At 66.7% G+C, this 51,572-nt stretch carries 40 protein-coding genes and 5 pseudogenes (1 of these 45 cut by a window edge); 14 read left to right on the top strand and 31 right to left on the bottom strand.

Features of this window, described 5'->3' with window-relative positions; translation table 11 throughout:
- Positions 1 to 4,554: 4,554 nt before the first annotated feature.
- Together J4O73_RS20975 and J4O73_RS20970 are read right to left on the bottom strand one after the other, a co-directional pair.
- A pseudogene (locus tag J4O73_RS20975) lies at positions 4,555 to 4,680 on the bottom strand (hypothetical protein); the annotation flags it as partial.
- Positions 4,681 to 4,758: 78 nt separating this feature from the next.
- Positions 4,759 to 4,872: pseudogene (locus J4O73_RS20970) on the bottom strand (hypothetical protein); the annotation flags it as partial.
- Between J4O73_RS20970 and J4O73_RS20965 the strand changes: the two are divergent.
- On the top strand, positions 4,844 to 5,122 hold the full coding sequence (locus J4O73_RS20965) for a hypothetical protein (protein WP_426220540.1): 279 nt from the start codon (positions 4,844 to 4,846) through the stop codon (positions 5,120 to 5,122). The pseudogene J4O73_RS20970 and the gene J4O73_RS20965 overlap by 29 nt on opposite strands.
- Before the next feature lie 68 nt (positions 5,123 to 5,190).
- On the opposite strand, the pseudogene J4O73_RS20960 reads toward J4O73_RS20965, so the two are convergent.
- From J4O73_RS20960 to J4O73_RS20940, 5 genes and pseudogenes are all read right to left on the bottom strand, one after another.
- Positions 5,191 to 8,049, bottom strand: a pseudogene (locus J4O73_RS20960) (hypothetical protein); the annotation flags it as partial.
- A 277-nt stretch (positions 8,050 to 8,326) separates the two neighbouring features.
- Positions 8,327 to 8,566 (bottom strand): hypothetical protein, encoded by a 240-nt coding sequence (locus J4O73_RS20955; protein WP_426220538.1) that lies wholly within the window; start codon positions 8,564 to 8,566, stop codon positions 8,327 to 8,329.
- Between the two features lie 1,304 nt (positions 8,567 to 9,870).
- On the bottom strand, positions 9,871 to 11,064 hold the full coding sequence (locus tag J4O73_RS20950; protein ID WP_426220536.1) for a YihY/virulence factor BrkB family protein: 1,194 nt from the start codon (positions 11,062 to 11,064) through the stop codon (positions 9,871 to 9,873).
- Between the two features lie 43 nt (positions 11,065 to 11,107).
- A complete protein-coding gene (locus J4O73_RS20945; protein WP_426220534.1) occupies positions 11,108 to 14,029 on the bottom strand; it encodes a bifunctional diguanylate cyclase/phosphodiesterase in 2,922 nt (973 codons plus the stop codon).
- Positions 14,030 to 14,104: 75 nt separating this feature from the next.
- Positions 14,105 to 14,392 carry a hypothetical protein gene (locus tag J4O73_RS20940; RefSeq protein ID WP_426220532.1) on the bottom strand — a complete coding sequence of 96 codons (288 nt, stop codon included), beginning with the start codon at positions 14,390 to 14,392 and terminating at the stop codon, positions 14,105 to 14,107.
- A gap of 140 nt (positions 14,393 to 14,532) precedes the next feature.
- Here J4O73_RS20940 and J4O73_RS20935 point away from each other — a divergent pair, with 140 nt between their 5' ends.
- The 4 genes from J4O73_RS20935 to J4O73_RS20920 all read left to right on the top strand — a co-directional run bounded on the left by J4O73_RS20935 (position 14,533) and on the right by J4O73_RS20920 (position 16,748).
- Positions 14,533 to 15,639 (top strand): SMP-30/gluconolactonase/LRE family protein, encoded by a 1,107-nt coding sequence (locus tag J4O73_RS20935; RefSeq protein WP_426220531.1) that lies wholly within the window; start codon positions 14,533 to 14,535, stop codon positions 15,637 to 15,639.
- Between the two features lie 98 nt (positions 15,640 to 15,737).
- Positions 15,738 to 16,091 carry a hypothetical protein gene (locus J4O73_RS20930; protein ID WP_426220529.1) on the top strand — a complete coding sequence of 118 codons (354 nt, stop codon included), beginning with the start codon at positions 15,738 to 15,740 and terminating at the stop codon, positions 16,089 to 16,091.
- 96 nt (positions 16,092 to 16,187) lie between these two features.
- A complete protein-coding gene (locus J4O73_RS20925; RefSeq protein WP_426220527.1) occupies positions 16,188 to 16,541 on the top strand; it encodes a hypothetical protein in 354 nt (117 codons plus the stop codon).
- A 42-nt stretch (positions 16,542 to 16,583) separates the two neighbouring features.
- Positions 16,584 to 16,748 carry a YqaE/Pmp3 family membrane protein gene (locus J4O73_RS20920; protein ID WP_426220525.1) on the top strand — a complete coding sequence of 55 codons (165 nt, stop codon included), beginning with the start codon at positions 16,584 to 16,586 and terminating at the stop codon, positions 16,746 to 16,748.
- Between the two features lie 416 nt (positions 16,749 to 17,164).
- On the opposite strand, the pseudogene J4O73_RS20915 reads toward J4O73_RS20920, so the two are convergent.
- Positions 17,165 to 18,049 (bottom strand): annotated as a pseudogene (locus J4O73_RS20915) (MBL fold metallo-hydrolase); the annotation flags it as partial.
- Between the two features lie 452 nt (positions 18,050 to 18,501).
- On the opposite strand from J4O73_RS20915, the gene J4O73_RS20910 reads away from it, so the two are divergent.
- The 4 genes from J4O73_RS20910 (at position 18,502) to J4O73_RS20895 (ending at position 24,076) form a co-directional block, all read left to right on the top strand.
- Entirely contained in the window at positions 18,502 to 18,945 is a 444-nt protein-coding gene (locus J4O73_RS20910) for a MucR family transcriptional regulator (RefSeq protein WP_426220523.1), read from the top strand.
- Between the two features lie 127 nt (positions 18,946 to 19,072).
- The gene (locus J4O73_RS20905; RefSeq protein ID WP_426220521.1) at positions 19,073 to 20,626 is read left to right on the top strand and encodes a glucan biosynthesis protein; all 1,554 of its coding nucleotides are present in this window, start codon (positions 19,073 to 19,075) and stop codon (positions 20,624 to 20,626) included.
- Positions 20,599 to 22,758 (top strand): glucans biosynthesis glucosyltransferase MdoH, encoded by a 2,160-nt coding sequence (gene mdoH / locus J4O73_RS20900; protein WP_426220519.1) that lies wholly within the window; start codon positions 20,599 to 20,601, stop codon positions 22,756 to 22,758. Before J4O73_RS20905 ends, mdoH begins: the two co-directional genes overlap by 28 nt.
- Before the next feature lie 127 nt (positions 22,759 to 22,885).
- Complete coding sequence (locus J4O73_RS20895; RefSeq protein WP_426220517.1) at positions 22,886 to 24,076, top strand: YbfB/YjiJ family MFS transporter; 1,191 nt, start codon at positions 22,886 to 22,888, stop codon at positions 24,074 to 24,076.
- Here the strand turns inward: J4O73_RS20895 and J4O73_RS20890 are convergent.
- Complete coding sequence (locus tag J4O73_RS20890) at positions 24,073 to 24,450, bottom strand: PH domain-containing protein (protein ID WP_426220515.1); 378 nt, start codon at positions 24,448 to 24,450, stop codon at positions 24,073 to 24,075. The genes J4O73_RS20895 and J4O73_RS20890 overlap by 4 nt on opposite strands.
- Before the next feature lie 191 nt (positions 24,451 to 24,641).
- Between J4O73_RS20890 and J4O73_RS20885 the strand changes: the two genes are divergently transcribed.
- Entirely contained in the window at positions 24,642 to 25,325 is a 684-nt protein-coding gene (locus tag J4O73_RS20885; protein WP_378969525.1) for a GntR family transcriptional regulator, read from the top strand.
- Between the two features lie 335 nt (positions 25,326 to 25,660).
- The gene (locus J4O73_RS20880) at positions 25,661 to 25,798 is read left to right on the top strand and encodes a hypothetical protein (protein WP_378969523.1); all 138 of its coding nucleotides are present in this window, start codon (positions 25,661 to 25,663) and stop codon (positions 25,796 to 25,798) included.
- Between the two features lie 58 nt (positions 25,799 to 25,856).
- On the opposite strand, the gene J4O73_RS20875 is transcribed toward J4O73_RS20880, so the two are convergent.
- The 4 genes from J4O73_RS20875 to J4O73_RS20860 form a co-directional block, all read right to left on the bottom strand.
- Complete coding sequence (locus tag J4O73_RS20875; protein WP_378975424.1) at positions 25,857 to 26,702, bottom strand: carbohydrate ABC transporter permease; 846 nt, start codon at positions 26,700 to 26,702, stop codon at positions 25,857 to 25,859.
- 89 nt (positions 26,703 to 26,791) lie between these two features.
- Positions 26,792 to 27,748, bottom strand: a complete 957-nt coding sequence (locus tag J4O73_RS20870; protein WP_426220513.1) for a carbohydrate ABC transporter permease — start codon at positions 27,746 to 27,748, stop codon at positions 26,792 to 26,794.
- 23 nt (positions 27,749 to 27,771) lie between these two features.
- On the bottom strand, positions 27,772 to 29,085 hold the full coding sequence (locus J4O73_RS20865) for an ABC transporter substrate-binding protein (RefSeq protein ID WP_426220511.1): 1,314 nt from the start codon (positions 29,083 to 29,085) through the stop codon (positions 27,772 to 27,774).
- A gap of 80 nt (positions 29,086 to 29,165) precedes the next feature.
- Positions 29,166 to 30,227 (bottom strand): ABC transporter ATP-binding protein, encoded by a 1,062-nt coding sequence (locus tag J4O73_RS20860; RefSeq protein WP_426220509.1) that lies wholly within the window; start codon positions 30,225 to 30,227, stop codon positions 29,166 to 29,168.
- Positions 30,228 to 30,692: 465 nt separating this feature from the next.
- Here J4O73_RS20860 and J4O73_RS20855 point away from each other — a divergent pair.
- A pseudogene (locus J4O73_RS20855) lies at positions 30,693 to 31,088 on the top strand (sigma-70 family RNA polymerase sigma factor); the annotation flags it as partial.
- Between the two features lie 24 nt (positions 31,089 to 31,112).
- Here the strand turns inward: J4O73_RS20855 and J4O73_RS20850 are convergent.
- From J4O73_RS20850 to J4O73_RS20840, 3 genes are read right to left on the bottom strand one after another with little or no spacing between them, the layout of a single operon-like run.
- A complete protein-coding gene (locus tag J4O73_RS20850) occupies positions 31,113 to 32,528 on the bottom strand; it encodes an MATE family efflux transporter (RefSeq protein ID WP_426220507.1) in 1,416 nt (471 codons plus the stop codon).
- Positions 32,529 to 32,536: 8 nt separating this feature from the next.
- Entirely contained in the window at positions 32,537 to 33,868 is a 1,332-nt protein-coding gene (locus tag J4O73_RS20845; RefSeq protein ID WP_426220505.1) for a lysine N(6)-hydroxylase/L-ornithine N(5)-oxygenase family protein, read from the bottom strand.
- The gene (locus tag J4O73_RS20840) at positions 33,865 to 34,881 is read right to left on the bottom strand and encodes a GNAT family N-acetyltransferase (protein WP_426220503.1); all 1,017 of its coding nucleotides are present in this window, start codon (positions 34,879 to 34,881) and stop codon (positions 33,865 to 33,867) included. The genes J4O73_RS20845 and J4O73_RS20840 overlap by 4 nt, the downstream gene beginning before the upstream one ends.
- Positions 34,882 to 35,025: 144 nt before the next feature.
- Here J4O73_RS20840 and J4O73_RS20835 point away from each other — a divergent pair, with 144 nt between their 5' ends.
- Positions 35,026 to 37,854, top strand: a complete 2,829-nt coding sequence (locus tag J4O73_RS20835; protein ID WP_426220502.1) for an amino acid adenylation domain-containing protein — start codon at positions 35,026 to 35,028, stop codon at positions 37,852 to 37,854.
- A 1-nt stretch (position 37,855) separates the two neighbouring features.
- Entirely contained in the window at positions 37,856 to 38,635 is a 780-nt protein-coding gene (locus J4O73_RS20830; protein ID WP_426220500.1) for a GNAT family N-acetyltransferase, read from the top strand.
- A gap of 5 nt (positions 38,636 to 38,640) precedes the next feature.
- On the opposite strand, the gene J4O73_RS20825 is transcribed toward J4O73_RS20830, so the two are convergent.
- The 15 genes from J4O73_RS20825 to J4O73_RS20755 all read right to left on the bottom strand — a co-directional run.
- Positions 38,641 to 39,414 (bottom strand): ferredoxin--NADP reductase, encoded by a 774-nt coding sequence (locus J4O73_RS20825; RefSeq protein ID WP_426220498.1) that lies wholly within the window; start codon positions 39,412 to 39,414, stop codon positions 38,641 to 38,643.
- 18 nt (positions 39,415 to 39,432) lie between these two features.
- The gene (fdxA, locus tag J4O73_RS20820) at positions 39,433 to 39,771 is read right to left on the bottom strand and encodes a ferredoxin FdxA (RefSeq protein ID WP_426220496.1); all 339 of its coding nucleotides are present in this window, start codon (positions 39,769 to 39,771) and stop codon (positions 39,433 to 39,435) included.
- A 42-nt stretch (positions 39,772 to 39,813) separates the two neighbouring features.
- A complete protein-coding gene (locus J4O73_RS20815; protein WP_426220494.1) occupies positions 39,814 to 40,674 on the bottom strand; it encodes an ABC transporter ATP-binding protein in 861 nt (286 codons plus the stop codon).
- Positions 40,675 to 40,716: 42 nt separating this feature from the next.
- On the bottom strand, positions 40,717 to 41,604 hold the full coding sequence (locus J4O73_RS20810) for an ABC transporter permease (RefSeq protein ID WP_426220492.1): 888 nt from the start codon (positions 41,602 to 41,604) through the stop codon (positions 40,717 to 40,719).
- A 4-nt stretch (positions 41,605 to 41,608) separates the two neighbouring features.
- On the bottom strand, positions 41,609 to 43,033 hold the full coding sequence (locus J4O73_RS20805; RefSeq protein ID WP_426220546.1) for an ABC transporter substrate-binding protein: 1,425 nt from the start codon (positions 43,031 to 43,033) through the stop codon (positions 41,609 to 41,611).
- 164 nt (positions 43,034 to 43,197) lie between these two features.
- Positions 43,198 to 43,968: a Crp/Fnr family transcriptional regulator gene (locus J4O73_RS20800; protein ID WP_426220490.1), complete on the bottom strand. Its 771-nt coding sequence runs from the start codon at positions 43,966 to 43,968 to the stop codon at positions 43,198 to 43,200.
- 251 nt (positions 43,969 to 44,219) lie between these two features.
- A complete protein-coding gene (locus J4O73_RS20795) occupies positions 44,220 to 45,185 on the bottom strand; it encodes a HEAT repeat domain-containing protein (RefSeq protein WP_426220488.1) in 966 nt (321 codons plus the stop codon).
- Positions 45,186 to 45,193: 8 nt separating this feature from the next.
- Entirely contained in the window at positions 45,194 to 45,427 is a 234-nt protein-coding gene (locus J4O73_RS20790) for a 4Fe-4S dicluster domain-containing protein (protein WP_378969491.1), read from the bottom strand.
- Positions 45,428 to 45,453: 26 nt separating this feature from the next.
- Positions 45,454 to 47,205, bottom strand: a complete 1,752-nt coding sequence (locus J4O73_RS20785) for a fumarate reductase/succinate dehydrogenase flavoprotein subunit (RefSeq protein ID WP_426220486.1) — start codon at positions 47,203 to 47,205, stop codon at positions 45,454 to 45,456.
- 66 nt (positions 47,206 to 47,271) lie between these two features.
- Positions 47,272 to 47,634, bottom strand: coding sequence for a DUF971 domain-containing protein (locus J4O73_RS20780; protein WP_426220485.1), 363 nt, complete (start codon positions 47,632 to 47,634; stop codon positions 47,272 to 47,274).
- A gap of 106 nt (positions 47,635 to 47,740) precedes the next feature.
- Entirely contained in the window at positions 47,741 to 48,412 is a 672-nt protein-coding gene (locus J4O73_RS20775) for a class I SAM-dependent methyltransferase (protein WP_426220483.1), read from the bottom strand.
- Complete coding sequence (locus J4O73_RS20770) at positions 48,409 to 49,473, bottom strand: glycosyltransferase (protein ID WP_426220481.1); 1,065 nt, start codon at positions 49,471 to 49,473, stop codon at positions 48,409 to 48,411. Before J4O73_RS20770 ends, J4O73_RS20775 begins: the two co-directional genes overlap by 4 nt.
- Positions 49,470 to 50,396: a glycosyltransferase family 2 protein gene (locus J4O73_RS20765; RefSeq protein WP_426220479.1), complete on the bottom strand. Its 927-nt coding sequence runs from the start codon at positions 50,394 to 50,396 to the stop codon at positions 49,470 to 49,472. The genes J4O73_RS20770 and J4O73_RS20765 overlap by 4 nt, the downstream gene beginning before the upstream one ends.
- A gap of 38 nt (positions 50,397 to 50,434) precedes the next feature.
- Positions 50,435 to 51,544 carry a glycosyltransferase gene (locus J4O73_RS20760; RefSeq protein WP_426220477.1) on the bottom strand — a complete coding sequence of 370 codons (1,110 nt, stop codon included), beginning with the start codon at positions 51,542 to 51,544 and terminating at the stop codon, positions 50,435 to 50,437.
- Positions 51,545 to 51,566: 22 nt separating this feature from the next.
- Positions 51,567 to 51,572, bottom strand: the 3' end of a protein-coding gene (locus J4O73_RS20755; protein ID WP_426220476.1) for a glycosyltransferase family 2 protein. It continues 858 nt past the right edge of the window; the window shows 6 of its 864 coding nt (coding positions 859-864); its start codon lies off the right edge, out of view; the stop codon is at positions 51,567 to 51,569.

Below are 51,572 nucleotides of genomic sequence, written 5' to 3'. Positions count from 1 at the left end.
GGCCGTGCTCGACAGGCCCGTCGAGATCGACCCGACTCCCGTCGACAGCGAGCCCACGCTGCTGTTCGTGCTCGACAGACCCGTCGACAGGGAACTGAAGCCCGTCGACAGCGAACTCACGTTGCTGTTCGTGCTCGATAGACCTGTCGACAGGGAACCGAAGCCCGTCGACAGCGAGGTAACACCCGTCGAGAGCGAACCGACGGCGCTGTTCGTGCTCGACAGACCCGTCGAGAGCGAACCGACACCCGTCGAGAGCGAGCCGACGGCGCTGTTCGTGCTCGACAGACCCGTCGAGATCGACCCGACACCCGTCGAGAGCGAACCGACGGTGCTGTTCGTGCTCGACAGACCCGTCGACAGCGACGTGACACCCGTCGACAGCGAACTCACGTTGCTGTTCGTGCTCGACAGACCCGTCGAGATCGATCCGACACCCGTCGACAGCGAGCTCACGCTGCTGTTCGTGCTCGACAGACCCGTCGAGATCGACCCGACACCCGTCGACAGCGAGCCGACGGTGCTGTTCGTGCTCGATAGACCCGTCGACAGCGACCCGACGTCGCTGGCCGTGCTCGACAGGCCCGTCGACAGCGAACCGACGTCGCTGGCCGTGCTCGACAGGCCCGTCGACAGCGAGCCAATGTTGCTGTTTGCGCTCGACAGACCCGTCGACAGCGACGTGACACCCGTCGACAGCGAGCTCACTCGGCTGTTCGTGCTCGACAGGCCCGTCGAGATCGACCCGACGCCCGTCGAGAGGGAACTCACGTTGCTGTCCGTGCTCGACAGACCCGTCGACAGCGAGCTTACATTGCTGTCCGTGTTCGACAGGCCCGTCGACAGCGAACCGATGCTGCTATCCGTGCTCGACAGGCCCGTCGAGAGTGAAGTGATACCCGTCGACAGCGAGCCGACGGTGCTGTTTGTGCTCGACAGACCCGTCGACAGAGACGTGACGCCCGTCGACAGCGAGCCTACTTTGCTGTTCGTGCTCGACAGACCGGTCGAGATCGATCCGACACCTGTCGAGAGCGAACTTACGTTGCTGTCTGTGCTCGACAGGCCAGTGGACAATGAGCCGACGTTACTGTCCGTGCTCGACAGACCCGTCGACAGCGAGCTCACGTTGCTGTTCGTGCTCGACAGACCCGTCGACAGTGAACCGATGTTGCTGTTCGCGCTCGACAGGCCCGTCGACAGAGACGTGACACCCGTCGACAGCGAGCTCACTCGGCTGTTCGCGCTCGACAGACCCGTCGACAGTGACGTGACACCCGTCGAGAGTGACCCCACTTTACTGTTTGTGCTCGACAGACCTGTCGAGAGTGAGCCGATGTTGCTGTCCGTGCTCGACAGACCCGTCGACAGCGAGCTCACGTTGCTGTTCGTGCTCGACAGACCCGTCGACAGTGAACCGATGTTGCTGTTCGCGCTCGACAGACCCGTCGACAATGAGCCGACACCCGTCGACAGCGAGCTCACTCGGCTATTTGTGCTCGACAGGCCCGTCGACAGTGACGAGACACCCGTCGACAGCGAGCCCACTTTGCTGTTCGTGCTCGACAGACCGGTCGACAGCGAGCCGACACCTGTCGACAGCGAACTCACGTTGCTGTCTGTGCTCGACAGGCTGGTGGACAATGAGCCGACGTTACTGTCCGTGCTCGACAGACCCGTCGACAGCGAGCTCACGTTGCTGTTCGTGCTCGACAGACCCGTCGACAGTGAACCGATGTTGCTGTTTGCGCTCGACAGGCCCGTCGACAGCGAGCTTACTTTGCTACTCGTGCTCGACAGCCCCGTCGACAGGGACGTGACACCTGTCGAGAGTGACCCCACTTTACTGTTCGTGCTCGACAGACCCGTCGAGAGTGAGCCGACGTTGCTGTCCGTGCTCGACAGACCCGTCGACAGCGAGCTCACAGTGCTGTCCGTGCTCGACAGACCCGTCGACAGTGAGCTCACGTTGCTGTTCGTGCTCGACAGGCCGGTGGACAGTGAGCCCACTCTGCTGTTCGTGCTCGACAGACCCGTCGAGATCGACCCGACACCCGTCGACAGCGAGCTCACTCTGCTGTTCGTGCTCGACAGACCCGTCGAGAGCGAACCGACGCCCGTCGACAGCGAACTCACGTTGCTGTTCGTGCTCGACAGGCCGGTGGACAGCGAGCCGATGTTGCTGTCCGTGCTCGACAGACCCGTCGACAGCGAGCTCACAGTGCTGTCCGTGCTGGACAGGCCGGTCGACAGTGAGCCGATGTTGCTGTTCGCGCTCGCCAGACCCGTCGAGATCGACCCGACACCCGTCGAGAGCGAGCTTACTTTGCTATTCGTGCTCGATAAACCGGTCGATAGTGAACCGAAGCCCGTCGACAGTGAACTCACGTTGCTGTTCGTGCTCGACAGACCCGTCGACAACGATCCGATGTTGCTGTCCGTGCTCGACAGCCCCGTCGACAGCGAGCTCACATTGCTGTCCGTGCTCGATAGACCTGTCGACAGCGAGCTCACAGTGCTGTCCGTGCTCGACAGACCCGTCGACAGCGAGCCGATGTTGCTGTTCGCGCTCGACAGACCGGTCGAGAGCGAGCTCACGTTGCTGTCCGTGCTCGACAGACCCGTCGAGAGCGAGCCCACGGTGCTGTTCGTGCTGGACAAACCGGTCGAGATCGACCCGACACCCGTCGACAGCGAACTCACCGTGCTGTTCGTGCTCGACAGCCCCGTCGAGAGCGAGCCGAAGCCGGTCGACAGCGAGCTTACCTTGCTGTTCGTGCTCGATAGACCGGTCGAGATCGAGCCGATGTTGCTGTTCGCGCTCGACAGACCGGTCGAGATCGACCCGACACCCGTCGAGAGCGAGCTCACGTTGCTGTCCGTGCTCGACAGACCCGTCGAGAGCGAGCTCACGGTGCTGTTCGTGCTCGACAGACCCGTCGACAGCGAACCGAAGCCCGTCGACAGCGAGCCGAAGCCCGTCGACAGAGAACCCACCTTGCTGTTCGTGCTCGACAGACCCGTCGAGATCGACCCGACACCCGTCGAGAGCGAACCGATGTTGCTATTCGCGCTCGACAGACCGGTCGAGATCGACCCGACGCCGGTCGACAGCGAGCTCACGTTGCTGTCCGTGCTCGACAGCCCGGTCGAGAGCGAGCCGATGTTGCTGTCCGTGCTCGACAGACCCGTCGACAGTGAGCTGACGGTGCTGTTCGTGCTGGACAAACCCGTCGACAGCGAACCGAAGCCGGTCGACAGCGAGCCGAAGCCCGTTGAGAGCGAGCTCACCTTGCTGTTCGTGCTCGACAGGCCCGTCGAGATCGATCCGACACCCGTCGACAGCGAGCTCACGGTGCTGTCCGTGCTCGATAGACCCGTCGACAGGGAGCCGATGTTGCTGTCCGTGCTCGAAAGACCGGTCGAGAGCGAGCCCACGGTGCTGTTCGTGCTGGACAAACCGGTCGAGATCGACCCGACACCCGTCGACAGCGAGCTCACGCTGCTGTTCGTGCTCGACAGGCCCGTCGACAGCGACGTGACACCCGTCGACAGGGAGCTCACCTTGCTGTTCGTGCTCGATAGACCGGTCGAGATCGAGCCGATGTTGCTGTTCGCGCTCGATAGACCGGTCGAGATCGACCCGACACCCGTCGAGAGCGAGCTCACGTTGCTGTCCGTGCTCGACAGACCCGTCGACAACGAGCCGATGTTGCTGTTCGTGCTCGACAGACCCGTCGACAGCGAACCGAAGCCGGTCGACAGCGAGCCGAACCCCGTCGACAGAGAACCCACCTTGCTGTTCGTGCTCGACAGACCCGTCGAGATCGACCCGACGCCCGTCGAGAGCGAACCGATGTTGCTATTCGCGCTCGAAAGACCGGTCGAGATCGACCCGACGCCGGTCGACAGCGAGCTCACGTTGCTGTCCGTGCTCGACAGACCGGTCGACAGGGAGCCGATGTTGCTGTCCGTGCTCGACAGACCCGTCGACAGTGAGCTGACGGTGCTGTTCGTGCTCGACAAACCGGTCGACAGCGAACCGAAGCCGGTCGACAGCGAACCGAACCCCGTCGAGAGCGAGCTCACCTTGCTGTTCGTGCTCGACAGACCCGTCGAGATCGACCCGACACCCGTCGACAGCGAGCCCACGGTGCTGTTCGTGCTCGATAGACCCGTCGAGAGCGAGCTCACGTTGCTGTCCATGCTCGACAGACCCGTCGAGAGCGAGCCCACGGTGCTGTTCGTGCTCGACAAACCGGTCGAGAGCGACCCGACACCCGTCGACAGCGAACTTACGCTGCTGTTCGTGCTCGACAGTCCTGTCGAGAGCGAGCTCACTTTGCTGTTCGTGCTCGACAAACCGGTCGAGATCGATCCGACACCCGTCGACAGCGAGCTCACGCTGCTGTTCGTGCTCGACAGCCCCGTCGACAGCGAGCCGATGTTGCTGTCCGTGCTCGACAGCGCCGTCGACAGCGAAGCCACAGAGCTATTCGTGTTCGACAGGCCCGTCGAGAGCGAGGCCGTCGTGTCCAACACGGTCGAGGCCACCGAATACAGCTGGCTGCCGTTCACCGCATCGGTCGAGGTCGCGCTGAGTTGGCCCGCCGCGACGTTCTGAATCTGCCGTTCAGCGCCCACCCGGCCCACGGACACGACGCTGGCCGGCGTTGCACCCGCGAAGCCGGAGAACGACGTGCCGCCGATCGAGGTGGACGGGACGGCCACGCTCGACCGCGTCACCGAGCCGTAGCCCAGGGCCACGCTTCCGTTGACGCTCGCGCTGGCTTGCGCGCCGATCGCCGTCGCGTAGGACGACGAGGCCGTCGCTGCGTAGCCGATGGCGGTCGAGCTGCTGCCGTTGGCCATCGCGAGCCCACCGAGGGCAATGGCCTTGTCGTTGGTGGCAGAGGCGCCGTTGCCCAGGCTCAGCGATTCACTGCCCGAAGCGATTGCGTTGGCACCGAAGGCGATCGCGGCGCTGTTCGTGGCGTTCGCGCTGGCGCCGATGGCGATGGCCGTCGTGCCCGCTGCATTCGCCGACGTGCCGAACGCCACCGCGTTGCTGCCCGTCGCGCGTGCGCCCGTGCCGACCGCTGCGACTCCCGAGAGTGTTTGACCGCCCACGCCGCCGCGCGAACCGTCCCAGGCGCCGAGCGTGCTGTTCCACGGCAGGCCGTTACTGGCCGCCGCCGCCACCGCGTAGAGTTGGCTGCCGTTCACCGCATCCGTCGAGGTCGCGCTGATTTGGCCCGCCGCGACATTCTGGATCTGGCGCTCGCTGCCCGCCGAGCCCACCGACACCACGCTCCCCGGCGTGCTGCCCGCGAAGCCGCTGTAGGTGGTGCCGTTGATGGATACCGAGGAGACGGCCGTCGCCGCCGTCGTGGAAGAGTTGGAGCCCAGTGCGACGCTGTTCTGGACGCTGGCCGAGGCATGGTCGCCCAGTGCGGTCGATCTGGTCGCCGACGCGTTCGCATCGGAGCCGAGCGCGATGGCGAACATGTTGGTCGCCTTGGAGTTATTTCCCAAGCTCGTGGACCAACTGCTGTAGGCGTTCGCCCCATTGCCCAGCGCCGTCGCTGCATAGTCGGCAGCACTGGCTTGGTTACCGATCGCCGTTGCTTGGCGTCCGGTGCCTTTCGCATTCGAGCCGACGGCTGTGGCTGAATTGGTGCTGGCTGCGGCGCCGGAACCTACCGCCGTCGAGCCATCCGCGGATGCGTTGGCAGAGCTGCCAAAGGCTGAGGCGCTATTGCCGGAAGCGACAGTGCTGGCGCCAACGGCGGTAGCTGACACGTTAGACGCGTTGGCAGAGCTGCCAAACGCTGAGGCATAGACAGAAGTGGCAACGGCGGTGTTACCCACGGCGGTCGTTGCACCCTGGGACGCTTGTGACGTTTTACCGATGGCCACTGAGCTATCACCGGCCGCATTCGCCGAGTTGCCAAATGCCACCGCGCTAAGTCCGGCCGAGGCCCCCGTGCCGATGGCCGCGATGCCCGAGAGGGTCTGACCGCCGCTGCCGCGCCCGCCGTCCCAGGCGCCAAGCGTGCTGTTCCACGGCAGGCCGCCGCCGATGCTCGAGGCGATGGCGGAATAGAGCTGGCTGCCGTTCACCGCATCCGTCGAGGTCGCGGTGATTTGGCCCGCCGCGACGTTCTGAATCTGGCGCTCGTTGCCCGCCGAGCCCACCGAGACGACGCCCACCGGCGCCGTGCCCGCGAAGCCGCTGTAGGTGGTGCCATTCACAACTTGGGAGGATACGGCCGTCGCCGCCGTGGTGGTGCTGTTCGCGCCCAGCGCGACGCTGTTCGAGACCGACGCGCTGGAAAACACACCGATGGCGATCGAGCTTTCGGCAGAAGCGCTGGCATGGCTGCCTACCGCAACAGCTTTGGAATTGGTCGCGCTCGCTGCGTCGCCCAGGCTCACCGAAGATGTTCCACTCGCGACGGTGGCCACGCCCACCGCTGTGGACCAAGAGCCCGACGCGTTGGCGTCCTTGCCAAACGCCGAGGCGTTGGTGTTCGAGGCCCTGGTGCCAACGCCCACCGCAGTCGCATTGTCAGCGAGCGCATTCGCTGAATAGCCCAACGCTGTGGACCAAGAGCCCGACGCTAAAGTAGAAGCGCCGAACGCCGAGGCGCTGGTGTTCGACGCGTTGGCGGTAGCGCCGAAGGCCGCGCTGTTGGTGCCTGAGGCGCCAGCGTTCGCTCCGACGGCAGTCGCGCTCACCCCCTTTGCCGCCGAAAATTGGCCGACCGACGTGGCGAGGTCCGCCGCGGCATTGGCGAAGGTGCCGAGGGCCGTGCCACGGCTGACCGCGTACGCATTTCGGCCGAGGGCCGTGGCTTCCGAGCCATCCGCAATCGCCCAGACGCCGATGGCCGTGGCCAGCTGACCGTTCGTCGTCGCTCCCCTACCGACAGCGGTGGTGGAATCCCCAGTCGCATTGGCGCCGTTACCGACGGCTACCGACCATTGCCCGTTCGCAGCGGCACTCACGCCGCCTGCGAAAGCGTAGTTGCCTGCCGAGGCGCTTGAACCGATGGCGGTCGCGCTTGCCCCCTTTGCGGCCGAATATTCGCCGACCGACGTGGCGAGGTCCGCCGCGGCATTGGCCCAAGCGCCGAGGGCGGTGCCACGGCCGACCGCGTAGGCATTGCGGCCGAGCGCCGTGGCTTCGGCGCCATTCGCGTTCGCAGCGGTGCCGATGGCCGTGGCCAACTGATTGCTCGTCGTCGCTCCCCTACCGACAGCGGTGGTGGAATCCCCGGTCGCATTGGCATCGCTACCAAGGGCTACCGACCATTGCCCATTCGCAGCGGCATTCACGCCGCCTGCGAAGGCGTTGTTGTTGCTTGCTCTGGCGCTGTTACCTATTGCCGTGGAGTAATCTGCGGATGCGCTGGCACTGGCGCCGACCGCGACAGAGCTCGAACCGCTCGCCGCCGCGCTGTGACCGACTGCCGTTGCTGCGAACCCGGACGCTCCCGCAAATGCGCCGATCGCAACATCTTTTTCTGCAGAAGCACTGGCGTAGAAGCCGCTTGCAATGGAAAGATTACCTCCAGCACTGGCAGAATTGCCTAAGGCCAAGGCATTACCGCCCGCCGCGCTACTGCCTATGCCGAGCACGACAGATGATCCGCCAATTACCGCATTGGCTGTACTATTGTCACCGATTCTTATAGCACCTCCCGCACCAACGATGATCTTGCCGCTGTTGACGTAGAGTTGGCCGCCTAAGCTGAGGCTGCTAGAGGCCCCATCAGCGTCACCAGTAGTACCAGCTGGACCGAAAAATATCGCAGAGGTAGTTTGGGTAGAGACATTAGAATTACATGCGAGAAAATTCGCTGTTTGCGTGAAAGAATTACTACCATTGTCCGATATTCTCGCGCACGATATATCCGTCCCATCATCGATATAGACACCGCCGTTACCCGCGAATGCCTGACCTGGCGCCAGCCCGCCCAAAGCACCGAACGTCGCCGTCAGCGCTCCCACGCCCAGCGCCCCCAGCCGCGACTTCCGCCCCATGCCCAGGCAGAGGCTGGAGAGGCGCAGCACGGCCATGATGCGGCGGCGCAGGCCGTCCGTCAGGTCGCCGCGGATCCCCACCGCGTAGCCCAGATGAGCGGCGCGGCCATTGGCGCGGGTGGTGTTCGGGTTCTTGCGCTGCGTGTTCATGGTGCCCCTGAAAGAAAGATCGCGCCGTAGGCCGTCGCGGTTGTGTCGGGTGGCCGGTGCGGAGCGTCCGCGTCCCTGGCCGTCGTCTCGGTTTGGCTCCGGGGCGCCCCAGCCCCGCCGCCTCAGGTCATTCGCGGTGGAGGTCGCTGTCCTGCATGGCGCCGCGCAGCCACCAGCCGACGAAGCCCATGGCGGGGAGTGCCACAGCGACCACGGCCGCCATCGCGATCCGCCCCTGGATCAAGAGGCCCATGAGGCACCCGGAGACCGCCGCCGCGGACAGGCCGACCACGGCCGCTCCGCTGTCACCCGCCGTCTCGACCCGGCCCGGAGCCTTCACGGCGCCTTCGGCATCCCGCTCGCGCATTCGCTGAACTCCACCCCCGCCCCAGGACATCAGGGAGATCGAAGGCCACCGGCTGCGCACAGCCGCACCCTCCGCACCCTGCTGCTGCAATTCTACGATGCACATCCCCGACATTCGGTCCGTCAATCGTGGATGTAACCGCCAGTATTGCGTCTCAGTTACATGCAACTTCTGCGTTATTACGACGATATCGCAGCCTTTGCCCGGAGTTTTGTTTGCATGCGTCGGTATAAGTGTCAATTCATTGCACAGAACGACGCCATTCGCCGATTAAAGCGCTTTTATCCGATCATTTTAACGATCTGTTAACTTATGGTTACAGGCTAAAGCAGCGCGATTTTGTTCAGGCGCAGCGCGACAGATCTGCGATATCGCTGATATAACTTTGTTCAAGCGTGATTTATGCAGTAACTATGGTGTTCACGGCCACAATTGACCGAACTTTCTCTTCTCGCGAAACGATCATCAGTCGTCTTTTCGCGATGCGGCCCGTAATTCTGCGTGGGACATGCCAGGTGTCGGCACCGTGCGGCCGATGACCAATGCATCGCGCCACTCGGCGCGGCACAAAAGCTCTTTCGGCTTGAGTTTGATGAGGGAGAAGCGGCGCTGTCCCGGTCGATAGTGGTCTTCCGGGGCGAATGGCTGGCAATAAACGCAAACTTTACTGGCCCGGACACCTCTCCGGGGCCGTTTTGGATGCGAGCGAGGCTCTTGCCGGGCCTCTCCGGCGACCTAATCGCCTCATCACTACTGGGTCGGCGCGTCACGCTTGGAGATCAATACGCACCACTCCCGTGGGCGGCATCCTGGCGATCCGATCCGCTTTATCCGCGCCATTCCGTCCGTAACGTTAAACTATCGTATAGGGCGGGGGCTCGATCTTCGAGAGAGCAGCGTCGACAAGTATGAAGCGGGCCCGATCTCCGGTGCCGAAGTCTCGGTATGATCTTTCCGCGCCGATCCAGACGGTGCGACCCTGCTGCGACGGTCGTTTCTTCACCGGCCGAGCCCCTCCCCACGACGATTTCTCCCTTATTGTCGGTTCCGGGGCGGCCGTGACTTCGACGCAACAGGTGTTGCGGGGTTCGGGCCGGTCTCTTCAGACTGCGTGGGTCGGGTTTGCCGGGATTCGCGGGCGGGGATCGTTGCGGAACTTGGGATCCAGACCCTCCTCACCGTCCTTGCGAGCGTCCGCGAAGCCATCCGGGGGAGCGCAGCGGCCTGAGAACGCGGCGAATCCCTGGATTGCGCCACTTCGCTCGCAATGACGGAGGGGCCTTTGAACGCGGAGGGCCCTCCAGTCAGGCGCGCGTCGGCGGGGCCGTGTCGGGATCGCCCCCCTCATGCGCCGCCTTGCCGACCGTATCGGCCATCGTGGCCTGACGGCTGCCGAGGGGCACGGGCTCGCCCACCGTCGTGTCCTCGGCGGTCTGGTGCTCCATCTCGGCGTTCAGTTGCGCGCCCAGCAGCACGATGGTGGTCGACAGCCAGATCCAGGTCATGAACCCGATGGCGGCGCCGAGCGACCCATAGGTCTGGTTGTACTTGCCGAAGTTGGCGACGTACCACGAGAAGAGCCCCGATCCGCCGAGCCAGAGGATCGCCGCCAGCGCCGAGCCGGGGGTGGCCCAGCGCCAGCGGGGGGCATCCCGGCTGGGGCCGAACCGGTACAGCAGGGCCAGGCCGAACAGCACCGCGACCAGCAGGACCGGCCAGCGCAGTTGCGACAGCCACCACGCCCCCTCACCCAGGCCGATGAACTTGAAAACGATGGGCAGGACGATCACGGCGGCCAGCGCCGAGACGAGGAACAGCAGCGCCCCGCCGGTAAAGGCGAGGGAGATGAGGTTGAGCTTCACGAAGCCGCGCGATTCGCGCTCGTCGTAGACGAGGTTGAGGGCATCGAAGACGTGCTTCATGCCGCCATTGGCGCTCCAGACCGAGAGGGCGAGCCCCACGAACAGGCTGAGACCGAGGGTGGTGCTGCCCTTCTCGTTGAGGCGCGTCACCTGCTCGCCGACGATCTCGAGGGCGCCCTGGGGCAGGAGGCCCTGAAGGCTGCCGATCTGCTCCGCGATGGTCGAGGGGTCGGCGATGAGACCGTAGAGCGAGACCAGGGCCGCGATGGCCGGGAAGATCGCGAGCAGGGCGAAGAAGGTGACGCCCGCCGAAACGAGCATGATGCGGTTCTCGCCGACATCGTGCCACGTGCGTAGCAGGATGTCCTTCCAGCCCGCCGCCGGGATCTCGGTGGGGCCGGACGCCCTGCGGCCCCGATCCGCTTGGGCGCGGGCGACCTCCTCGGCCTTGCGGCCGGTGTGGGAGGGCGGTGGGCGCCGGGCCTCGCCCGGATCGCTGCCCTGGGGCTGCCCGGCGGGCCGACGCGACCCCGGCAAGGCCACGAGGCCGACGAGGGCGGCGGCGAGGCCGAGAGTCCAGATCAGAGAGGCCGAAGCACCCGGTTCGTCTTGATCTCGCGACGTCGTCTTGCGCATCGGCGCCCCCGTTCCATTCGGGAATGCGCCCGAATTCCTTGCGCTAACCTCCGTTCGTCCCGGCGCGTTTCAGGGGACGCTTGGTTTGTGTCACGGCCGCCTCGTCATGGTCTGCGAGTGTGTCCGCCATCCAGGCGGATTCTGCGTCCTCGCCGCGCAGGTAGCGGGCGAAGACATCGATCGGCTGCGGTTTGCCGACGAGATAGCCCTGCACCTCGTCACAGGCTTCGTCGGTGAGGAACCGCATCTGATCCGGCGTCTCCACGCCCTCGGCCACGACGCCCATGCCGAGGCTGCGCCCGAGGCTGAGCACCGCGCGAACGATGACCGCCGCCTGCGGGCTGCCCTCGACATGCCCGACGAAGGAGCGGTCGATCTTGATCTTGTCGAACGGGAAGGCCTGCAACGTCGCGAGCGACGAGTAGCCGGTGCCGAAATCGTCCATGGCGATGGAGATGCCGAAGCTCTTCAGCCGCCGGAGGATGCCGAGCGCGCGGGCCATGTCGTTGATGATGACCGATTCGGTGATCTCCAGTTCCAGCCGCGCGGGGGGCAGCCCCGTCTCGGCCAGGATGGCGAGGATCCGGTCGGCCAGATCCGCCTGCTGGAATTGCATCGGCGACAGGTTCACCGCGATCTTGAGCGGGCGGTCCCAGGTGGCGGCCTCGCGGCAGGCGGCGCGGAGCACCCATTCGCCCAGGCTGAGAATCGTCCCGCTCTGCTCGGCCAGCGGCACGAACACGCTCGGGGGCACGAGGCCGCGCGTCGGGTGGCGCCAGCGCACTAGGGCCTCGAAGCCCACGAGGTCCCGCCCCCCGGTATTCACCTGCGGCTGGTAATGCAGGGTCAGTTCATTTTGAGCGATGGCGCGGCGGAGGTCGCATTCGAGGTCGAGGCGTTCCGCCACCGCCTCGTCCATGGCAGCCTCGAACACGCGGAACGTGTTCCGTCCCTCCAGCTTCGCGCGATACAGGGCCAAGTCGGCGCGCTTGAAGATCTCCTCGCCGGACTTCCCATGCTCCGGCGCGAGGGCGATGCCGATGCTGAGTCCGACTTCCATCCGCTGCTCCTCGAAATAGACCGGCTCGTTGACGGAGCCGATGAGGCGGCGCGCGAGATCCTCGATGGCCGCGAGGTCGCCGCCATCGGCCACGAGCACGGCGAACTCGTCGCCGCCGAGCCGGGCCACCACATCCTCCGCGTGCAGTTCCAAGCGGACCCGGTGGGCCACCGCGCGCAGCACGGTGTCTCCGGCGAGATGCCCGAGGCGATCGTTCACCGCCTTGAACCGGTCGAGATCGAGGCAGAGCACCGCCGCCCTGCCCCCGCGCAGGCGCAGTTCGGCGAGGCGATCGTCCAGACGCTCGTAGAACAGGGCGCGGTTCGGCAGGTCGGTCAGCCCGTCATGCCGCGCCATGTGGGCGATCTGTCGCTCGGCGGCCTTGCGGGCGCTGATGTCGATCTGCGTGCCGATGAAGCGCAGCGGCGTGCCATCCTCGGCGCGGGCCACTACCCGGCCGCGGGTGAGGAGCCATGCCCAGCCACCGTCGCTGCGGCGCATGCGGTGCTCGCATTCGTAGAGAGGCGTGCGGCCGTCGATATGATCCTGAAGGACGCGCTCCGTCTGCGCGACATCCCCGGGGTGAACCAGCATCCGCCATGTGCGGGCATGGGGCTCGAGCTCGCCGGGCGTGTAGCCCAGCACCTCCCACCAGCGCGCGGAACACCACGCTTCCCCACTCACCAGATCCGAATCCCACAGGCCGTCGCTGCCCGCATCGAGCGCCAGGGCGAGGCGCGCCTCGCTTTGGGCCACCTGGGTCTCGGCCCGCTTGCGGGCGGTGATGTCGGTGAAGGTCAGGACGGCGCCTCCCTCCGCAAGGGGGACGAGGCGCACTTCGACCACGCAGCCGTCGGGTGCCTCCTGCTCGAAGGCGTAAGTCTCGCCCGGTGCCATGTCCTCGAAGTTCCAGCGGCGCAGAGCCTCCGGCACGTTGCCCAGACGGCCTTCGGCGATCTGGTGGAAGCTCACGCCCTCCGAAGAGGGATGCACGCGCATCAGCGCCGGGGGGAGACCGAGCAGGGTGGCGGCTCGCTCGTTGCACACCCGGACGAGGCCGGAGGCGTCCACCATCATCAGCCCCTGGTCCATCGTTTCGAGGACCGTATCGAGCAACTCGGTCTTCTCGCGCAGAAGCTGCTTACCCTCGCGCAGGACGCGGTTCGTCCGGCGCAGATGCTCCACGAACAGGGCCAGCGCCGACATCGCGAGGATGGTGAGCATTCCCGCCGCGATGGCGAGCGCCAACGCGCCGCGGGGGAAGGTCTCGGTCTCGGGCGTTAGGGCCGGATCGGGCACGATCTCGACGGCCATCATGGCGATGAAGTGCAGGCAGGCGATGGCCGCCGTCAGAAGCGTCGCCGACACGATATCGACCGCCCCTCCCCCCGGTCGCCGGGCGGCGGCCATGGCCAGGGCGGCGAGCGCCGTTCCCGCCCCGAGGGCGATCACGACGAGGGGGATGTCCCAGGTGATGAGGCCCGGCAGGCGTACGCCCGCCATGCCGGTGAAATGCATCGCCCCGATGCCGAGCCCCAGAACGGCGCCCGCGACGGCGGCTCCGGACATGCCCGGAAGGGCACTCGCCAGGATCAGCGCGAAACAGGCCGAGACGATGCCGACCACGAGGGACAGGCAGGTCAAGACCGGATCGTAGCCGATGCCGAAGCCGGGATCGTACCCCAGCATGGCGATGAAATGGGTGCTCCAGATCCCGATGCCCGCCGCGATGCCGGCTCCCAGGATCAAGGCCGCGCGACTCGCCCCCAGGCCCGCCCTGGCCTGCCGCAGCAGGTAGAGGGTGGAGAAACACGAGAACCAGCAGACCAGGGCGGCAAGGGGGACCGCCCAGACCGTGTGCTCGTGAGTCAGGCAGAAGAGCGCGCGATACATGGTGGCCAACATGCCCGTTTCGTCGAGGGCATGATGGCCGTGACAACTTTAAGATGGGTTATTTTACAACCTACGAGCGAATTTCTGTCACCGGGCGAGGGAGGGGCCTCCGGCCGTGCCACCCGTGCCGGGCGGGCCGCTCGTGGGCGTTCCGCCGATCGTGACATTGGGCGTGGTGCCGGGAACCGACGAGTTGCTGGGGTTGGCCTCGTTCCCCCGGGTGATGGGGCTCGGCCCGAGATCGCGCTCCCCGGGCGTGACGCCGCCGACGCTCGAGGGCGGTGTCACGCCGGTATTGCCTGCACCTCCGGTGACGACCTGCGCCGTGGCGGGAGAGGCCATGGCAAGAGAGAAGGCGAGAATCGCAAGGCGCATGGGTGAGTGTCCGTTCGTCGGAATGGCGGGCGGCAACGGACCGGGCGCGGGTTGGTTCACGGGTGCTGCGGCGACACTGCCCGGAACAAGGCGTGTGGCAGAGGCTTTGCGCAGGCAAACGGATCACCCGGGATCATCGCATGCGCCGCACGCCGCTCTTCGCCGCCATTCTCAGCCTCGGCTTGGGCAGCCCGGTCCATGCGGCGGAAGGCGCGCAGTTCGATGGCTCGGCGCTGAAGCCGATGCTCCAGAGCGACAGCCTCGTCTTCAACGGCGTGACCCGTTCGGCGGATGGCCGGGTGTTCTCGCCGTTCCAGCGCCAGACCAAGGACAAGGGCATCGAACTCGGCGAATGGAAGGACGGGAAGCCCGTCGCCTATCCGAACGAGGCCTGGAACGCGTGGAAGCAGGGTGACGACCCGGCCAAGGCCTTCGTAGCGGTCAACGCCATCCGCATGGGACCGGATGGCGACCTGTGGGTGGTCGACAAGGGGGCGCCGGGCCTTGGCGAGGCACCCCTCCCCGGCGGGGCGAAGCTGATGCAGATCGACATCGCCAAGAACGAGATCCGCAAGATCTATCCCCTCGACGCCGCGGTGGACGAGAAAGGCTTCATCGACGATTTCCGCTTCAACGGCCGCAAGGTCTACCTGACCGATGCCGGTCGACCCGGCCTCGTCGTGCTCGATCTCGACAGCGGCAAGCTGCGCCGCGTGCTGGACAATCATTGGTCGATGATCGCGCAGCGGCCCCTCACCGGGCAGGGGCGCGTCCTCCGCGACGACAAGGGAAAGCCCCTGGCGATCCACGCGGACCAGCTCGAAGTCTCGCCGGACGGCAAGACCTTCTATTATCAGGCCTGCACCGGCCCGCTCTACAGCATCGAGACCCGTTGGCTCGATGACGAGGGTGCAAGCGATGAGGAGCGGGCCAAGCATGTGAAGCTTTTCGCCCCCACCGTGGCGACGGGCGGCACGGCCATCGCAGCGGATGGAACGATCTATTCGAGCGATACCGACGCCCTGCGTGTCCTGAAGATCGCCCCGGACGGCACGACCAGCACCCTGGTTCAGGACCCACGCCTCGTCTGGGTGGACGCGATGTGGATCGATGAGGAGGGCGGGCTCTGGATCCCGGCCGCGCAGATGAACCGAACGCCTGCGATGAATGGCGGGGAAGCCTCGGCGGTGAAGTTTCCGACCACGATCTTCCGGCTCGAGATCGGCGCCAAGCCCTTGAGGAACTGACGATTCGGCACGCGGCGGTGGATGGCCTTCACCGCCGACGCTGCATCGCGCGGCAGATCGGCTAAAATGGGGGCGTTGCCCCAAGAGCCGTTTGAGCGATGCCGCCGAGTTCGACGCCCACCCCGGACACCGACGATCAAGCCGAAGGCCTCGCGAAGGTCCACCGCCTCGCGACCGAGCTGGCCGCCCGGCTGCGTTACGCGCAGATGGTGGAGCGTCCGCTTCCGCCGGAGCAGGTGAACGCCTTGATCGATGCAGCGCGGCTGCTTCAGGAGCGCGGTGAGCCGTGGCCGCACCTCGTCGGCGAAGTTCTGCGGAAGGTCGCCGACGATCTGAGTGAGGAAGAGACGCCGAAGGAGCCGGACGAAGCCGGGCGCGGTCGCGTCGTGGCGGGCCTCAACCGTTTTCTCGGCGCCTTCCGTCGTGACGCCCGGCCGCCCTCCGAAAGCTGAACTGGGTGGCGACGCGCCGCAGGCGGACATGGGCCGCATGCAGGCACCCTTTCAGCACTTTCGCGTTGGGCCGGCATGACCGCAGAGGCGCCGACCATGCTCCGTTCCGAGACCCCGCCACCGCCCGGCAACTTGCAGCTCAAGGAGCCACCGGATTCCGAGCGCCCGAACGTCGCGCAGTTGAAGGGCGACATCAACAGCGGCCGCACCGGCGATAAGATCGCTCATGTCGATGTCGGCGCGGCCATGCTCGGAACCTGCGAGGAGGCCGGAGGCGCCCCGCCGACGCCGCAGCAGGTGAAGCTGGCGCGGTCCAACGAGGCGGCGCCGGAACGCGTTCGGGCGGCTGCCGACCCCCATGGCCAGAGGGGCTGGACCATGCCGCTTTACCTCGGGATCGTCGGGGCTATCTGTGCCGTTCTGGTGATCGGGATGCTGGTGATCCGCTGACGGGCCGATCCCACACGAAGCGGCACAAGGAGACGTTTGCCCATGGTCATGATCATCATCTGCTTCCTGGCGCCGTGGCTTGCCATGTTCCTGCGGGGCAAGATCTTCCAGGGCATCCTCTGCATCATTCTTCACCTGACGCTGATCGGCTGGATCCCGGCGACCATCTGGGCGCTGGTCGTCACGCAGCGGGAAAAGAGCGCCTAGGCGACCCGCGTCGCCTTGGCCGTTCGGCGCTGGCGCTCGACGTTCTCGCGCGCCCGCAGCCAATGGACCAGATCCAGCACGACCACCGGTGAGACCGCCGCCAGCGCCATGAGGGTGCGGTGGCGTTCGGGATTCGAGGGCCCGAGCCCCTGTGCCAGAAGGGCGGCGTCGAGCAAATCGCCGCCGACCCGCAAGCCCAAGCGACGCTCCGGCTCCGAGCCCGCGAGCATCGCCGCACCCGACGCGATCTCGCGCAAGCCGAACGCCTGAAGCGTGCGTTCGTGGCCTTCGAGGCCGATAACGCGCGCGAGTTTCCCGGGCGCCAGCACCTCGACCAAGCCGAGGCCGATACCGAACCATGCGAGCCCTCGGGCCATACGACGGTCATCGGCTTCGTCCCAAGATATCCTGCGGTCCGGCGGGAAATAGGCGCCCTTGTCACCAGCCCGCACCGGGGCATCGCGGTATGGCGACCGGCGCGGCACGGCTACGCTGTCGAACTGCGCGGCCAGCCTGTAGAGGCCGGAGCGCAGTGCTGGCCCCTGGAGCGGCCGTCCGTGGCCGGTGATCGCGCGTTGCGGCTCGAGGGCAGCCAATTTTTCGACCGAGTGCCGAGCCGCGCCCCAATCCACCGTGAAGTACATCGGCGGCCCGTGGATCTCCGGCACCTGCAAGGTCACGGCGTAGACCGATTCCTGCGCCGTGGTGACGAAGGCATCACCCGCGATGAGGCTGCGATCGGCCTCGCGCCAGAGGGCGACTTGGCCGACCGAATGCCCTGGGACATGGATCCAGCGCCAGCCCGGCATGGGCGGCACCGAGCCGTCTTCGGGGAGGAGATGCAGCCGATCTGCGACATCGACCGGATCACGCGGGAACAGCGTCGAGAGGCGTGCGAGCGCCCCGCCCCCCACTTTGGCGGCAGCAGGAGGATAGGAAGCGGACCCGTCGAGATAGGGGCGTTCCAGGGTATGCGCCCAGACCGGCGCGTCCCACTCCTCGGCGAGGTCTTCCAGGGCACCGACATGGTCGAAATGGCCGTGTGTGAGCACGATGGCCGCCGGTCTGCTCCCCGGCCCGAAACGTGCGGCCGCCGCAGCCTTGATCGCGGCGCGGGAGCCCATGAGGCCCGCGTCGATCAGCACCCATTCTCGATCGCCCGCCCCGGGGGCTCCCCAGAACACCACGTTGACGATAGCAAGGCGCAGATAAGCCAGATCGGCCGTCACATCGTAGAGGCGGCCGTGCTCCGATGGCCGGTCGGAACGGGCATCTCGATCAATCCAAATTTGCTGGGCCATGGCGCGTTCCATCGAGGACAGGCCACCCGAAGAACGGCAGAGGTTCTTTGTGGCTCCTCAATTCAACCTGAGGCCTGGGCGAACGTTCACTCGACGCATCTATCCCTTTGCTTGCGCTCCCCGCCCGCACCGCCCGGAAACACCTATGTTAGCCGGCGACTTATATTGCGGATCATCACGCCATACCGGTAAATTCATTTTAACCAATCACCGGTTCGCCTCGGCGCTTGTCAGGCAATATCTACCGCTCAATCTGGAGGGATACGCTCTTTCGCGACCAAGCCCGCTAGAAGCGTGGCATGTGCTCCAAAGCACAGCCGAAATTGCCACTTTTGCCGAAGCCATTCCCTCGACGCTGATCTGTAATCCACGTCAATAATGGCTTTCGAGCTTGCTTATTCGATAAAGAAAGCTCATTTGGCACCTGAGGGTGCAATCATGGAAAAATGCGAATGTCTCAGGAAACCGAGGGCCAACGCCTCGACTTCATCGTAGCTGCCAGCGACATCGTCGCCGCCTACGTCTCCAACAATCATGTCGCTGCGGCTGATCTGCCCGCGCTGATCATCACCATCCATCAGGCTCTTGGCACGCTCGCGAACGGCGCTCCCGCCCCTGAGGAAGAGGCGGTCGAGAAGCCCAGTGCTGCTCAGGTCCGCAAGTCGGTGCAGCAGGATGCGATCATCAGCTTCATCGACGGTCGCCGTTACAAGACGCTGAAGCGCCACCTTGCGGCGCATGGGTTCAACCCGGCGAGCTACCGCGAGAAGTTCGGCCTCGGCGCGGACTATCCGATGGTCGCCCCCGCCTACAGCGAGAAGCGCTCGAACCTCGCCAAGTCGCTCGGCCTCGGCCGACCGGCGGAGCAGCCTTCGCCCCGTTCGAAGGCCGCCTGAACCGGCGTTCCCGGCCGCTGGACGAAGCTCCGGCGGCCGTTGTAGTGCGGTGCACACTTCTTCACGGAACCAAACGGCCACCTTGGCCATATCTGTTGCTCCGTGATCCGCAGGAGTAGTGATCCCCGTGCATCGACGTAACGTCCTCCTGGGCGGCTCCGGCGTGGCCCTCGCCGGGCTGCTGGAGACGGTCCTTCTGCCGAAGGCCGCCCTTGCCGAGGGCAACGACAAGCAGGCCGCCGTTCCGGGACCAGGACCGTTCGAGGGGTCGACTGTCCGCCGCCTCGCACAGGCTCTGGCGAAGCAGCCGTTCAAGGCGCCGTCGACCGATCTGCCCGGCGCGATCAAGTCCCTGAGCTACGATCAGTATCGCGGCATCCGATTTCGCAAGGAGCGCGCGCTCTGGCGCGACCAGAAGCTGCCCTTCGAGGTGCAGTTCTTCCCGCGCGGCTTCCTGTTCCGCCCCGCCGTGGACATCTTCGAGGTCGTCGACGGCAAGGCGACGGCGGTGCCCTACAGCGCCGACCTCTTCACCTATGACGACCCCAACTTCCGCGTGACGGAGCCGCTCGGCTTCGCGGGCTTCCGCATCCATGTGCCATCGCAGGGCGGCGGTGACAGCGACGAACTCTGCGCCTTCCTCGGGGCCAGCTATTTCCGCGCGATCACCAAGGGCCAGCAATACGGGCTCTCGGCGCGGGGCCTCGCCATCGGTACCGGCAACCCGAAGGGTGAGGAATTCGCCCGCTTCCGCTCGTTCTGGCTGGAGAAGCCGAAACCGGATTCGCCCGCCCTCGTCATCTACGCCCTGCTCGACAGCGAAAGCGTGACAGGCGCCTACCGCTTCACGGTGCGACCGGGCTCGGCCACGGTGTTCGACGTGGAAAGCGTGCTTTACCCGCGCGTCGACATCACCGAAGTCGGCATCGCGCCGCTCACCAGCATGTATCAGCTCTCGCCGAAGGATTCCCGCCGGTTCGACGAGTGGCGCCCGGCCGTCTACGATTCCGAAGCGCTGCTGATGTGGACCGGCCAGGGCGAGCAGATCTGGCGCCCCCTCTGCAACCCGGTGGATCTTCAGTTCAGCGTGTTCGGACAGGCCAATCCGCGCGGTTTCGGCCTGATGCAGCGCGACCGGATCTTCGCGGATTACCAAGATCTCGAAGCGCGCTACGACAAGCGGCCGAGCCTATGGATCGAGCCGATCGGCGATTGGGGTCAGGGCGCCATCGACCTCGTGGAGATCCCGACCGCCAACGAAACCAACGACAACATCGTCTCGTTCTGGCGGCCGAAGGACAAGCTGGCCGCGCACGGCGAGTACACCTTCACCTACCGGATGCACTGGGCCTGGGACACGCCGTGGCCGACGCAGCTCGCGCGGGTGACCAAGACCTTCATCGGCGCGGGGCAGGCCGAAAACTCCCGCATCTTCGTCATCGACCTCGTGGGCGAGGCGGTGAAGGGCAAGTCTGCCGACGCGCCGTTCAAGCCCGAGATCACCACCAGCAAGGGTAAAATCTCGAACGTGCTCGCCCTCCCGAATCCGGAGACCGGGGGATGGCGGGTCAGCTTCCACTTGGAGCATGGCGGAGACAAGCTCGCGGAGTTGCGTTGCGTCCTGCTCGGCGAGTCCGGCCCGGTCTCGGAGACGTGGCTCTATCGCTGGACCGCCTCCTGATGCAGGCGCTGGAGGCCGCCCCGGCCGAGGCGACACATCCCGCTCTTCCGCCGCCATCACCTCTGGAGATGCCGGTCCAGTCCCTGAAGGCTGAGCCCCGGCGGGAGACCGGCCTGATCCCCCCTACGCGGGGGCTCGCCCTACGTCGCGCCCTCGTCATCGGCGGGGCGGTGGTGATGACCGCCATCGGTGGCCGCCAGATGTATCTGGTGTTGAACGGCGCTGGGCAGAGCTTCCTCGGCTGGGCGGTGCTGGTGCTCTACGTGGTGCTGTTCGCCTGGATCGCGCTGGCCTTCACGAGCGCGCTGGGCGGCCTCATCGACATGCTCACCCGGCAGCGGCGCGGGGATGACGAGCCCCTTCCTGCCCTGACGACGCGCACGGCGCTCCTGATGCCCTGCTACAACGAGCACCCGGCGCGGATCGCGGCGGGGCTGCAGTCGATCTACGAATCCCTCGAAGCGACCGGGCGGCTCGACCAGTTCGACTTCTTCATCCTCAGCGACACGACCGATCCCAATGTCTGGATCGCCGAGGAGGCCTCGTTCCTCGCCCTCCGCGAACGGACCGGCGGCGCGGCACGCATCTTCTACCGGCGCCGGGCCAAGAACACCGAGCGCAAGGCGGGCAACATCGCCGATTGGGTCAGACGCTTCGGCGGCGCCTATCCCTTCATGCTCATCCTCGACGCGGATAGCGTGATGGAGGGCGCCACCATCGTGCGAATGGCCGCAATGATGGAGCGGGAGCCCGGCACGGGCCTCATCCAGACCCTGCCGGTGATCGTGAACGGCACCACCCTGTTCGCGCGGATGCAGCAATTCGCCGGGCGTATCTATGGGCCGCTCATCGCCCATGGCATCGCCCGCTGGCACGGCACCGAAGGCAACTACTGGGGACACAACGCCATCATCCGCACGCGCGCCTTCGCCGAGCAGGCGGGCCTGCCGATCCTGCCCGGCCGCGCGCCCTTCGGCGGGCACGTCCTCAGCCATGATTTCGTGGAAGCCGCCCTGATCCGCCGGGGCGGCTGGGCCGTGCATATGGTCGCCGATCTGCCGGGCAGCTTCGAGGAAGGCCCGCCTTCGCTGACCGATGTCGCCGTTCGTGACCGGCGCTGGTGCCAGGGCAACATCCAGCACGCCGCCGTGCTGCCGACGCGCGGCCTGCATTGGGTGAGCCGCCTGCACCTGATGATGGGCATCGGCAGCTACGTCACCTCGCCCCTGTGGCTGATCTTCCTGCTGTTCGGCGTCTTGATCTCGTTGCAGACGCGCTTCGTCCGCCCGGACTATTTCGGCGACGGGCCTTCGCTGTTCCCGAACTGGCCGAAGGTCGATCCCGTGCTCGCCGAGCAGCTCTTCACCGCCACCATGGCGGTGCTGCTGGCGCCGAAGATCATGGCCTACATCGCTCTGCTGTTCGACGGTCGGCTGCGGCGGGCCTGCGGCGGGGGCATCCGCGCGTTCGGCGGCGTGCTTGTGGAGACGCTGATCGGCGGCCTGATCGCACCGATCGCCATGTTGATCCAATCCTCGGCGGTGGTCGGTGTCCTGCTCGGCCGCGATTCCGGCTGGAACGCGCAGAAGCGGGACGATGGCCGCGTGCCCGTGGGCGCGGTCATCGCCGGTTACTGGCAATACACCGTGTTCGGGCTGATCCTTGCGGGCGCGGCCTACGCGGTCTCGACGCCGCTCTTCCTTTGGATGACGCCCGTGCTGGTGGGTCTCGGCCTCGCCGTGCCGCTGGTGCTGCTGACCTCGAGCCGCAGCGCGGGGCGGGCCCTGCGCAAGGTCGGCCTGTTGCGCATACCGGAGGAAGCAGCCCCGCCACCCTCGCTGCAAAGGGCGCTCGCCCTCTATCGCCAACTCGGCGACGTCGAGGAAGAGGACGCCATGCGGCGGCTCATCCGCGACCCCGCGCTGCGGCAACATCACCTCGATGCCCTGCCCCCGCCGCGCCAGCGCGGGCAAGGCGCCATCGACGCGAACCTCGTCGTCGGCTGCGCCAAGCTCGCCGATGCGGACGACTTCGAGACGGCCTGGGCCGGCCTGTCGCGGGCGGAACGGTCGGCGGTGCTGGGCTCCCGCGAAGGCATGGAGCTCGCCCTCGGTCTCGCGCGGGCGGCCTAGACGCGCGCGGTCGAGCCGATGTGGAAGATGCGCCAGCTCCGTGGCGTTGAGGAAAGGTGAGGATCGATAGGGCTTTGACGCCGAGATCGCTTCCGCCCCCGCCACAGGAATGCTCAACCATGGGCCGATGAACGCCCTGAGTCTCACCCGCGCCGAACCGGATCGCGCAGCCCATCCGGTGGTCGGCAGCGGACTCGTCGCCCTGGCCATCGCCATGGGGATCGGGCGTTTCGCCTTCACCCCGCTTATGCCGCTGATGGTGAGGGACGGCGCCCTCGACGCGGCATCCGGCGCGGAATGGGCGGCGGCGAATTACGTCGGCTACCTCATCGGCGCACTCACCGCGTCACGCTTCTCGGGGCATCCGCGCCGGGGGCTGCTTCTGAGCCTCGTTGGCGTCGCAGTAACGACGGTCGCGATGGTCGCCATCGGCCGGGTGGCGATCCCGGGCCTGGGCGCTGGGCTGCGAGCGGCGGCAGGCGTGTTCAGTGCCTGGGCGCTGGTCTGCGCCAGCGGCTGGTGCCTCGCGGAACTCAGCCGTCGAAAGGCCGGGGCGTCGGGAGCGTGGATCTACACCGGGGTCGGTGCGGGCATCGCCTTCGCGGGCCTGCTGACGTGGCTCGGGGGGCGTCAGCAGGCGCATTGGCTGTGGCTCGAACTCGGGGTGATCGCAGGGCTCGGGGCCCTGCTGGTCTGGTCCCTCTCACGGGGGCAGACCACCCACGTGGCGGATGCACCGGGGAAAGCGGCCCCCGTCGCAGAACCCGCGCGCCGGAGCAGCCCCCTCGCTCTCGTCCTCTGCTACGGAACGTTCGGCTTCGGCTACATCGTCCCCGCGACGTTCCTGCCCGCCATGGCGCGCGATCTCGCCCCAGACCCGCTGGTCTTCGGCCTCACCTGGCCCCTCTTCGGGCTTGCCGCCGCCCTCTCGGTGGCGGCAATCGCCCGCTGGCTCCCGCATGGATCGCGCCAGCGCATCTGGGCCGTGGCGCAGGCCGTGATGGCGCTCGGCACCGCCCTGCCGATCTACCTGCGGACCCTTCCGGCGATCGCCGCGTCAGCGGTATTGGTGGGCGGTACGTTCATGGTGGCGACCATGGCGGGTCTGCAACTGGCGCGAGAGGCGCGGCCGGACAATCCGACACCGCTCCTCGCAAGGATGACAGCGTCCTTCGCCGCTGGGCAGATCGCCGGGCCGCTTCTGGTGCGCGCCCTCGGCTCGGGCGCGGAGGCGATGGTCTGGACAAGCGCCCTCGCGACACTTTCGCTGCTCCTCTCCGCCCTCTGGCTGTGGCGCGACGCCGCGCGGCTCGCTTAGCGGAGGACCCCCTCGGCCAGGGCGCGCTGGATGCCACGCACGTCGGCGCCCTTCTTCAAGGTGCGCTCGATCGGCTGATCCGCGCCGGACACCCAGATCTTGAGCTCGGCATCGAGATCGAACGTTCCCGCCGTCTCGACAGAGAAGCGCGTGATCGCCCGATAGGGCACGGACATGAATTCGACCTTGCTCCCCGTCACGCCTTGAACGTCGATGAGGATGATCCGGCGCTCGGTGAAGACGAAGACGTCACGGATGATCTTGAAGGCGAGCCGGGCCGTCTCCCCCTGGATCAGGATGCCGTCGAGACGCTGCTGCAGCGACGCGGCATCGACGGCACTGCCATGCCCCAGCAACCCATCGAGCAAACCCATTCCGTCGCCCCCATTTCCGTGTCGGGACGAAGATGTGATCGCCGGTTCGGTTCGGCAACTCTCCATCATCCCCGTCAGACGGGGGCCTGCGCCTTGTGTTTCCCGGCGTGAGCCGCCATCCTCCGGGACCGCGCGGGATGTCTTCCGTGCCGGCGCCGCACCGGGCTCGCGCAGAATTGTCGTAGAACAGAATGCAGAATCTCGCGATCACCCCGATCGTCCCGGCGACGAGCCTCCGCACGCTGGCCTATGAGGCGCTGAAAACCGCCATCACCAATATGGATATCTACGGCCAGTCCGGTGACATCCGTTTGGACGAGCGCAGCCTGTCGCAATCGCTCGGTGTCAGCCGCACGCCGATCCGCGAGGCGCTGACCGTGCTGGAGCAGGAAGGTTTCGTGCGCAACGAGCCCCGGCGCGGCATCTTCGTGGTCAAGAAGACCCGCAAGGAGATCGTCGGCATGATCCAGGCCTGGACGGCCCTGGAGAGCATGGCCGCGCGGCTCGCCTGCAGCCAAGCCTCGGACGACGACCTCGCCTGCATCCGGCGGATGTTTCCCGAATTCTTCGAGGGCAAACCTCAGGAGCACCTCGACGAATATTCGGAAGCCAACATCCGCTTCCACCAGAAGATCCTGTCCCTCGGGCAGAGCGAGGTGATCCAGAGCCTGTGCAGCAATTTGCTGATGCATGTCCGGGGTATCCGTAACACCGCCCTGCGGCAGGGCGACCGCGCCTCGACCTCCATCGACGAGCACGTGAAGATCATCGAGGCCCTCGAAGCCCGCGATGCCGACTTGGCTGAACGTCTCGTGCGCGAGCATGGGCTTGGCTTGGCAGCCCATGTCGAGGCCTACGGCAACCATCTCGACTGATCGCGCCGCGAAATGCGTGGCCGCCATCGCAGGGGCGGTCAGGCGCAACTCGATTGCCCGCAATATTGCAACCGCTCAGAAATTCCCTGTGCAGTTGCAATAAACGCCGTGATTTGTGAGCGGCGGACGCTGCCCTGTGCGCCAAATTCGGCTACGGGACGGTGGCTCGTAACCACGATGGCTTCGCCACGAGCAGTGCGATCGGAATACCTCCTCAGCAGACGCAGCCGCCCATGCAATCAACGCATGGGAAATTTGGCATTCTGCAGTTGGTATACCGGATATCCCGATCTATATCGGGGATGTCGCACCGCAACATAGCCACCGAGGCATCGATGATCGCCACCGCCATTTCCGCTTTCGTCCTCCTCGCCGCCGTTCAGTGCCTGCTGGTCGTCCATGTGGCCGACAAGCTGACTCCCGGCGCTTCGGACGAGAGCACCGCAACCGGCGGAACCCCGCAATTCGCCTGATCGCGTCTGCTGCAGCTCAATCGGGTAAGGGCATCGGCCCTTCCCCCCGCCGACCAGGCTATTCCTTCACGGCGCCGGTCAGAGCCGAGACGTAGTATTCTACGAAGAACGAGTAGAGGATCACGAGCGGCAGCGAGCCAAGCAGCGCGCCCGCCATCAGTGATCCCCACTTGTAGACGTCGCCATCCACGAACTCGCTGACCACCGCAATCGGAACCGTCTTGTTCTGCGTCGAGGACAGGAAGGTCAGCGCGTAGATGAACTCGTTCCAGCACAGCGTCAGCGAGAAGATCCCCGCCGAAATCAGGCCTGGGAAGGCGAGCGGCAGGATGATCTTCGTCAGGATCTGCCACCGGCTCGCGCCGTCCATCAGCGCGCATTCCTCCAGCTCGTATGGGATGGTCTTGAAGTAGCCCATCAGCAGCCAGGTGGAGAACGGGATCAGGATCGTTGGGTAGGCCAGGATGAGGGCGATCGGCGAATCGAACAGGCCATAGGCCTGAATGATCGTAGCGAGCGGAATGAACAGGATCGAGGGCGGCACGAGATAGGCGAGGAAGATCGCCGCGCCGACCCAGCCCGCCCCCCGGTAACGGATCCGAACGCAGGCATAGGCCGCGAGTACGCTGGCGAACAGCGACAGAACGGTCGCCGCCACGGACACATACATCGTGTTCCAGAGCCAGCGTGGATACTGCGTCTCGAACAGCAGCTTGTGGATGTGCTTGAAGGTCGGCTCCACGACCCAGAACGGGTTGTACCGCTCCATGTCGATCAATTGCTCATCCGGTTTGATGGCGGTGAGCGCCATCCAGTAGAACGGGAACAGCAGCACCGCGAGAATGATGAGGAGCGGCAGGTAGGTGGTCACGAGCCGCCGGGGCAGCCGTTCCAGATAGGCCATGCCCTCGGAATTGTCGGTGATCCCGGCCGGACGCGCCTCGATCACGGAGCCGATGTGCGGATCGGCGTGGGCGGGGGGTGCGGGCGCGCTCATCGGTCGTCTCCCCCGGACTGCCAAGCCCGGCGCTGAAGCCCGAACCATGAAATTCCGATGGCCGCGAGCAGGAACGGCACCATGGCAGTAGCGATGGCCGCACCTTCGCCGAGCGTCCCCGAAAGGATGCCGCGCTGGTAGGACAAGGTGGCCATCAGGTGCGTGGCGTTCACCGGCCCGCCGCGGGTCATGGCCCAGATCAACTGGAAATCGGTGAAGGTGAACAGCACCGAGAAGGTCATCACCACGGCGATGATCGGGGTGAGCAGCGGCAGGGTGATCCGCGAGAAGATCTGCCAGTTCGAGGCGCCATCGAGCGTCGCGGCCTCATAGAGCGAGGGCGAGACGGTCTGAAGCCCGGCGAGCAGGGTGATGGCGATGAAGGGCACGCCGCGCCAGATGTTGGCGAAGATCACGCAGGCGCGGGCCATCGTCGGATCGCCGAGGAAATCGATGTTGCCGTCGATGATCCCGAGGTGGCGCAGCGACCAGGAGATGATCGAGAACTGACTGTCGAAGATCCACCAGAAGGCGATGGCTGACAGCACCGTCGGCACCACGAAGGGGATCAGCACGATCGACCGGATGATCGACTTGAACGGCATGTTCTTGTTGAGCAGCAGGGCGAGATAGAGCCCGACGCCGAACTTCACCACCGAGGCGACGACCGTGTAGAGGCAGGTGTTGAAGACCGAGAGCCAGAACACGTCGTCGTCCAGCAGCCACTCGTAGTTCTCAAGGCCGATGAACACGCCCTCGCGCCCGATCCGCGCATTGGTGAAGGACAGCCAGATTCCCTTCAGCAGCGGATAGGCCAGGAACAGCCCGAGGATCAGGGCGGTCGGTAGCATGAACCAGAAACCGGCCCAGCCCCGGCTCGCACGCAGGCGCTGCCACCCGGAGCGGGTGGGCACCGCGATCGCAGCGGGCTGGGTCAGGGCCGTGTTCGCCATGGTGTCGCCTCCGCCCTGTTCCGTCAGGTGTTCCGGAAGATGCGGGTGGCCGCGCGCTCGGCGTTGCGGATGGCGCCCTTGACGTCCTCGCGACCGGTGCAGTGGCTCGCGAACATGTCGACGATGACGAAATCCGCCAGCACGGCCGCGATGCGCTCGCTCACCGGAGCAAGCCCGCCCGCCGCCAGCGAGCGCCGTCCGGCTTCCGCGAACACGGCGTTCTTCGGGTCGCTCGTCCAGATCGGGTTCTTCGGGTAGTTCGAGAGCGGCTCGCACAGGTAGCCCTGGGCCGCCTCGAGCCAGGGGCCGTAATTGCTCGCCTCCATCATGAAGCTGATGAACGCCTTGCAGGCGTTCGGGGCCTTCGAATACTTGAAGGCCAGGATCGGGAAGGCGAGCTGGAACTCGGTCGGCTTGCCTGCGGGGCCGACCGGCCAGACCGCATGGTCCATGTCCTCGGCGAGCTTCGGGTTGTCCTTCTTGGCGGCGGCATAGATCGAGATGCCGTTATTGGTAAGGTAGAGGTCGCCCGCCAGGAACGCCTTGTTGTTCGAGGAATCGTTCCAAGAGACCGTGCCCGGCACGAAGGTCTCGTACAAAGACTTCACGTATTCGAGCGCCTTGGCCGTCTCGGGCGAGTTGATCACGATCTTCTCGTTGGCATCCACGAGGTTGGCGCCGTGGGACCAGAGCGCCCAGTGGCACCACGTGTTGCCGTCGCCCGTGGCATGGCCGAGCGCGAAACCGGCGGGCGTGTTGTTCTTCTTCAGGCCCCGGCAGAGTTCGAGGAAGCCCGCCGTATCGGTCGGGAACTTGTCGAAGCCAGCCTTCTTCATCGCCGAGATGCGATAGTTCGGATATCCGCCATTGAACGCCACGGGAATGGCGATCCACTTGCCCTTGACCTTGCCGTAGGCCTCCGCAGACGGGAACCACGGGCCATATTTCTTGGCGAGCGAGTCCGCGACATCCTCAAGCGGCAGGCACTTGTCCGGGAACAGGGCGGGGAAGGAGAACAGGCCCCAGACCATGTCCGGCCCCTGCCCCGTATTGGCGGCAACCGACGCCTTGGGCTGGATGTCGTCGAAGGATTCGTTCGTCACCGTCACCTTCACGCCGGTGGCCTTGGTGAAGGCATCGACCAGCCTCATGAAGGCCTCGTCCTCGGCGGGGACGAACCGCTTCCAGCGCAGCAGCGACAGGCTCGCGCCCGCTTCCGGCTTCCATTCGGTACTCTGCGCCCAAGCCTTGGCGAAGCCGAGGAGATCGCCCCCGGCGGCGAGGCCCGTCGCGGCGGCGGCACCGGCGAGGAGGGAACGGCGGTCGAGAACGGTCATCCTGGGCGTCTCCCTCGAGTCTTGGTTGTTCGCGGGGCATGGCGTGCCCCGATGCCTGCTTCGCAGGCCGGTTCGGCGGGTCAATTCGGCAGGCGTCGGCCAGTCTCGGCGTCGAAGAAATGGACGCAATTCGGACGCAGGGTGACCGTCTCGCCCGGCCGCTCGCGCACACGGTCGCGCAGGACGGCAGTGAGATCCTGCCCCCCGGCGCGCACCGCAAGCATCGTCTCGGAGCCGGTCGGCTCCACCACCACGACCTCGGCAGAGATGCCGTCCGGGGCGAGGTCGAAATGCTCGGGGCGGATGCCGAGGATGAGAGGGCGCCCTTCAACGGAGGCGGGTGCGCTCGTCAAAGGTACGGTCAGGCCGCCGTCGCTCACGAAGACGAGGCTTCCATTCGAGCGAACCTTGCCCGGTACGAAGTTCATGGCGGGAGAGCCGATGAAGCCCGCGACGAACAGGTTGTCGGGCCGGTCGTAAAGTTCGAGGGGCGCCCCGATCTGCTCGACGATCCCGTCATGCATCACCACGATGCGATCGGCCATGGTCATGGCCTCGATCTGGTCGTGGGTGACGTAAATCGTCGTGGTTTTCAGACGCTGGTGCAGTTCCTTGATCTCGGTGCGCATGGCCACGCGCAGCTTGGCATCGAGGTTCGAGAGCGGCTCATCGAACAGGAAGACCTGCGGATCGCGGACGATCGCCCGGCCCATGGCCACGCGCTGCCTCTGGCCGCCGGATAGTTGGCGCGGGTACCGGTCCAGCAGCGGGGCGAGGCCCAGGATCTGCGCCGCCTTGGCGACGCGCTGGTCGATCTCGGCGGCGGGCGCCTTCCGGATCCGCATCGAGAAGGCCATGTTCTCCCGCACCGTCAGATGCGGATAGAGCGCGTAGTTCTGGAACACCATGGCGATGTCCCGCTCCTTGGGCGGCACATCGTTGACGACGCGGTCGCTGATGCGGATCTCCCCGCCGGAGATATTCTCCAGCCCGGCGATCATCCGCAAAAGGGTCGACTTTCCGCAGCCCGATGGGCCGACGAGGATCACGAACTCCCCGTCACGGATGTCTACCGACACACCGTGAAGGACATTCGTCGATCCGAAAGCCTTGCGAACCTCGCGGATTCCCACCGAGGCCATGCTTCCTCCCGATCAGGGCTGCTCTGTCGGCAGCTCCGTGGACGCCAGTACAAAGCAGCACTGGGGGGAAAGCAAGCGGTCACTTGCACCATTCTGCATAATGTCTTCGATCTGTCAGGTCGGCCGGGGATAACCCCTGCCGCGCCGCAGCCTAAACTTTCATTGCACTGCAAAATATCTCCAAGAGGCTTCGTCCTAAGGGCGCACAGGCCGCTCTGCCGCCCGCGCGTTGCGCCTCCACTCCGCGGGAAACAGAGACATCGGACGTCCTTAGAGTTGGAAATAATATTGTGCTCTTCAGTAAATATAGGATCCTGTTTTTAATCGTTTTAATTTTGAAAGATAGCGATTGTTCGCAAATTCCGGAGCGTGCTAGCTGCGAGACATTCAGAATACGACGCAGGTCTCGCTGTGCTACTGTCTCATCACCATGAAGCGGGCGCGCCTTGGTCGGCAGCGGGCGCGATGTGCGTGGCCGCGCTCGAGCGCTACCGCGCGGCCTACCTGCACAAGGCGCGTCGGATTCTCGATTGCCCGGCCCTCGCTGAGGATGTGGTTCAGGACGTCCTCTTGCGGATCCTTGCAGATCCGCCGCAGGCCGAGGCCGGGACAGAGGCCGCCTATGTCGGACGCATGGTCCGCAACCTCGCCCTCGATCGCGCGAGGCGGCGCAGCTTCGAGCGGCGGCTGTTTTCGACGCTCGACGTCGCGCCGGATCCGGTCGATGCAGCGGGAGGCACGCCCGAGACGGCGACGGCCTCTCGGGAATCCCTCCGCAGGGTCGAGGCCGCCGTCGCCGAACTGCCGGAGCCGACCCAGACGGCGTTTCGTCTACACCGGGTCGAAGGCATGCCCCAGATCGAGATCGCGCGGAAGCTCGGCGTCTCACGCGCCCTGGTGTGCGGGCTTGTGAGAAGGGGGCATCTGCACTGCCTCGCGGCCCTCGACCGGCGCTGCGCCGATTGTCCGGCGGACCTCCGCCGCCCATGCGAGCATCAACAGAAGGCCCAGGCCATCCGCGCAGAACTCGGCCACGATACGGCTCCAAAGGACGCCGTCGTAACCGAACAGGGTCGGCAGGATCAGCAGAGGCGGGATCAGCGCCAGCCCCTGCGCCGCCAGGGACACGACGGCGGCCCGGCGCGGCGCACCGATCGCCTGGAACAGGGTCGCGGCGGCGAGTTGTAGTCCGACCGGCACGAAGGCGACCGCAAAGATCGCGACCGCGCGGGCGCCCTCCCGCGCGGTTTCCGGTTCCTGGGCGAACAGGGACACCAGGGGCCGCGCCAGCAAGATCATCAGGCCGCCGACGACGACCCCGTAAGCGAGCGACGCCGCGACGGTGAAGCCGAGGGCATGGGCCAGCCGGTCGCTGCGGCCCGAACCTGCGGCGTGGCCGAGAACGGCTTGCGCACCGGCCACCAGCCCCAGAAGCGGCAGGGCCGCCACGAGCGTGAGCCGCAGGGCAATACCCTGGGCGGCCACGGCGGCCTCGCCGTAGGGGGCCGCGGCCTCCACGAACAAAGCCATGGCGAAGGCGGCGAGCAGGCTCGATCCGGTCACGGGCACGGCGAGCCGCAAAGCCTCGGCCAGCAGGCCGGGCGTGCCTCGCCAGGGAGAGCGTAGCCGCAAGGCGCCACGCCCTTTGGCGAACCATACGACATAGGCGAATGCGCCCACGAGTTGCGACCCGACCGCCGCCCATCCGGCACCCGATGTGCCGAGGCCGCAGAGCCGGATCAGCACCCAATCGAGCAGGATGTTGAGACTGAAACCTCCGATCATGATCGCACCGCTGAGCCGCGCATGACCCTGCGCGCGCACCACGAATCCGCCGACGATCATCACCAGCATCAGCGCCGTTCCGACGGTGGACAGCGCTGTGTAGGGTGCAGCCGCAGTGGCGAGGGCCACGTCGGCGCCGAGGAGCCGGAGCCATGCGGGCGTATCTGAAAGGATCGCGACCGTGACGGCGCCACCCATGGGCAGGGCGAGCCAGAAGCCGAGGGCGGCGGCGGCCCCCGCGCGGTTGGCATCGCCCGCACCCAAAGCCCGCGCCACCTGAGAGGCCGCAGCGACCCCGGCGCCGTAGCCTAGCGCCGCGACGAGCAGCGTCACCGGATAGGCGATGGCGATGGTGGCGATCGCAGTCGCACCGAGATCGGCGACGAACCACGCATTCACCAGCATCTGCAGGGCATGGGCCGAGATGCCGAGGATCGCGGGCCCGGACAGCCTCAGGATCAGGCCGACGATTCCATCCTCCGCGAGGTCGATGGGGCGGCTGCGCGGGCGGGTCATTGCTCGGCTCATTGCCGGATCGCGGCGGAACGGATCGCGGATCGAACTGCCTGCTCCTCCCCGAGGATTGTCCGGGTGATGGCGCCCGCCCGCACCGGCAGGATCGAGAGCAGCGTTTCGGTCAGCCCATGGGTCGGCTCGCTGAAGCCTTGCAAGTGCAGGCTCACGCGGGGCTCGGAGGGGCACAACGGCACGCGATAATGGCGGTCGGCGGTCTCGCTGGCGAGGAACGGGCGAAGCGGTTCGAGGATCGCGGGGAGAGTGGCCCGCTGGTAGCCCGTGGCGCAGACGATGGCCGCGTAAGCCTGCCGCTCCTCGGTCCCGGCCACAGTGTCGCGCAGGGTCGCGCGCAGTCCCTCGCCCGTCGCCTCCAGCGCCGTGGCCTGCGTGTTCCGCAGCAGCCTGTAGCGCGCATGGCCGCTCACCTCCTGCTCATAGAGGGTGGCGTAGAAGGCTTGGATCAGATCCGCATCGACCACCGCGTAGTTCGTGGACCGATGGGCGGCGATGAGATCCGCGCGAAGCTCCGGCGGCGCATTGTGGATGCGGTCCACCGAGGCGGGATCGAAAATCTCGTTGACGAAGGGGCTGTCGTCAGCGGGCTTCAGGGCGGGCGCGCGGATCGCGAGGTCGATGCGCGCGCGGGGGTAACGCTGGCCGAGGTCGGTGACGATCTCCACGGCGCTCTGACCGCCGCCCACTACGAGGATGCGCGACTCCGGCCCGTCGAGGCGCGGCGCCCCGAGCGCCTGCGCGATGCCGGGGAGATACCACGACGAATGGATTACCCGCCGGTCGCGCAGATGCGCGGCGAAGGGCTCCGGAACCGCCGGATCGCCCCCCGCCGCGACGACGAGGTGGCGGCAGCGGCGCGAGCGGCGCGCGCCCGAACCGTCCTTCGCCTCCACCACGAAGGCGGCCAAGCGCCCATCTCGTGTTTCCGGGCGGACGGCTTCGACCGCTTCGCCATAGGAGACGGAATCGGCGAAGTGATCCGCCGCCCAGGCCAGGTAATCATTGTATTCGACACGCGACGGGTTGAACGTCTTGAGGTTGAGGAAGGTGGTCAACCGGCCCTTCACATGCAGGTAATTCAGGAAGCTGAACGGGCTCGTCGGATCGCGGAGTGAGACAAGGTCTTTCACGAAGCTGATCTGCATGTCCGCGCCGGGCAGCATCATGGCCCGGTGCCAGCCAAACCGGTCCTGCCGCTCGATGAAGCGGAAGGAGGGCCGCAGGGAGCCGCCCGCCAGCGCATCGCGCAGGGCGATGGCGAGCGACAGGTTGGCCGGGCCGAACCCGATGCCGATGATGTCGTCGGTGGTGGGATGATCGGTCATGGTTCGCCTCTGTCGGCAGAAGGACGCTCATCGACCGGCACGGCGGGAGGTCGCGCCGTCGCATCGGCGGCGGCCGCGCCCGGCACCCAGAGCCTGTCGTGGAAGAAGTGCTCGCGCGTCAGGGAGACGAGGGCCGCGCGCTTGTGCGGAAAATCGATGGTGGCCACCGTGCCGAAGCCGGAGGCGTGCAGGTTGCGGATCTGCTGGGCGTGGTCCGCCCGGGGCTCGCCGACGATGCGTTGCGTGCGCGGCTCGTCGAGGAACATGTAGTGCATGAGCGAGGGCAGCCACGCCGACAGGAAGGAGCGCCCGCGCAGGTCCGGATCGCCGATGGCGACATGCCAGCCGCGATCGTAGGGGCCGGATTCGTAGAGGGGCCCGAGGCGGCTTTCGCGCGCCCAGTACAGCTCGAAATAGCCGAAGGGCTTGCCGTCGAGGCAACCGAACAACGGCAGCGACGCCGGGTCGGCCTGAAGCTTGGCGATATAGCCCTCGTGCGCCGAGAGCGGTCCGCTCTCCTGCCAGACCGCATCGACACGGGGATCGTTCATCCAGGCGGAGAACAGGGCGACATCGCCCGGCTCGGTCATGGTTCGGAAGCTCAGGGTCCGGCCAAGCCAGGGAATGGCGCGGGCATAGGCAGTCCCCGCCGGTGTCTCGGGCCGGAGCGGATGGCGACGCCCATCGGTCGCGGTGAACAGTTCCGGGAAGGGTGGCCGGGCGGCCGGGAGCCAGCGTTCGGCGCATTGCCAAAGCAGGCCGGGAAGGATCTCGGCCGTATTGCCACGCCGCCGCGCCGCGCCCATCGCGATGAGCCGCGCGCGAACGGACGGCTCGGCCTCGACGGTGATGCGGTTGACGCGGGTTTCGCCCACGGTCAGCACCTCGGCGCGCGTCAGGATCGCGCGAACCGCCTCGGCCGGGGCAAGATCACCGCTCACGCGCAGGATCGGCTCGTCGCGACTCCCGGCGACCGTCGCCCCGTCTGCGTCCGCTATCGTCAAACCGGTCATCCACCCTCCCGCATGTCGTCGGCATCCCCCTGACGGATGGGCCGGGGCACGGTTCAGCGAATTTTTTGCGCAAGGTCGCCGTGAACGGCGCGAAGGGTCGTTCGTCAGACCTGTCGGAGCCTCGGATTGCGCGGGAGTTGAGGGATGGACGAACAGCCCGGTGCGGACTGGACCTCGAGCGCCGTGGTCGTGGCCTTCAGCGAGGCGGGGCACGGATCGTTCTGGCCCGCGACGCGCCCCCTCCCCGAGGGATGGAGATCCATGCATGGCCCCTGCGGGATCGCGCAGGCTCGCGAATGGATCGCCGACCCGGCCCATGCTCCCGCCATCGGCCCTGCCCGGTCGCTCGCGCCGGATGCGGATCGGGAAAGCGTGCCGGAACGTCTCGCTCGCCTCGCCGCCCTGGCCCCCGAACGTCCGGCGATCCTGTTCGGCCACGAGGCCTTGAATCGGGGCGAACTCGATGCGGCGGCCTCGGCGATCTCATCCGGCCTCGCCGCACGGGGCATCGGCCAGGGGCGCCTCGTCGCGGTGGCCCTCGAACGATCTCCGCACCTCATCGGCGCGCTGCTCGGTGTGCTTCGGGCGGGGGCCGCCTTCCTGCCCCTCGATCCCGCCTATCCGGCGGCGCGGGTGCGGATGATGCTGGAGGATGCGGGCATCGCCCATTGCATCACGACGTCAGACATCGCCGAGCGTTTGGAGCTTCCTGCGGACATCGAACAGCTCGATCCCGCCACCCTCGCGCAGGCCGATACAGTGTCTGCCCCGGCCCGGATGCCCTCGCCGGAGGATCCGGCCTATCTCATCTATACGTCGGGTTCGACCGGGCGGCCGAAGGGCGTTCTGGTCGAGCATGGCCCTCTCGCCATGCATTGCCGCACCACGGCCGATGCCTACGAGATGGACGAGACTTCGTGCGAACTGCATGTCCTGTCCTTCGCCTTCGACGGGGGCCATGAGCGCTGGATGACACCCCTGGTCGCGGGCGGCTGCATCGTGCTGCGCGGGCCCGGCCTCTGGACGGCCGCCGAGACCTTGGCGCAGATCCGCCGCCATCGGGTGACCCACGCAGGCTTCCCGACGAGCTTCATCGGCCAAGTCGCGGATTGGGCCGAGCGCCTGGGTGAGGCGCCTCCGGTGAAGGTCTATTCCTTCGGCGGCGAGGCCATGGCCCGCGAGACCTTCACCCGACTCGGACGCGCCCTGAAGCCCCGCCTGCTGATCAACGGCTACGGGCCGACCGAATGCGTGATCTCGCCCCTGATCTGGAAGGTGCCGCCGGGCGAGAGCTTCACGGAGGCCTATGCACCCATCGGCGGGCCGGTGGGCGCGCGAGAGGTCTACGTTCTCGGGCCGGATCTCGACCCCGTGCCCGAGGGCGAGACCGGCGAATTGTACATCGGCGGCGGCCTTGCACGGGGCTACTGGCAGCGCCCGGCGCTGACGGCGGAACGCTTCCTGCCGAATCCCTGGATGCGCGGCGGCCGGATGTATCGCACGGGTGACCGGGTGCGGCGGCGGCCCGACGGAAGCCTCGCCTTCGCCGGACGAGCGGACGACCAGGTCAAGATCCGTGGCCATCGGATCGAGATCGGCGAGGTCGAAGCTGCCCTCCGCGGGCTTCCAGCCGTGGCCGATGCCGTGGTGCTCCGACGCGAAGGACCCGCCGGACCCTACCTTGCGGGTTATGTGGTGCCCGCCGCGGGGCGCCGGTTAGAAGCCGGGCGCCTGCGGGCCGCCCTCGCCCGCCACTTGCCCGAGCCGATGGTGCCCGCGAGCCTCACGCTCCTCGACCAATTGCCCCTGACGGCCAACGGCAAGCTCGACCGCAACGCCCTGCCCGACCCTGCTGCCGGGAACGATGGAGGGCGTGAGCCCACCACCGCCACCGAGCGTCGTCTTGCCGGGATCTGGTCCGAAGTTCTGGGCTACCCCATCCGGGATGCGGACAGGCGCTTCTTCGCGCTGGGCGGCGATTCCCTCTCGGCTTTGCGGCTGGTCGGGCGCCTGCGCCTCATCGCGCCCCGAGGCGGGATCGGTGTGGCCGACCTCCTGCGCGATCCGAGCATCGCCGAACTTGCCGCCCGGATCGACGCCGGGGCATCGACCGACGAGGACGGCCTCGCGCCGATGGTGCGGCTCTCGGCGGGGCGGCCGGGAAGCGGAAAGCCGCTTCTCATCCTGTTCCCCGGCCTTCTCGTCAGCACCCGTGAGTACGAATCGCTGGTGCGGAAACTCGGGCCGGATCAGGAGGCGCACGGCTTCCTGTGCGCCTCCCTGGTCGAGGAGGTGCGGCCGCTGCCTCCGGTGGCAGACTTGGCCGCCGCCTATGCCGAGCGGGTGCGCGGCCTGATGCGCGGCCGATCCGGGCGCTGCCTGTTCCTGGGCTGGTCCTGGGGTGGCGTGCTCGCCTACGAGACGGCTCGCCTCCTCGGCCCGGCCTTCCCTCTGGACGGCGTCGGCATGCTCGACGCCTGCGGCCTCGAAGCCAATTTCGCGCCCGGCGCCGGCCGCCCCATCGATCATCAGGAGCAGGCGATCCACGAAGCCATGCTCGCCGATTTCCTCACCCGCTCCCCGATGCGCTCGCATTGGGAGGCCCTGCGCGCCCGCATGGATTCGGAGGCCGACATACAATTCCTGCGCTTTCTGGCGGCCGAGCCGCAGCCGCTTCCGAGCGACGGCCCGGAGGTCGGAAGCCGGGAGCGGATCCTCTGGACCCTGATCGACCACGCCCTTCAATTCAGGGCTCTGCGGTTGAAGCCGGGTTCAGTCCCGATCCGCAGTTTCGTCGCAGAGGACTCCCTCGCGCGGTCGCTGCCGGTGATCGATTGGGCGCCGCTGACCCACCGTCTCCTCTCCGTCGAAACGGTGCCGGACACCGACCATCTCGACATCGTCCTGTCGCCGCATCTGCACGACCGGATCGCCGCCCTGACGAGCCGCGACCTCGCCTGGAACGTCGCCTGACATGATGCGTCAACAAGATCCCACCTACGACACGCTGCGCAGGGCGCATATCGAGGCACTGACGGGCTCGCTGATCGACGGGGCGGAGCGCGGCCCCGGCGAGGCGGGCTACGCCTGGTCACGCGGCATCGCGGACCCCACGATGAACTTCGCCTACGGAGTCCGCACCCCGGAGCAATTCGCCTGGGCGGGGGCGGCCGCCCTGGGGCGCGGTCGTTCCCCCGCCTTCCTGGCGCAGGATGACGGAGAGGTCGCGGATCTGCAGCGCCTGTTCGCGCCCGCCTCAATCTTCCCGGCGAGTTGGATGGTCGCGAAGCCCCTGCCTGCGGCGACCGGCGCGGATGAATCCGTGAGCGTGCGAAGCGCCCCGTCCCCGGGAGCGGATTTCGAGCGGGTCTTCGCCAGCATGACCGCCGATGCCACTGTGCGGATGCACTTGCAACGGACCTACCTGCCCGCCCTGCGGCGGGCACGGGGGCGGCCCGGCCTCGTCCCCCTGCATCTCACCCTTCGGGACGTCACCGGACCCGCCGCCTGTGCCAGCCTCTACCTGAGGGGGGAAGCGGCGGGGCTTTACAACGTCAGCACCCGGATCGACCGGCAGAGGCGCGGCCTCGGCCTCGCCATCGTCCAAGCGGCGTTGAGGGAGGCGCGGGCGCGGGGTGCGGCCTACGTGTTCCTGCAATGCCCCGCAGGAGGGGCGATCGAGGAGCTCTACGTCCGTGCGGGGTTCCGGACGCTCTATGCGCCCACCCTGCTCTGCACGAGCCTGACGGGATAGGCAGACTACTTCTCGACGAAGGCTTTCTCGATGACGAAGTGGCCGCCCTCGCCGTGGTTGCCCTCCTCGTAGCCACCCTCGGCCAGGAGTTGGCGGGTGTCGCGGATCATGTCCGGCGAGCCGCACAGCATGAAGCGGTCGTTCTCGATCGACATCGGCGGCAGGCCGATATCCTCGAACAGCTTGCCCGAGACCATCAGGTCGGTGATCCGCCCGCGGTTGCGGAACGGCTCGCGGGTCACGGTCGGGTAGTAGATCAGCTGGTTCGAGATCATCTCGCCCAGGAACTCGTGCTTCGGCAGATCCTGCGTGATCGTCTCGCCATAGGCGAGTTCCTGCACCTGGCGGCAGCCGTGGACCAGCACGACCTTCTCGAACCGGTCGTAGGTCTCGGGGTCCTTGATGATCGACAGGAACGGCGCGAGGCCGGTGCCGGTGCCGAGCAGGTAGAGGTGCTTGCCGGGCAGCAGGTTGTCGAGCACCAGGGTGCCGGTCGGCTTCTTGCCGACGATGATCGGGTCGCCGACCTTCAGGTGCTGGAGCTTGCTGGTCAGCGGGCCATCCTGCACCTTGATCGAGAAGAACTCGAGCTCCTCCTCGTAGTTGGCCGAGACGACCGAGTAGGCGCGCAGCAACGGGCGGCCATCGACCTCGAGGCCGATCATCGTGAACTCGCCGTTGCGGAAGCGGAAGGCCGGGTCCCGCGTGGTGCGGAACGAGAACAGGTTGTCGGTCCAGTGGTGCACCGACAGCACCCGTTCCTCGTGGAACTTGCTCATCCCCTGCCACTCCCTCGCTCAGGCCGCCGCCGGGTCGGCGGCGCCGAAAACCTCGATGAGCTTGCCACCGCGCCCATCCCAGGCCGCGGCGTCGGCGGCCGGGTCGGTCTTCTCGGCGATGTTCGGCCAGAGCGCGGCGTATTTCGCGTTGAACGCCGTCCACCCCGCCATGCCCGGCTCGGTGTCGGCCCTGATCGCATCGGCCGGACATTCCGGCTCGCACACCCCGCAATCGATACATTCATCCGGATTGATGACCAGCATGGTCTCGCCGACATAGAAGCAGTCGACCGGGCAGACTTGGACGCAATCCGTGTACTTACAGCGAATACAATTCTCGGTAACGACATAGGTCATCGTATCGTCCGTTCTGTTCGCAATGACCGGATTCGGAGGGTGCTACAGCACCGTCGCAAGGTCCTGGCCTTCGAGATCGATGGCGAGGCCCTTCATCGCCTCATCGCTGACCTCGCCGCCCATGGCGCGGATGCTCTCCTCGCGGATCAGCGACATGAGCCCCCGTCGCAGGCCGAGGAATTCCGAGGAGAGGGTGACGGCAGGCTGGCGCGGGCGCGGCAGGGGCACCACGATCTCGGCCTTGATGCTGCCGGGGCGCGCGGTCATCACGTAGACCCTGTCGGACAGGAAGATCGCCTCGTCGATATCGTGGGTCACGAACAGCACCGAAATCTTCAGGCGCTGCCACATGTTGGTGAGGATCTGCTGCATGATCAGCCGGGTCTGCGCGTCGAGCGCACCGAAGGGCTCATCGAGCAGGAGAATACGCGGCCCGGTGGCCAGCGCCCGCACGATGCCGACGCGCTGCTTCATGCCGCCCGACAAGCGGTCGGGATAATGGTTCTCGAAGGCCGTGAGGCCCGCGAGCCCGAGAAGTGTACGGGCCTGCCGCTCGCGCTCGCTGCGGCGGATACCCTTCATCTTCAGGCCGAACTCGACATTCTCGCGGACAGTCTTCCACGGGAACAGCGAGTATTGCTGGAAAATCATGCCACGTTCGGCACTTGGCCCCGCTATCGCTTCGCCATCGACCGTCACCTGACCCGAGGATGGCGTGAGGAAGCCGGCCAGCGCGTTCAGCAGGGTCGATTTCCCGCAGCCCGAGGGCCCGATGATCGAGACGAACTCCCCGGGTCGAACCGTGAGCGAGGTGTTCGACACCGCCTCCACGGATCCTTCCATCGTTTCGTAACGCAGGCAGAAGTCGCGGACTTCGATCAAGCCCCGGCTAGGTTCGGCCATGGCGGATTCCTCGCTCGATGATGTCGGGGTGTGACCTCTGCCTCAGCGGGCGGCGGCCCAGGGCATGACGAGGCGTCCGGCGAGGCGGATCGCGAAGCTCGACCCGAGGCCGAGAAGGCCGATCGTGATCATGCCCAGCGCAATGTCCGGATACTGGACCAGGGAATAAGCCTCCCACGTGAAGTAACCGATGCCGAACTGACCCGAGATCATCTCGGCGGCGATCAGCGAGACCCAGGCGACCCCCATTCCCACCGTCAGCCCGGTGAAGATCTGCGGCAGCGAGGCTGGCAGATACACCTCCCGGAACACAGCGGGTTCGCTGGCGCCGAGGCAGCGTGCGGCGCGCACCAGCACCGGATCGACCTGCGCCATGCCCTGCAACGTGTTGATGAGGACCGGGAAGAACGAGCCGAGAAAGGTGATGAAGACGATCGAACCCTCGTTCGTCGGCCAAAGCATGATCGCCATCGGCACCCAGGCGATGGCCGGGATAGGGCGCAGCACCTCGCAGATCGGAAAGGCGATTTCGCGCAGCAGCCGATAGCGGCCCATCAGCAGCCCGAGGGGGACCGCGATGCCCCCCGCCAGAAGGAACCCGAGCAGGATCCGGCGGCAGGAAATGAGCACGTGATCGCCGAAGACCGGGCTGCGCAGAGCGATGATGGCGCGGCCCAGCACGTCCATCGGCGTAGGGATGTTGAGGAAGCGCACGTAGAGCGCGACGCGGTTCGCGGTCAGATATTGCCAGAGCGCGACGAACAGAACGAGCGAGACGAGCCCGATCAGCGCGGCGCGGAACGCCCCTCTGTGCAGGCGTAGCCAGCGGCGAGCGCGGCTTCCTACGGGGCGGGCCGGACTGGTCGGCGGGACGAGAACCGGCCGCATCGGCGCGGATTCAGGGGCGGGCCGGAGGGCGACGGCTTCCATGGAATCAGCCTCCCGTCACGGCGGCCTTGAGGGCCTCGTCGTAGGGCATCACCCTGCCGCCATCCCTGGCCGCCGCCTCCGCATCCTGCTTCAGCAGGAACGGCGCGATGCCGCCCTTGCCATCGACGACGTAGAAGGCTTCCCGTGCGAAGAGCTTGATGCCGCGCGCCGTGTCGAAGACGTAGGCGACGTCGGCGGCCTGACCCTTGGCCTTCATCTCGTTCAGCGCACCCAAAGTGCAGGCTGCGCTGGAATAGGGCTTGATATCCCCACCCTTCACCCAGATCTCGCCCGCCTTGCGCGGATCGGCGATCGGCTTCTTGCAGAAGCTATCCTCGCCGCTCACCTCGTAATTCGTGGTGGTGCCGCGCTGCTTCTCGTAATCGAGCCCGCGCTCGGCGAAGACCTTGCGCAGATACGCGTCGTTGACCCACGGCTCGACGTCGAATTCCTTGATCCGGTCGAGCTTCTGGAGAACCTTTACGTCCTCGCGGGCCGCCTCGATCAGCGGCGGCTTGATCGTGGGATCGAGCGTCATGATCCCGCCGGGGCCGAGGAAGATGTAGACGACTTCCTTGTCTGTGCCGGTCCAGGCGGAGATCTGTTCGGAGGCGCGCTTCGGGTTTTCCTTCACCCAGGCATCGGCATCGAGGATCGCCTTGATGTAGGCCTCCACGATCTCCGGATATTGCTTGGCGAAATCAGTGCGGACGACGACGCCATGCCAAGTCGGAAGCTTTGTCTCGACCCCGTCGAACACCTTGCGGGCGAAGCCGCGGAACGGCAGTAACTCGGCGAAGGGAACGAAGTCGGCGTGGGCGTCGATCTTCTTCTCTTGCAGGTTGGTGGAGCCGACCTCCGGGCTCTGGCTGACGAGGCGGAAATAGGTCGCCGGATAGCCTTTGTCCTGCAATGCCTTCAGCACCATCCCGTGGGCGGCGGAGCCGAAGGGCACGCTGACCACCTTCCCTTTCAGATCCTCGAAGGAGAAGTATTCGGATTCCTTATTGACGACGATGCCGTTGCCGGATCCAAAAAGATTGTAGGCGGCGACCGCGATGAGTTGCGATTGGCTCTCGGGGTTGTTCTTGAAGGTCGCGCCGTTCACGACGAGGGGATAATCCCCCATCGCGCCGAACTGAAGCTTGCCCGCCATCATGCCGTTCGTGACCGGCGGGCCCGAGGTGAAGTTCTGCCAATCGAGCTGAATGGTCTTGTCGGCGTATTTGCCGGTCTTCGGAAGGTATTTCTCCAAGAGCTTCAGTTGCCGGATCACAACGCCGACGGTGGCAGTGTTGGTCGTCGTGTCCTGCGTACCGATGCCGACCGTGATCGTCTCGGCATGAGCCGGTGCGGTCAATCCGGCACCGGCCAGCGCGATCAGCGCGAGAGCGGATACTGACCCGAGTCCGGGAAACCGTCTTGCCATCGCCCGCTCCATCGTTTCGATCCAATGCCGCACCGGCATCGAGGGCATGATCGGACTCACTCACGAGCTCATTCAATTGAAGACGGGCGGCGCGCGTCGATTAGTTGCGTAAATTGGCCGGGCAGCCCGGCATATGCTGCCGAATTGGGCGATCAGCTTTCCGATTAGGCGCATTCCTCGCCACCGCGCATCTGAGCGAGGATATCCGGGCGCAGAACGACGATCTGCGTGCGCCGTGTGGCAACGACGCCCTGCTCGGACAGGCGTTTCAGGCTGATCGTCACCCATTGCCGCGTGGCGCCGACCATGTGAGCGAGATCCGCATGGGTGAAGGTCGCCGCGATGACCGTTCCGTCTTCTTCCGGCACGCCGTAGAGGTCGCTGAGATGAAGGAGCAGGTGGGCCAACCGTTCGGTGATGGAGCGGGTGCCGAGCATCTGGGCGAGCGTCGAATAGCAGCGCCCCTTGAAGGTCAGACCCTCGATCACACCAATCGCCAGGGTGGGAATCTGCGTCACGAGTTGCCGAAGTGCTTTGCCCGGCAGGTGCAGGACGCTCGAATTGCTCGCAGCCATGCCGGACCATTTGTGCAGGCCCGTGCCGAACACATCCGGTCCGCCCACGAAATTCCCAGGATACCAATAGGCCAGGGTAATCTCCCGGCCGGAGGGTGCCGCGTAGAAGACCCGGATGCGCCCGCTCTCCACGAGCCAGATGCCGTCGTTCGGCGTCTCCTGCGTGAACAGGGTCGCCCCGCGATAGAGCACCCTCCTCCGCCCCTTCTCCATGACGAGGGCGATCTCGCGCTCGGTCAGCCCTTCGAGCAGGGGACGCTGGCCGCCATTCGATTGCGGTGCCGCCTCGGGAAGCAGCAGGGCATTGGCCTGCGCGGGCGATCTCGACGGGGATGGGCGAATCGGCGCCATGGTCTGCATAGCCGGCTCCTGCACATCATATGCGGCAGCGCAGCAAACCTTGTACCAGCTCTAAACTCAAGCGCGCCCCGCCTATCGGGACGCGCTGGGACATCTTTGGAAAGACTTTCGCCACAACGGTTTAACGGGAGACGATCGAACTCTCCCGTCAAGGGGAGCTGAACGGAGCGATCCAGGGCTAAAAGCCCCCTTCCGGCGCTTGGCTGCTCCGGATTCCTTCACGGGCGCTCACCATGACGGAGGGGAGAGTGTCAGGGTCGCCCCTGACACCGTCCGATCGCCCAGTTGATCAGCTTGCGGACATCGGGATCCGGGTCGTTCGCCGAAGCCTCCAGAGCGGCGAGGCCCCGCGGATCGGCGATCTCACCCAGCGCGGCGGCGGCCTCCTTGCGGAGGTTGCTGACGTCGGATTCGAGCGCCCGGCCCAGGGCATCGACGGCGGCGCTGGCCTTGATCCGGCCGAGCGCATTCGCTGCCTTGGTTTGAACCTGCCAGACGGGATCCTGCATCGTCGCGATGAGCGGAGCCGTCGCCTCGGGCAGGCGGATCTTCGCGCAAGACACAGCCGCCTCCTCGCGCACCTGCCAATTCTCGTCGGAGAGCCCTGCGATCAATGTCGAGATGCCCGGCCCACCGGGGCGCAGGAAGACCAGCGCCCCCATGGTCGCGCGACGGACGCTCGGGTCGGCATCGCCCGCCGTGGCGATCAGGGCGGGCAGCGCCTCTTCGGCCTTGAGATACCCGATGACGCCGAGGCCCTCGCGGCGGACCTCAGGGTTCGGGCTCTGCAAAGCCTTCAGTGCGGCCGACAGGGCGTCCGGCAGGACCAGTTCGCGCAAGGCCCGCAGGGCGGAGGCCTGCACGAAGGGGTCGGCATGTTCGGCCCGCTCGATCAGAAGGGGGCCACAGGCGGGCTCCTTCTTCTCGGCCAACGTGTCGGCGGCGGTGCGGCGGACGGCCTCGTCGGCATCCTCCAGAGAGCGCACCAAGCCCTCGACCACATCGGCGCCGTCATGCTCGTCGAGCGCCTTGGCGGCGGCGGCGCGGACGGTGGCATCCTCGTCGGCCAGCCCCTTCAAGAGCAGAACCTTCGCGTCGGGGCCGACCGCCTCGGCCAGTTCCATCATGGCGACGCGGCGGACGCCAGCATCGGGGCTGGCGCAACGCTCGGCCAGATCGTCCAGATCGTCATCGAAGGTGTCGAATACGGGGCTCATGGTCGGCCTCAGCGCAGCAGATATGGGATGTTGACCTTGACCGCGTTCGTCGGGCAGTCGACCTCGCAGGGCATGCAATACCAGCATTCGTCGTACTTCATGTACGCCTTCTGCCGCTTCTCATCGATCGCGAGGATATCGAGGGGGCAGACATCGACGCAAACGCGGCATCCCTTCTCGGCGATGCACTTCTCTTCATCGATGACGACTGCGGCGCTGCTGGCGTGAGTGATGATCGGCATGGATCGATCTCCAAACTATTGAAAGATTATTCGGCAGCAGCCGGCGTCTTGATGCGGAGCTGATGGTAGGCGCTCATCTCCTCGGCGGCGACGGGCACGATGTACGGATCGACCTCGCGCTTGGCGTGGGCCATCCGGCCCTGCTCGTCCTTGAACAGGACGGTGTGGCAGGCCCATTCCGCGTCGTTCGTCTCCGGATGATCGACACGGAGGTGGTAGAATCCCCACCGGCTCTCGGTGCGGTAGAGCGAAGCCGCCGCCGCCATGTCGGCGCAGTCGAGGATCGTCTGCATCTCCAGGGCGCGGTGCAGTTCATGCGGGTCGCGGGCGCAGAGAAGGGACAGATCCTCGCGGATCTCCGCGAAGCGCCGCTGGCCGAGCTCCATCTTGGCCGTAACCTTCGGCGGCTCGAGATAGTCGTTCACGAGGCGGCGGGTCTTGAACTCCATCTCGTGAGGGGTGAGCCCGTCCGACCGGCGGGTCGGGGCGAGCACACGGGCCTGCTCGGCGGCGAGGTCGGCGTCGTCGTATCCGGCGAGGCTGGTGGCGGCGCAGTAGGCCGCCGCATCGGCCCCGGCGATGCCGCCATTCACGAAGGCGCCGAGCATGTAATTGTGCGGCACGCTCGCCATGTCGCCGACGGCGTACAGGCCGGGCACGGTGGTGCGGGCGAACTCGTCCACGAACACGCCAGAGGCCGAATGGCCGGAGCAGAAGCCGATCTCGGAGATGTGCATCTCCACCGGCCGCTTGCGATAGTTGGTGCCGCGCCGCTCGTGGAAGCGCCCGCGCGAGGGCCGCTCGTTCGAATGCAGGATGGTCTCGATCTCCGAGATCGTCTCCTCGCGCAGGTGGTCCATCTTGAGGAAAACCGGGCCGTTGCCGCCCTGCAATTCGCGCCAGAACTCCAGCATCATCTGGCCGGACCAGTAATCGCACTCGATGAACCGTTCGCCCCGATTGTTGGCGGTGTATCCGCCGAACGGACCGGTGACGTAGGCGCAGGACGGGCCGTTATAGTCCTTGATGAGCGGGTTGATCTGGTAGCATTCGAGGTTCGCGAGTTGCGCACCCGCGTGGTAGGCCATGGCGTAGCCGTCGCCGCAATTGGCCGCGTTCTCGTAGGTGCCAAACAGGTAGCCCGAAGCGGGCAGGCCCAACCGCCCGGCGGCGCCGCAGGCGAGGATCACCGCCTTGGCCTTCACCACGAGGAACTCGCTGGTACGGGTGTTGACGCCGACCGCCCCGGCGATGCGCCCATCCGCGCCCTTGAGCAGGCGGGTCGCCATGTAGCGGTTGGTGACGCCGACCTGCAGGCGGCGCAGTTGCCGGTAGAGGACCTTCTTGACGTTATGGCCTTCAGGCATCGGCAGCACGTAGGTCCCCATGTGGTGGACCTTGCGCATGTTGTATTCGCCCGAGCCGTCCTTTTCGAACTTCACCCCGAGCTTATCGAGGTACTGGATCATCGGGAAGGAGCCCTGGGCGTAGGCCATCACCGCCTTCTGATTGACGATACCGTCATTGGCGACGGTGATCTCCTTCACGTATTGCTCGGGGGTGGCGTAGCCCGGAACGACGGCGTTGTTCAGCCCGTCCATCCCCATGCTGATCGCGCCGGACCGTTTAACGTTGGCCTTCTCCATCAGGACGACGCGCAGCGACGGATCGGCTTCCTTGGCCTTGATCGCGGCCATGGGGCCGCCGGTGCCGCCGCCGATCACCAGGATGTCGGTCTCGATGATCTCGGTCTTCGTCGCGGATTCGAAGGCGCTCATGGCACAGGGTCTCGCATCGATAGGTGGGGCGGCGCTCGCGCGTCGGCGGAGCGGGCGGAACAGGGTTCAGGCGGCTTGGAGCGCGGCGGGCGGGGCCTCGGCCGCGAGGGCGCGCAGGTAGGACCAGGGGAAGATCCCGCGGGCATGGCCGTCGCTGAAGCCGATATGGACGGCATAGCCGCCCATCGGCTCGACCTTCGTCACGGTGATGTCGTCGAAGGCGGCCGGAAAGCGGTTCTCGACCCGATCGCGGGTGCACCACGCGCAGCGGCAGCGCAGCCTCAGTCGCTCGGCAGGCAGCGTCGCGGCGAGGCCGTCACGCCATTCCAGGCGCAGGGCGAGCCCGCCGCGCGACAGGATGGCGGCCTCGGGGATCGCCTCCGGATCGAACGGAGGCGGGTTCGGAAGCCCGGTCGCGTGGTCTGCCATACGCTCCTCCTCTGATGACAGCGTCAGAGAAGCCGAGGAGCGTCCGGTCAGACAGCAATTAGTTGCTCAGAATCACAGTGAGGGCCCAATCACGGTGAGGGCAAAATCATTCTGAGGGTTTGAGGAACTTGCACTTCCCCCTCAGCGACCATGGCGGGGGCAGCCCCCTGTCCGCGCAGAAGCCATCGACCGCCCGCGTCACCCCCGGAAAGCGACCGCCGAGCCGGTCGTAATCATCGGCGATGAAGAGGCCGCCCGGCCGCAGGACCGGCCACCACGCCCGCAGATCCGCCGCGACCGAGGCTTCCTCGTGCCCGGCATCGAGATGGATGACGTCGGCGCTCACACCGCGAAGACGCAGCAATTCGGCGGCGTTCACCGAGTCGAGCGGCAATGGCAGGACGCGACCGGTCATGCCCTCGCGCACCACGTTGGCCAGGAAGGTGCGGTAGAGGCTCGGGAAACCGTGTTCGGTGGCGAGCTCCGCGAACAGGGATTCATCCGCCCAGTGATCGACGGCACCGAGCCACGTATCGACCGCGATCACCGTGCCGGACACATCCCGCTCGGCCATGGTGCGCGCGAGATGAAGCGCGCTCGCACCCTTCCACGTGCCGATCTCCACGACGATGGCCGGGCGGAACTCGTCCACCGCCTCGTCGAGATAGGGATGCACGCTGCGCCAGCCCTGAAGGTCGAGGGCGCGCAGGTCCTTCGGGGGATCCGCGAAGGGGTCGCGTCCGTGCCACAGGGCGGCGATGAGGTCCTGTCGGGTCATGTCTCACGTAGGTTGGAGGAGCGCGCATAGAGCGCTTCGCAGCGGTCGAGCCACAGATCGTGGGTGAACAGGCGCAGCACACGCGCCCGCGGGACTGGGCGCGGGATGGCGAGGGCCGTGCCGATCGCCTCAGCGAGCGCGATCTCGTCCCCACAGGTCACGAGGCGGCCCGCCTCGCCGACGATTTCGGCAGCCGCGCCCCGGTCGAACCCCGCGACCGGCAGGCCGCAGGCCATCGCCTCGATGGCAGCGAGCCCGAAGGGTTCGTCCCAGCACGGGGTGAACAGGAAGACGGAGGCGCGGCCGATCTCGCCAGCCAGGGCCGGGCCGTCGAGATGGCCGCCATAGCGGATCGAGCCGCCGAGCTCCGGAGCGATAAACGCGTCCCAGTAATCCGGCTCCTCGATGGGGCCGAACAGGGTCAGCGGTAGACCGGCCACGCGCGCCGCCGCGATGGCGTAGTGCGCGCCCTTTACCGCCGCGATGCGCGCGGACCAGACGGCGCTGCCATTGCCGTGCTCGCGGAAGGGCCATGCGGCGGGATCGATGCCGTTGTGGAGCAATTCGGCCTGAGGCGGAGCGCCGTCCGGCCACCAGGCGCGCAACTGGGTCTCGGAGGTCGCCGTGATGCGATGGCCCGGCACCGCACTCGCGTGCACGAACCAGCGTAGGGCATCGTAGGGCGGCACGTGCAACGAGGTGATCGTCGGAACGGCAGCGAGACGAGCCGCATCCAGCGGCAGTCGGCTCAGACTGTTGTTGTGCAGGATGTCAAAGCCACCCGCCGCGATCCGGTCCAGGGCCGCGGCATAGCCGTCATCGAGATGGGCCTTCAGCGCCGGGTCGCCCCGGTGCTCCAGGCCGGGAAAGCAGCCCTCCTGATGGACAGGGATCACAGGATCCAGGGCGAAGCGCGGGTCGCTATCGCCCGAGGCGAACAGCACGATCTCGTGACCCCGGCGGGTCAGCCCGTCGGCGAGGCTCCAGGTATAGGCTTCGAGGCCGCCCGCGAAGGGCGGCGCGATGGGGTGTCGGCAATGGGCGAGGAGCGCGATCCTCATGCCGTCAGCGGCACGGGCTCGGCGGACTCGCGCGCTTCGATGGCCCGGATGACCGAGGCCGAGTTGGTATAGGGCTGGTGGCTCTGCTGGCCGGTGAGCGCCAGATCGGCCTCGTCCGGGCGCCGCAGGATGCGGATCGGCTGGTCGGGCGTATCGTCGATCAGGCCCATTACGCGGAACGCGTAGAGCCAGTGGCCCATGGTGCGGTAGCCCCATTTGGCCTCGAACAGTTCGGCATTGCGTACCACGCTGTCGAGATGGTGGACCGGGGGCATGTGGTGCGGGTGGTACTGGTGATAGGCGCGCGCGCCCTTCATCCAGGCGATGGGAATGCCGCGCTGATCGAGGAGCTTGCCGAAATCGGTATCCTCGCCGCCATAGCCGACATAACGCTCGTCGAAGCCGCCCGTCGCCATGAAGGTGGCGCGCCGGATCGCGAAGTTCAGCGACCAGAAGCAGCGGTAATCCTGGCAGATCTCGATGCCGGAAGCCGGAGGGCCGCGACGGTCCGAGTGCCTCTCGGCGACCGCATCGAGGCTCGCGTCGTCCCAGTCTCCCACGGTGGCGCGCTCGGGCAGGTGCAGCACCTCGCCCATCAGCAGGCCATCGAGCTCGCCGAGCGCCCGCGCATAATCGGCCACCAGATCGGGACCGGGGATGCAATCGACGTCGAGGAAGACGATGTCGTCGCCGGTCGCCGCCGCGACGCCGCGGTTGCGGGCCGCCGCCAGGGGCAGATCGCGACCTGAAACCGGGATCTGCCGGATCGGGAAGCCCGTCTCCGGCAGGTCGTAGGGCTCGTCCTGCATCACCGCGACGATGAACTCGGCAGGGGGCTGGGTCTGGCGCTCCAGCCCCAGCAGCACATTGCGAAGATGCGCCGGGCGGCCCTTCGCGAGGGTCACGACGGAAACGGTGCGCATGGGCGGCTCGGACTCCGGTGGGGTTTGAGGGTGTGGAATCAGGCTGCGGCGGGGTGGGACCAAAGTTCGTCGGTCAGCCCTTCGAGCCAGCTGGCGGCACGGCTCGCCGCGTCCGGGGCGTAGAGGCTGCTCAAGGCGGCACCGTCGAGGGCGCGGGCGCGGGCGAGGAGATCGCGCCAGCCACCGAGATCGCCCGGCCAAGTGGGGGCCTGGACGGCGGCGCCGAGGCGGACCAGAGCTTCGGCCTTGCGGGTCTGCTCGGCGAAGTAGCGCCATTCCGGCATGACGACGAGGCGACCGCCGACGCGGGCCACCTCATGCACCGTGTTGTCGCCCGCCGAGGCGATGACGATGTCGGCGGCGGCGAGGTAGTCGGTCACGGACGGCACCCAGCCGAGTTCGCGCAGGTTGGCGAAATCGGTCTCGTGACCCTCGCGATGGGTCGGCCCGAGGGTGAGCCAGAGGGCATCGGGCGCGGCGCGGGCCGCGACGGTGAGCGGCGCGTAGGGCGTGCCGCTGCCGCCGCCGCCGGTCACCGCGACGACGATCTCACGTTCGGGATCGAGGCCGAGCCGTGCTCGGGCCTCGGCACGCTGCGGCACGCCATCGACGCTGGTGCACAGGCCGCCGCTGTAGAACGTCTTGGCACGAAGCCGCGCTGGGTAATCGTCCTGTTCCAGCCGCTCGTCGAAGGGGGCGAGCATGCCGACGCAGGCCTCATACGAGCCGACATGGCCGATATCGGAGCGGTCGCCGTGCATGCGGATCTGCACGGCGGGCACGCTGGCGATGCGCGCCAGCAGCGCGATCTCCGCCGAGACATCGACGACGAAGAGGCCGACTTCGCGCTCATCAAGGTGATCGAGGATGGAGCGCATGGTCCGGCGCATCGCGTCGAGACCCAGGGGCACGCAGTGCATCACCTGCGGCGTGGGCTCGGCGTAGAGGCGCGGCGTCGGGACGGCGGCGCCGATCATGTTCGGCAGGGCCACGATCTCCACATCGCGGCTGAAGCCGTCGAACAGGCTGGGATCGGCGGTGAGCACCGAAACCGGCCGGTCGCGCGCGAACTCGCTCGCCACCGCCATGGTGCGGTTGGCATGTCCTCGTCCTTGGTGGTGGACGAAGAACGCGATGGGCTTCTTCATGGTGGGCGGCATCGGTCTCAGGTCAGGA

Source organism: Methylobacterium sp. NFXW15 (assembly GCF_049887755.1).
Taxonomy (GTDB): Bacteria; Pseudomonadota; Alphaproteobacteria; order Rhizobiales; family Beijerinckiaceae; genus Methylobacterium.
Note: the sequence above shows the minus strand (reverse complement) of the source record. Positions and strands in the feature narration are given on the sequence as shown.

What these genes read in the sequence shown, in the direction of transcription:
- J4O73_RS20925 (WP_426220527.1), top strand. Translation starts at nt 16,188, where the DNA reads ATGCTCCGTTCCGAGACCCCGCCACCGCCCGGCAACTTGCAGCTCAAG.
- J4O73_RS20840 (WP_426220503.1), bottom strand. Translation starts at nt 34,881, where the DNA reads ATGACCGGTTTGACGATAGCGGACGCAGACGGGGCGACGGTCGCCGGG.
- J4O73_RS20785 (WP_426220486.1), bottom strand. Translation starts at nt 47,205, where the DNA reads ATGAGCGCCTTCGAATCCGCGACGAAGACCGAGATCATCGAGACCGAC.
- J4O73_RS20945 (WP_426220534.1), bottom strand. Translation starts at nt 14,029, where the DNA reads ATGTTGGCCACCATGTATCGCGCGCTCTTCTGCCTGACTCACGAGCAC.
- J4O73_RS20815 (WP_426220494.1), bottom strand. Translation starts at nt 40,674, where the DNA reads ATGGCCGAACCTAGCCGGGGCTTGATCGAAGTCCGCGACTTCTGCCTG.
- J4O73_RS20890 (WP_426220515.1), bottom strand. Translation starts at nt 24,450, where the DNA reads ATGGGTTTGCTCGATGGGTTGCTGGGGCATGGCAGTGCCGTCGATGCC.
- J4O73_RS20805 (WP_426220546.1), bottom strand. Translation starts at nt 43,033, where the DNA reads ATGGCAAGACGGTTTCCCGGACTCGGGTCAGTATCCGCTCTCGCGCTG.
- J4O73_RS20765 (WP_426220479.1), bottom strand. Translation starts at nt 50,396, where the DNA reads ATGCGCACCGTTTCCGTCGTGACCCTCGCGAAGGGCCGCCCGGCGCAT.
- J4O73_RS20910 (WP_426220523.1), top strand. Translation starts at nt 18,502, where the DNA reads ATGTCTCAGGAAACCGAGGGCCAACGCCTCGACTTCATCGTAGCTGCC.
- J4O73_RS20920 (WP_426220525.1), top strand. Translation starts at nt 16,584, where the DNA reads ATGGTCATGATCATCATCTGCTTCCTGGCGCCGTGGCTTGCCATGTTC.
- J4O73_RS20800 (WP_426220490.1), bottom strand. Translation starts at nt 43,968, where the DNA reads ATGCAGACCATGGCGCCGATTCGCCCATCCCCGTCGAGATCGCCCGCG.
- fdxA (WP_426220496.1), bottom strand. Translation starts at nt 39,771, where the DNA reads ATGACCTATGTCGTTACCGAGAATTGTATTCGCTGTAAGTACACGGAT.
- J4O73_RS20950 (WP_426220536.1), bottom strand. Translation starts at nt 11,064, where the DNA reads ATGCGCAAGACGACGTCGCGAGATCAAGACGAACCGGGTGCTTCGGCC.
- J4O73_RS20940 (WP_426220532.1), bottom strand. Translation starts at nt 14,392, where the DNA reads ATGCGCCTTGCGATTCTCGCCTTCTCTCTTGCCATGGCCTCTCCCGCC.
- J4O73_RS20825 (WP_426220498.1), bottom strand. Translation starts at nt 39,414, where the DNA reads ATGAGCAAGTTCCACGAGGAACGGGTGCTGTCGGTGCACCACTGGACC.
- J4O73_RS20885 (WP_378969525.1), top strand. Translation starts at nt 24,642, where the DNA reads ATGCAGAATCTCGCGATCACCCCGATCGTCCCGGCGACGAGCCTCCGC.
- J4O73_RS20775 (WP_426220483.1), bottom strand. Translation starts at nt 48,412, where the DNA reads ATGACCCGACAGGACCTCATCGCCGCCCTGTGGCACGGACGCGACCCC.
- J4O73_RS20790 (WP_378969491.1), bottom strand. Translation starts at nt 45,427, where the DNA reads ATGCCGATCATCACTCACGCCAGCAGCGCCGCAGTCGTCATCGATGAA.
- J4O73_RS20760 (WP_426220477.1), bottom strand. Translation starts at nt 51,544, where the DNA reads ATGAAGAAGCCCATCGCGTTCTTCGTCCACCACCAAGGACGAGGACAT.
- J4O73_RS20965 (WP_426220540.1), top strand. Translation starts at nt 4,844, where the DNA reads ATGGCGGTCGAGCTGCTGCCGTTGGCCATCGCGAGCCCACCGAGGGCA.
- J4O73_RS20795 (WP_426220488.1), bottom strand. Translation starts at nt 45,185, where the DNA reads ATGAGCCCCGTATTCGACACCTTCGATGACGATCTGGACGATCTGGCC.
- J4O73_RS20930 (WP_426220529.1), top strand. Translation starts at nt 15,738, where the DNA reads ATGCCGCCGAGTTCGACGCCCACCCCGGACACCGACGATCAAGCCGAA.
- J4O73_RS20845 (WP_426220505.1), bottom strand. Translation starts at nt 33,868, where the DNA reads ATGACCGATCATCCCACCACCGACGACATCATCGGCATCGGGTTCGGC.
- J4O73_RS20865 (WP_426220511.1), bottom strand. Translation starts at nt 29,085, where the DNA reads ATGACCGTTCTCGACCGCCGTTCCCTCCTCGCCGGTGCCGCCGCCGCG.
- J4O73_RS20955 (WP_426220538.1), bottom strand. Translation starts at nt 8,566, where the DNA reads ATGCGCGAGCGGGATGCCGAAGGCGCCGTGAAGGCTCCGGGCCGGGTC.
- J4O73_RS20830 (WP_426220500.1), top strand. Translation starts at nt 37,856, where the DNA reads ATGATGCGTCAACAAGATCCCACCTACGACACGCTGCGCAGGGCGCAT.
- J4O73_RS20875 (WP_378975424.1), bottom strand. Translation starts at nt 26,702, where the DNA reads ATGGCCTATCTGGAACGGCTGCCCCGGCGGCTCGTGACCACCTACCTG.
- J4O73_RS20870 (WP_426220513.1), bottom strand. Translation starts at nt 27,748, where the DNA reads ATGGCGAACACGGCCCTGACCCAGCCCGCTGCGATCGCGGTGCCCACC.
- J4O73_RS20770 (WP_426220481.1), bottom strand. Translation starts at nt 49,473, where the DNA reads ATGAGGATCGCGCTCCTCGCCCATTGCCGACACCCCATCGCGCCGCCC.
- J4O73_RS20780 (WP_426220485.1), bottom strand. Translation starts at nt 47,634, where the DNA reads ATGGCAGACCACGCGACCGGGCTTCCGAACCCGCCTCCGTTCGATCCG.
- J4O73_RS20860 (WP_426220509.1), bottom strand. Translation starts at nt 30,227, where the DNA reads ATGGCCTCGGTGGGAATCCGCGAGGTTCGCAAGGCTTTCGGATCGACG.
- J4O73_RS20835 (WP_426220502.1), top strand. Translation starts at nt 35,026, where the DNA reads ATGGACGAACAGCCCGGTGCGGACTGGACCTCGAGCGCCGTGGTCGTG.
- J4O73_RS20810 (WP_426220492.1), bottom strand. Translation starts at nt 41,604, where the DNA reads ATGGAAGCCGTCGCCCTCCGGCCCGCCCCTGAATCCGCGCCGATGCGG.
- J4O73_RS20880 (WP_378969523.1), top strand. Translation starts at nt 25,661, where the DNA reads ATGATCGCCACCGCCATTTCCGCTTTCGTCCTCCTCGCCGCCGTTCAG.
- J4O73_RS20850 (WP_426220507.1), bottom strand. Translation starts at nt 32,528, where the DNA reads ATGACCCGCCCGCGCAGCCGCCCCATCGACCTCGCGGAGGATGGAATC.
- J4O73_RS20895 (WP_426220517.1), top strand. Translation starts at nt 22,886, where the DNA reads ATGAACGCCCTGAGTCTCACCCGCGCCGAACCGGATCGCGCAGCCCAT.
- J4O73_RS20935 (WP_426220531.1), top strand. Translation starts at nt 14,533, where the DNA reads ATGCGCCGCACGCCGCTCTTCGCCGCCATTCTCAGCCTCGGCTTGGGC.